Below are 56,614 nucleotides of genomic sequence, written 5' to 3' on the forward strand. Positions count from 1 at the left end.
GCGGATCGCCTGGATGCCCAGGTAGATCACGTAGCCGGCGCCCACCAGCTTGAGCACCGTGTAGGCCGCGGCGGACGCCTCGACCAGCGCCCCCAGCCCGACCGCGACGAATGCCACCTGGACCAGCAGGCCCAGCGCGTTGCCGGTCACCGACAGGAGCGCGTCCCGGCGGCCGACCGTCAGGGCACGGCCGATCGCGAAGAGGACGCTGGGTCCCGGCAGCGCGATGAAGACTACGGACGCCGCGAGGAAGGCGAGCAACTGGGCGGTGGTCGGCATGGCGTCAGCGTAGCGACGAGATCATCGGCGGTCGCCGGATTTGTCGGCCGAACCCGCGGCGATGACCTCGCGCGCGAACATCCACGAGTCGGCCTCCAGCCGGGAGTCCTGATGCGGCAGGGAGGCGCACACGGTGCGTGCGTCGAGCGGCCTCGTCGCAGCCTCGGCGATGACCGCGGCGAGCAGATCGCCCACCGATTCGGCAGGGATGACGCCGTGCCCGTGGTGCCGCAGCCAGTCCGCTATGCCGGTCTCGTCGGTGGTCACCACGGTGCAGCCGTGCGCGAGCCCCTCGACGACGGGCAGGCCCACCTGTTCGCGCCATGCGACCTGGCGGCGGGACGGCAGCACCACCACAGAGGCCCTGCGCAGCTCCGCGTGCACGACGTCGCGCGGCGGGTCGGCGATGACGCGGACCCGGCTGTCCGCCCGCGCTGCCGCGTAGGCGTCGTCGAGCAGCGCGCCGCGCCCCACCACGGTGAGGACGGCGTCGGGCACGCGGTGACGCACCGTGGTCCAGGCGGCCAGCACCGAGTCGAACCCCTTGCGGGGCGAGAGGTCGCCCAGGAACAGCACGCGGCCGGGCGTCTTGTCGCCGTCGAGCAGGCAGTCGCACACGGCGGGCAGCGCCTCGATGGTGGTCCAGCGGAGGCTGTGGCGGCCCGCGATGCCGAAGACGCTGCCGTAGAGCTGGCGTGCGGTCTCCGTGCCGAACACGACCCGGTCGAGCCGGAGCCAGATCCAGCGCGCGAGGATCAGGTCCAGGCGCCTGCCCAGGCGCGGCCACCAGGCGGTCGGCCTCGGGAGCGCGCGCGGGTCGATGTTGCCTATCGCGTAGGCGACGATCCGGGTGCGGCGGCGTCGGACGAGGTCGCTCAGGAGCAGCGCGGCGAGGACGGCGGCTGACCTGCGCACGCTGTCGATGGCCGCCGGCTCGTTGATCTCGACGATCTCGTACCCGTTCCGCGCCACGAGCCATGCGCAGCGGAGGTCGCCGGCCTGCTGCGGGCGGACCTCCGCCACCAGCTCCTCGTCGAAGTCGTACCGGCTCTCCTGGTACAGGATGTCCGCCGGGGTCAGCGCGAGGGCCCGTTCGAGGTGGGCCGTGCGGAGTGTCTTGTAGACGCGCACGTCGCGCGTCCTGCCGTCACCCGGCTCGTTCATCGGCCGTCCCGAGATCGGCGACGACAGGGGGTATGGGCCGCGGCGAGGGACCAGGGGTCAGCCGTGCGCCCGGGCCGGGGATGCCGCCCGGCCCGTGAATGGTGTCCGCTCCAGGGACGCCCTCGGGAGCAGGGGTGACGCTCGCACGCGGAACGCTGCTCGGGCCCGGAACGCTGCTCGGGCCCGGGGCGATGCCCGGACCGGGGATGCCGCTCGGCAGCTTGCCGGCTCCGGGCACCGCGCTGATCGTGCCGGTGATCGGCGGCAGGTCGAGCGTCTCGTGGTGACTCCGTCCCGGCAGGAACCGCAGCTTCCGGCGCCGGTTGGTGCGGTAGCCGTAGTAGGAGCCGCCAGGGCCCGACCGGGGTGCGAACGCCAGGATGAAGCCGATCACCCGTGCCTCGACCCCGGCGAGCGCACGCAACGACTGGGTGAGCTGCTGGCGGCGCACGCGCCGGGCTCCGACCACCACGACCACGCCGTCGGCCATCGTGGACAGGACCGCGGCGTCCGAGACGGGGAGCAGCGGCGGCGCGTCGATGATGACGACGTCGTAGGCCGAGCGGGCCGCGGCGATCAGGTCCCGTGTGGCGTCCGATGCGACGAGCTGGTGCGGGTTCGGCGGGATGGGCCCGAGGGGCAGGACGTCGAGCGGGCCGGGGCCGTACCGCTGGACCAGATCGGTCATGGCGGACCGTCCGACCAGGGCGGTGGTGAGCCCCGCTGCGTCCTCCAGGCCGAGCACGGTGGCGATGGACGGGCGCCGCATGTCGCTGTCGATCAGCAGCACGCGGCTGCCGCTCTCCGCGAAGGTCGAGGCGAGGTTGATCGCCGTCGTGGACTTTCCCTCGCCAGGCACGCTCGAGGTCACCACGAGGACCCGGGCGGGCGTGGTCGCGTCCACGAACGACAGGTTCGTCTGAACGCGGCGGTAGGCCTCTGCCCGGGTGCTCAGCGGCTCATGGGTGGCCGGTACCCGGGCATCCTTGCGCTTGACCACGGGGATCGAGCCGAGCAGCGCCGTACCCTCCGACACCGTCTCCAGCTCCTGTGCCGACCGGATCCGCGTGTCCAGGACCGCCCAGAGCAGGACCAGCGCGACGCTGATCGCGAGGCCCCCCGCGCCGCCGGCTGCGGTCAGGAGGTTGGTCCGGGGTGCCGACGGGAACAGCGGAACCTCCGCCGACGAGACCATGGTCACCGCGATGGCCTGCTCGCCCGTCGGGGTAGCCGGCGACAGGTCGACGACCGTTGTCGAGAGCTGCTGCGCGACCGCGTTGGCGATCACCGCGGCGCGCCCGGGGTCGCCGTCGTCGACGTTGATCTCGATGATCGAGGTGTTCAGCGGCGAGTCGGCGGAGACAGCGGCGGCGAGGTCTCGGCCCGTGATGCCCGGACCGAGGTCTGCCGCGACGGGGTCGAGCACCACGGGCATGTCGGTCAGCGCGGCGTACGACTCGATCAGGTTCTTCACGTAGGTGGAGCCCTGCAGCAGGTCGCTGGTCGACTCACCGGTGTTCAGCGACACGTAGACCTTGGCTGTCGCGGTGTAGGACGGCGGCGTCGACCATGCCCAGCCGAACGCGGCGAGAGCCCCGACGAGCGCCGTGCAGACGATCACCGCCCAGCGTCGCCGCAGCACGTTCGCGTATTCGGCGAGTTCCACGTCCTGCCCCCTGTCTGTGTCTAATGGTCTGTCGTCAGATACTGGTACGGCCTGCAGTCCTCGCCCGGTTGTCCTGCGGCTGGTCGTCAGCTCGGCCACAGCCGGCTGAGGTGTGACGAGTGCCGCGGCTGGGCGAGCGGCTGCGCGCCGGAGCGCGGCTCAGGGGTGCTCAGGAGCCAGGGCTGCCGCCCGGTGCCGAGCACACCGCACACCGTGTTCGTCGCTGACCAGATCCGTTCGAACACGCGGCGAAAGGCCTTGTCGCCGCGTCCGTAGGGGTCCTCGATGTCGAGCGTGCGGTTCCACGCCGAGTGGTTCAGGCGCTCCAGGCTCACGAGCTCGGGTACCCGCGCCCACCGGGTCGCGTCGTCGGTCGCGGAGCGCGGGCCCGGCGACGTGCTGAGCACGTGCGCCAGCTCCAGCAGGGTGAACGTCCGCCGGACGGCCTCAGGGACGGCCCGCACCACCGCGGAGCGCTGGGCGCGCGTCATCGTGATGATGACGGTTGCGCCGCGGATCATCTCCGGAGTGAGCTGGCGCGCGATGAACTGGCCGCTGTCCAGCCCGCGCGACTGCAACAGGCTCGCCATGTGGGACTCGATGGGTTCGTCGGCGCGCGCCCGTATGCCCGCGCTGCTGACCTGGACGGTGCCGTCGGTGCGGGCTGTGAGCAGGCGCGCCAGGACCGGGGAACGGCAGATGTTCCCCGTGCACACCGTAAGGATTGTCGTAGCCATGTAGTGCCCAGCATGCCGTGGGCCTTTGTCCGGTAGTAGCCGAACGGCGTACTTTCACCCGAACGTCACCCATCCACCGTTCGATCAGGGGTTGTCAGTAGGCACCGCGGCCCGAGCTCACCGCGCGGACCGTCCGGGCGAGGATCAGCAGGTCGAGGAACGGGGTCCAGTTCTCCGCGTAGTAGACGTCGAGCCGCACCGCCTCGTCCCAGGGCAGGTCGGACCGGCCGGACACCTGCCACATCCCCGTCATGCCGGGCTTGACCAGGAGCCTGCGCCGCACGTGCTCCTCGTAGGTGGCTACCTCGCGCGGCAGAGCCGGTCGCGGCCCCACGAGACTCATGTGGCCGCACAGCACGTTGAAGAGCTGTGGCAGCTCGTCGAGCGAGTATCGGCGCAGGATCCCACCCACCCGGGTGATGCGCGGATCGGTGCGCAGCTTGAACAGCGGGCCCGCGGCGTCGTTCCCCTCGGCCAGCGCGGGCACCTCGCGGTCCGCGCCGACGCGCATCGTGCGGAACTTGACCATGCGGAAGGTCCTGCCGTCGCGCCCCACGCGCTCCGACAGGTAGAACAGCCCGCCCTTGCTGGTCAGCGATACCGCCAGCCCCACACCGACGAGCACCGGTAGGACGAGCAGCGTCAACAGGGCGGCGAGCACCCAGTCGGTGACCCGTTTCACGCGAAACCTGTGTCCGTCGAACTGGGGCGGCGCCACGTGCAGCAGCGACGTCCCGGGCGCTGGGGCGACCGTGACGCGGGCGGCTTCGACGTCGGCGAGCTCGGACGTGAGCATGAGGTCGACCCCCACCCGTTCGAGCTGCCAGCCGAGCCGTCGTACCACCTCGGTGGTGATCCGACCGGACGTGCTCACCGCCACGGCGCTCGCACGAACGAGAGCCGCGGCCTCCCCCACCCGGGACAGGTCGCCGAGGACCGGGACGCCACCCACCTCGTCCCCGGGAACGGTGTCACGGGTCCGCGTCCCGTCGGGTCGCATGCCGTCGTCGGACGTCTCGTCGGCAGCCAGGCAGGCGCCGACGACCACGAGTCCCTGCTCGGGCGAGTCGTTGAGCAGGCGGATCACCCGCTCGGCTTGCTCGCGATGCCCGACCACGAGGACGGAGGTCATGTAGCCGGCGCCGCGGCGCCGATTGCGCAGCACCCACTCCCGCCAGGCGTATCGGGACGCGATCAGCCCGGCGAGTCCCAGCGGGAACGCGACGGCGTGCACGAGAACGTCCCGCGCCTCGGCGAAGGCGGTGAGCCAGGCTACGAGGACGACCAGGCTCGCCGACGTCCAGGTCGCGCCGAGGACCCGTCGGTACTCGGTGAGGTCGCGGCCGATGATCCGCCGGTCGTACGAACCTTCCACGTCCAGTGCCGCGATCCAGATCGCGGCCACCAGGGCGGGAACGGCGGCCGCGCCGACCAGGCCCGGGTGGCCGGGGGAGCTGGTAGGCAGGGCGGCATCGAGTGCGAACGCGGCGATCGCCGCAGCGACCACGACCACCGCGTCCGTGATCCGGAGCCGTGTGCGGTAACGGGTCTGCCACAGAGGTGTCGCGAGCGACGAGCGAATGTCGTGAAACCCACGGGTCGTGTGGTTCCTGATCCGGAGATCGGCCACTGCCGGATGGATCTCGAATCCGCTGCCCAACGTTTGGCTTGCCACGCCGAATCCCCTCTTCCCTCGGCGGGAACCGCGCGTTGCAGAGCGCGTTTCCTGAGCACAATGTTAAGAGGGTAGAGGGGCGCTGACTTGCTTTTCTGACACGTTCACCCGAGGCTTCACCCGGCGCCCTGTTCGGGATGAGGAATGGGCGAAAAAATGAATCGTGGAAGGTGCTGGATGTTTTTCATCCACGACATTAACGCGGCATGAAAAGAATGTGTGACTCGGGTGTCACCCGCGAGGAGTGCCCGGCGACGCCTCGCTCAGCACGCCGTCCGCCTCGGTGAACTCGTCGCCGGTCGTGGGGCAGCGCCACCGGTCCGGACCGGTGCGTTCCAGGGGTACGCCGGCGCGCCCTACCCAGCGGATACGCCGGGCGGGTACCCCGGCCACGAGCGCGAAGTCCGGCACGTCGGAGGTCACCACGGCACCCGCGGCGACGGTCGCCCACCGGCCGACCGTCACCGGCGCCACGCACACCGCCCGGGCGCCGATGGCGGCACCCGTCCTGATCGTGACGCCTACCGCCTGCCAGTCGTCGCCGGTCTTGACCGCGCCGTCCGGGGTGACCGCCCGTGGGTACAGGTCGTTGGTCAGCACGGCCGCCGGGCCGATGAAGACGCCGTCCTCCAGCACCGCCGGCTCGTAGACGAGGGCGTAGTTCTGCAGCTTGCAGCCGTCGCCCATCCGCACGCCCGGGCCGACGTAGGCGCCACGCCCCACCGTGCAGCCGGCGCCGACGACGGCCTCCTCCCGGACCTGGGCGAGATGCCAGATGGTGGTGCCGGCGCCGATCGTCGCGCGCTCGTCGACGTCCGCGGACCTGTCCACCCGCACGGAGTCCCCGTAGCCGGTCATGGCCGACCCGCGGCTCATCGGGCCCGGTCGCGGACGAACGCGTGCAGGCTACCGGCGGTCTCCAGCAGCCCTCCCGTCAGCTCGTCGTCGTCGACGGTGATGCCGAACCGGTCCTCGAGCGCGGTCACGAGCTCGAGGACGGCCAGCGAGTCCAGCTCCGGCAGGGTGCCGAAGAGCGGCGTGCCGGCATCGAAGGAGCCGACCCGGTCCTCGATCCCGAGGGTGGTGCCGACCACGTCCAGCACGTCCACGAGGGATACCTCGTCGCCGGCCACGGTGCCGTCCGGGCTCTGTCGGGTGTCGCTGCTCATCGTTCTCTCCTGTCGGGGCGGTCAGATGTCGGGGCGGTCAGACCAGCACTTCGGCGGGTGCCGGGTGGCTGAGGAAGGCTGTAGGGCTCGCGGTGAGGCCGTAGGCGCCCGCCTGGAGCACCACGACCAGGTCGCCAGGCTCGGCGGGGGGCAGCGGGACGTCGTCCGCCAGGAGGTCGAGAGGCGTGCACAGGCAGCCGACGACGGTGGCCTGCTCCCGGTCCGTGGTGGCCATGCGGTTGCCGACGAGCACCGGGTAGTTGCGCCGGATCACCTGCCCGAGGTTGCCGGACGCGGCGAGCTGGTGATGCATCCCGCCGTCGACCACCAGGTAGGTCCGGCCCCGTGAGATCTTGCGGTCGACCACGCGGGTCACGTAGGAGCCCGCCTCGCCGACGAGATAACGGCCCAGCTCGATGTGGACGTCCGCCTGGGGGAGCGCCGGGGCGATCAGCTCGGCGACCACTGTCGCGAGGTTCTCGCCCACCCGGCCGAGGTCGACCGGGCGGTCCTTCGGGAAGTAGGGGATACCCAGCCCGCCACCCAGGTTCACGTAACGCACCGGGCCGGGCAGGTGGTCGGCGAGTGCGACGACGAGCTCGGCAGTGGCGCGCTGGGCATGGGCGATGAGCTCCGCGTCCAGGTTCTGCGACCCCGCGAAGATGTGGAACCCGGTCACGTCCACCCCGGTGGGCGTCAGGTAGCGGAGCAGGTGCGGAACCTGCTCGGCATCGACCCCGAACTGCTGCGGGCCACCGGACATGCGCATGCCCGAGCCCCGCACCGCGAAGTCCGGGTTGACCCGGACCGCGACCCGCGGGACGACGCCGAGCTCGTCACCCGCCGCGACGACGCGGCGCGCCTCGGTCTCCGACTCGAGCTCGATGAGCACGCCCGCGGCCACCGCGGACCGGATCTCCGCCGGCGTCTTGCCGGGGCCGGCGAAGCTGACGTGCCGCGGGTCCTTGCCGGTGTCCAGCGCGGTGTGCATCTCCCGGGTCGAGGCGACGTCGAGCGCGTCGACGAGCCCCGAGAGGTGCTGGACGACGGCGGGCATGGGGTTGGCCTTCACGGCGTACCCGAGGCGCACCACGCCGCCGAGCGCCGCCCGGATCTCGCTGACCCGTTCGGTGATGCGCTGCCGGTCGTAGGCGAAGAACGGTGTGGATCCGACACGCTCGGCCAGCAGGCTCAGCGGCACGCCGCCGACCGTGACCTCGTCACCCGATACCGGCACTGCCGCGACCGCCGGGTGCGGGGCGGCGACGGGCTCGTCGAGCGCGGTCATGCGGACGCCTCCGCCGTGACCTGGGCGCGGATCCCGGAGCGGTCCAGCTTGCCGTTGGGGTTCCGGGGCAGCGAGTCCGCCGGGCGGACCTCCGCGGGCAGCATGAACGTCGGGAGCGACTGCCGCATCTCCTTGAGCAGCCGGTCCGTGTCGACGGTCTCGGGGGCCGCCACGACGAGCACGATGCGCTGGCCCAGGCGGTCGTCGGGCATCCCGAGGGCCACGGCCTCACGCACCAGGCCGGTGCCGAGGGCGGCGTCCTCCACCTCGGTGGGGCTGACGCGGTACCCGGAGGTCTTGATCATCTCGTCGGCGCGGCCGACGAAGTAGAGGTACCCCTCGGCGTCCCGCACGACGGTGTCGCCGGACCACACCGCTGCTTCCGGGGCCGCGCGCCAGGGCTCGTCGTACCCGGGCACGGGGCGGAAACGGGCCGCCGTGCGCTCCGGGTCGTTCCAGTAGCCGAGAGCGACCAGGCTGCCTCGGTGCACCAGCTCGCCCGGCTCGTCGGCCGCGCACGGGGTGCCGTCCGGGCGCAGCACCAGGATCTCGGCATTGGGGATGGCCCGCCCGATCGAGTCGGGGCGCAGATCGACCTGCTCGGGGTCCAGGTACGTGGACCGGAACGCCTCGGTCAGCCCGTACATCAGGTACGGCGCGGCAGCGGGGAACAGGTCACGCAGCTCGCGCAGGAGCGTGGCCGGCATGTGCCCGCCCGTGTTGGCGAAGTACCGGAGCGTCCGCAGCGCGCGCGGCGGCCAGTCGACGGTCGCGAGCTGTGTCCACAGGGGCGGCACGCCGGTGATGCCGGTGACGCCGTGGCGCTCGCACGCGACGGCCACCCCGCGGGGCCGCAGGTAGTCGAGCAGGACCACGTGGGCGCCGACCGCGAACGCGGTGGTGAGCTGGCTGAGGCCCGCGTCGAAGCTCAGGGGCAGCACCGCGAGGAGCACGTCGTCGGCGGTGTTGTGCAGGTAGCCGGAGACGCTGGTCGCACCCACGAGCAGGTTGCGGTGCGACAGGACGACGCCCTTGGGCGCACCGGTGCTGCCGGACGTGTACAGGATCGCCGCGATGTCGGCGTCCGTCCCGGGCCGCGGTGCCTGCGGGAGCGTTGCGACGTCGGCGAGGTGGTCCTCGGTGCCCGGCGCCCAGCGGTGCACGGCGACCCCCGGCAGGCCCTCGGGGGTGGTACCGCCGTCGGGCTGGTCCACCAGCAGCACTGCCGTCAGACCGGTGCCGTCGAGCTGGTCACGTACGGCGGCGAGCCTGCCGGGCGAGGTGACCAGGATCCGGGCGCCCGAGTCGCGTACGACATGGGCCACCTGCTTGCCCTTGAGCAGCGGGTTGACCGGGACGAACACACCGCCAGCCACCGAGGTGCCCCAGAGCGCCGCCACCGTCTCGAATCGCTTCTCCAGGTAGACCGCGACGCGGTCGTGCCGTTCCACGCCGAGCCCGGCGAGCTGCGCGCCGGCCTGTCGCACGGCACGCCACAGCTGCTCGTACGTCAGGGTCGTGTCGGAGGAGGTGAGTGCGGCGGCCTCTGGCCGAATTCTTGCCTGTTGCTCCACGTGGTGGTGTAAGGCGGTAATCACAAAGATCACGGTACGGCGCTGGAAGTCCATTACGGATGGCGCGCAAGGGTGAATAGGTCCGTGAGCGGGGTGAAGAGGTCACCACGGAACCTGGGTCAGCTCGCTGTACAGGTACGTGACCGGCTCCGACGGCTCCCCGGCCCGGCTCAGGTACATCATCGGTCGCTGTGCGGACAGCCGTACGGAGTGCCACGGGCGAGTGCCGCACACCCGGGTCTGGACCAGGGTGAACGGCAGCCTGTGCGCGAGCAGGATGTGCCGGTACACCGCCGGCGCGACCGCGCGGAACACGTCACGGTCGCTCACGTGGAGGACCGAGGCGAACAGGCCGAGCCGCTTGCGCCGCACCCTGCGGAACACCACCCAGCACGGTCGCCCGTCGGCGACGGCCACGACATGCCGTGCCGCGGCGGAGTCCGCGTGGTCACGGTAGGCGGCCAGGTCGCCGCCCGTGAGGACGGCCTCGATGTCTGCCCGCTCGCTGAGCAGGCGAACACCGGGCCGTGTGGGCAGGGCGAGGTTGACGACCAGCGCGCCCGAGGTGTCCAGGCGGCGGAAACCGAGGCGCTCGTTCAGGGGTACCACGGTCCCGCTCGGGGAGAGGTCGGTGAGCTCGCGGTCACGCTGGGCGAGCATCGCGCGCACCAGCCGCAGCGAGTGCTGGCGAAACTCTTCCAGGACGCACCACGCGGCGAGGTTGCACACCGCCCGCCGCCGGTCGGGGTCTCCCGTCTCCGAGTAGATCCCCGCGTACACGCCGACGACCTGGCCGTCGGACTCGAGCAGGAACCCGTGGTCGGGGTGGCTCGTGGTCCACGTGGGGCGCAGCGACCGGGCCCATCGGTCGGGCGTCAGGGTGCTGTCCAGGTGCGCGCTGAGAAACTCGCCCACGCGAGGAAGATCATCCGGTGTGATCGGGACGAGCCCGACCTTGTTCGAATGTGTCACGCTCGCAGTATGGCCCCGGGAAATCGCGGTGACAGGCCGCGTGCGGGTGAAGTCACCGGGGCGGCCGGATTTCATCCAGAAGTTGCCCGCGACGTGCTGGCCGGTGCTTTTGTCACCCCTGTGTTCACCCGTCCGAGGGGTGCCTTTGTCGTGCGCCAGCCCTCACTATCGGGTGGTGGTCGTCAACGAACCGGCACATTCCTCCCGTGTGGCTCACGTGCTGCTGATCGCTCCGGCGTGCGACGGCGCGGACGTCGGCGAGTCGTGGCTCGCCCACCAGTGGGCACACCTGCTGTCGCAGCGGTTTCAGGTGACGCTCCTGTCGACGTACAAGAAGGGCCATGTGCCGCCGTCGCGGCAGCTCCCGGCGGTCCGGGTCGTGGAGTGGGCAGAGCCTCCGCTGGTGCACCGTGCGGAGCGGCTGAACAGCCTCCTCCAGCCTGCGTACGTGCCGTTCTACGCGCGAGCCCGGCGCTACGTCAGGGGACGGCTCGCGGCGGGAGACCGGTTCGACGTGGCGCACCAGGTCACGCCCGTGGCGATGCGCTACCCGTCACCCGTCGCCGGCCTGGGTATCCCTCTGGTCGTGGGGCCGGTCGGAGGCAGCCTCGAGTCTCCGCCTGCCTTCGCGCACGAGGAGGGCGCGACGCCCTGGTACCAGCGGCTCCGACGGCTGGACCGGCTCCGGCTCAGGCGGGATCCGCTCCTCCGCGCCACCTACGAGGACGCCGACTGCGTGGTGGGTATCGCCCCCTACGTGCGCGAGCTCCTGGGCGACCTGCGGCTTCGTCGGTTCGAGGAGCTCAGCGACGTGGCCGTCCACACCGTCCCGCCCCCGGAGGACCGGTCGGGTCGCTCCGGTCCGGTCCGGCTGCTGCACGTCGGGCGGATGGTGCGCACCAAGGGGGCCCGGGACGTGATCCGTGCCATGGCGCTGCTGCGCGACCTCCCGGTGGTGCTCGACGTGGTGGGGGACGGGGCCGACCGCGCCGCGTGTGCCGACCTGGTGCGTGACCTCGGGCTTGGGGACCGTGTGCTGATCCATGGCGGTCCGGGGGCGAACGTGTCCGACGCGTGCGCCGTCCGGGTGCCGGCCGAGTCACCGGAACAGCTCGCACGGGACGTGGCCACCGCGGTCCGCCGCCTGGTCGCGGAGCCGGACCTGCGGCTACGGATGGGCGCGGCGGCCCGCGAGCACGTGGTGGCGAACCACCTGTGGGACCGCAGGATCGAGCGTATGACGGACCTCTACGAGCAGATCGCCGTCCCGCGCACGACGGGCGCCGGCCAGGTTCCCGGATGAGCGAACAGGGCCGGCATGCCAGGATGGATCGCATGGGCACCCCGTCCTTGCTGTTGGCGCTCCGGTGGGTCGTCGGTGCGCTGGCCGCCGTCGTGCTCACGACGCTCGGTCCGGCACCTCTGCGGCCGCCGCCCGAGGTCTCCACCGCGCCCGTGACGCCGTCCGAGGCATCCGGCCCGTCCGCGACGCCACCTGAGGACCCGACCCCGTCCGCGATGCCGCCCGAGGACCCGTCCCCGTCCGCGACGCCGCCCGAGGCGGCAGGGCCCACGGCAGCCCCGACCCCCTCCCCGTCCGTCGGGGCGGCAGCGCCGGCCACGTTCCCGACGGCCGAGACCGCTGGGTTGCCCGCCGGGTGGTCGCCGCGGCGCACCCACACCGGGGACCTCTGGATCCGCAAGGCGGGGACGGTGGTCCAGGACCTGCGGATCACGGACGGGGTCATCTATGTCGCGGCGAAGGACGTCACGCTGCGCCGGGTGGACGCGGTCGGGGCCAAGGTCGTGAACGACGCCGGCGGCACCTGCGGGTCCGGCCTGGTGATCGAGGCGTCCCGGTTCGTCGCGGGGTCCGCGCCGACGAGCGACACCGACCTGCCGGTCATCGGGAACGGTGGGTTCACCGTGCGGGACGTGGTGATCGACGGTGTCCCGGAGGGGATCAGGGTCGGTGCCGAGCAGTGCGGCGACGTCGTCATCGAGCGCACGTTCGTCCGGATCACGCCGCCCGACGCCTGTCCGGACTGGCACGGCGACGGTATCCAGGGGTACGGCGGCGGCAGCGTGACCGTCCGGCAGACGCGGATCATCATGCACGAGCGGGAGGACTGCTACGGCACCGCGCCGTTCTTCTACCCGAGCGGCCAGGGCAACACGTCGCTGACCGTCGACGGGCTGCTCGTCGAGGGCGGTGGCTACCCGTTCCGCGCGGGCGCGCCCGGAACCGTGCGCGACCTGCAGGTGGTGCGGGACAGCTGGGGCCACGGACCGGTCGACGTCCTCTGCTCGGCCCTCACCACGTGGCAGGCGCACGTCGTGACGGTCAGCAAGGACGGGCGGACGGCTCGGGGTCCCGCTATCGAGTGCGGCGGCAGCGGGAGCTGAGCGCGCTGTCCGTCGCTCTCATCGAGCTCGGTCCGTCGCCCCTGCCCGAGAGCTCGCGTCCCGCTCCCAGGTGGTGAAGTCGCCTGCGCGGACAGCAGCACGGGCGCGGGCGCGTCCGGCGAGCACGACGCCGAGGAACACGGGGACCCGCGGCGCCAGGCCCGGCCGCTCCCGCACGAGCTGCCAGAGGTCGCCGAGCGTCGTGCGTGCCTCGGCCCCACGCAGGCCGGCGCGGTCCGCCTGGACGTTGCCGGTCGTCACCCGTGCACGACGGCGGACGAGGTCCCGCAGGGTGCGCGCCGGGTGCACCACGACGGCGACGTCCTGCACGACGACGCGCTCGGCCGGCGCGAACGCCTCGGAGAGCACCAGGTCGTCGGCCATCATCTCGGGCAGTGCCTCGACCCGGCGTGCACCGTTCTGGGACACGGCCAGGGCCCCGCGCCCGAACAGACCCGAACGCACGGTGGGCAGCGCTTCCCAGACGTCGTAGTACCACCGGGTGAGCACGGAGACCCCTGCCCGGGGCATGACCCGCCGTGGTGCCGCGACCGCCGCACGTCCGGGGCCCACCGCGGCCACGAGCCGGGCCAGGCCGTCCGCGGTGATCTCGACGTCGGCGTCGAGGTACACCCGCGGGAACGTGCGGGCCACCTGGTCGGCGGCGCGCAGCGCACGCGCCTTGGAGGGCTCCGGCAGGTCGAGCACGGTCACCGGGTACCGTGCGGCGACCTGCGCCGTCCCGTCGGTGCACCCGTTGCACGCGACCACCGTCTCGAACCGGCCGGGTTCTGCGCACAACGCGTCCAGGAGGCGGCCGATCGTGCGTTCCTCGTCATGGGCGGGAACGATGACGGACGCGACTGGTGACCCGGGCGCCCTCGCCTCCTCCGGAGCGCTCATCGGGGCAGCACCGCGTCACTCGCTCCGAGCACGGCCGGCCGCAGGGCCGGGCGCACGAGCGCCCGCAGCGTCGGCCAGGACGCGCGGTGGCCCAGGAGGCCGCGGCGGAGCTCCACGAGCAGGGTCAGCGCGTAGTACAGCCAGGCGGCTCTCGTGCCGCGGCGGCGCCGGATCAGGCGCACCCGGTTCAGCATCTGCATGGTGTGGGTCTCGTGGCTCGTGCCGGACCCGCCACCGATGTGCATGCCGCCCGCCGTCGGTGTGTAGACCGTGGCCCAGCCACGGTCCCGGGCCCGGAGCGCGAAGTCCGTCTCCTCTGAGTACAGGAAGTACGACTCGTCGAATCCGCCCATCGCGTCGAAGCACTCCCGGTCCACCAGCCAGATCGCACCGACCGCCCAGTCCACCGTGCGCTCGGTGGTGTAGGCCCGCGGGTCGTCGATCCGCTCCGCGAGCAGCGGCAGGCGGGTGAAGCTCAGCCCTCCGGCGCGTGCCACGGTCGGCGTACGCCGCAGCGTGGGAGACAGGCGCCCGTCGACCTCGCGCGTGCGGGGAGCCACGATGCCGACCCCCGGTCGGCGCAGCACGCTCAGCATCCGCGGCACCGCGTCGGCGTCGAGCTCCACGTCCGGGTTGAGCACCAGGATCGCCGCTGTCTCCGGCGCATGGCGCACCGCGCGGTTCATGCCTGCCCCGTAGCCGTCGTTCACGCTCTCGACGACCGTGCAGTCGCCCCGGCGTCGCAGCAGCGCCTGTGTCCCGTCGGTGGACCCGTTGTCGACGACCACCGTGGTGTACGGGACGTCGCCGAAGGCGTCGGGCAGGCCGTCCAGGAGAGCATCGACGTGCTCGGCGCTGTTGTAGGTCACGATGACCGCGGCGACCTCCGCCCCCATCAGCGCAGCCCCTTGACGAAGGTGCGTGCCGAGTCGGCGAACCGCGTGGTGCGTCGGTCGCCGTGCCGGAGCCAGCCGGCGACGTCGTCGGCCGTGTCGTGGGCGCGGAGGCTGAACCGGGCCTGTCGCCAGGTACCGGCCCGGGCCAGTGCCCGGTCGCTGGTGTAGACGTGGGTGTACTGCAGCCGCCGCAGCGCGGCCAGGGTCGTGCGGTCGTACCGGCCGAGCGGGCACGCCGCCGTGTCCACCGGCTCGTCCAGGATCTCCTCGAGTCGCCGGCGGGCGACCACGAGCTCCTCGTGCTGCTCCGCGCGACCCAGCCTGCGCCACACGCGGTGGTGCATGCCGTGCGACCCGACACCCATCCCGGCGAGGCGCAGCCGGCGCACGTCGTCGGCCGACAGGGAGCCCGAGTCCTCGAGCCGCCCCGCGATGACGAAGAACTCGGCGGCCAGCCCGCGCTCCTGCAGGTCCGGCAGCGCGACGGTGACGTCGGAGGAGTTGCCGTCGTCGAAGCTGATCCGCACGTCCGGACGATCGGCGACCAGGTCGAGGACCCGGCGGAACGTGCCGACGCCGATCCAGTAGGAGGCCTCCTCGGCCGGGACACCGGCTGGGGGCGTCCCGATACCGTGAAAGCAGAGATTGATCATTTGGTAATCGTGAACGAAGAAGTGCCGGCGCGAAACACGGATGGGGGTGAATGTCCGGGTGAATGGCGGACCGGCCGGCGTGACTATGTCTGGTCGTGCAGCGATCCGGTGAGACCGATCAGGAGAAAGAGAGCGCCCATCGTCATCGGAAACGCGAACGTGTCGAAGAAGAACAGGCTGACGAACCCGACGACGACCGACGCGATGAGGGCCAGCGCGAGGTCGTGGGACCTGGCGTCGGTGTCCACGCTGCGGGCGCGCGCCCGCACGAGTGCCCGGACCGCCGCCGCGCCGAGGCCGCAGAACAGAGCAGTGCCCACCACGCCGACGGTCACCAGGAGCAGCAGGTACTGGTTGTCGAAGATCCGGTAGGTGGGCAGGAAGGTGCCCAGCCCTCGCCCGAACAGGGGGTCTCGTGCGATGAAGTCGCCGGCCAGCGCGAACGATCCGGTCCGGGAGGCGACACTCGGGTCATCGGCGGCGCCGGTGAACAGGCCGAGGATCGACGCCAGCATCGCCGGTGCGACCACCAGTCCTACGGCTGTGCCCGCCGCGGTGACGCCGAGCATCACGCGGCGCCGCGATCCTCGCCAGCCGATGAGCAGGATCACGAGGCCGACGGCGGCGCCCACATAGGCGGACCGAGAACCCGATGCGGGCACCAGCGCGAGCGCTGCCGCAGCAGGGGCCCACCGCACCAGGGCCCGGCGCTCGGTGTGCTGGAAACCGACGTGCAGCGCCAGCGGCAACAGCATGGTGACCAGCACGCCGTACTCGATCGGGTGGGTCGCCGTGCCCTGCGGGCGGACGCGTCCGTTGCGTTCCCCGAGCTCGTACGGCGAGGTGAGGGTCAGCCCGGGCAGGGAGATCCGGTCCACGAACAGCTCACCGACGGCGAACTGGGCGAGCCCCAGCACGGCCAGGGCGCCGCCTGCGAGAGCCAGCCGCCACACCAGCACGTCGCGTCGGGCGGGGGATCCGATCCCGTCGTGCGCGAGGAGGAGCATGCCCGACCAGGCGAGCAGCGACAGGAGCCCGACGTCGGCGGGGCTGACCTCACCCGAGACGACGGGCCGCGACATGGCGATGACGTACGACACCCCGACGCCGAAGAGGAACAGGCCGAGCGCCACCCGGACCTGCCGGGGGCGGCTCAGCGACGGCCCGATCGCGCCGACACCGATGAGCACCCATAGCAGCAGGCTCACGAGGCCGAGCACCATCGACGGTGCACCCGCGCTGCCGAGCGGCCCGATGACCAGCTTCGACGGCACGGCGAACAGCAGGACGAGGTAGATCGAGAGCCAGGTGACGACGTCGAACGGCACGGCCCGCCCGAACGCGGACCGTGCCGGTGCGGCATGCCGGTGGGTCGCGGCGGGCCGGGCCCGCGTCACCAGGGCTCCGCGGTGGCCGCCCGGGCGGGTGTGTCGTCCCTCCGGCGGTCGCGGGAGTCGGGGGCGGGGTTGTTCCAGGGCGGGCCGCTGTCCGGTGTCTTGCTCGCCGGAGGTGTGAGGACGGGCGGCCCGGTGACCGGCCTCCGGCGCCGCAACCGGCTGCGCCGCATCCCGTCGGTCGCCACGGCGCCGACGATCGTCCCCACCAGCCCGACACCGGCGGCGGCGATGAGCATCCGCACCGTGCCGCTGGTGTCGGCCTCCGCCTGCTCGTCCTTGGCAAGGACGAGCGTCGACACGATGGCGTTCTCGGGCGCGTCGACCTCCTCCTGGAGCCGCCGCAGCTCGACGGGGATCGACGAGGTGAGCTGATCAAGGGTCTCGAGGGCGCGCTGCGGGGTCTCGTCCGTCACGTCGACGGCGATCACCGGCCCGCGCGTCGACTCCTCGATGGCCACGACGTACTCGGCGTCGGGGGATCCGGAGGTGAACTGGGCCTTGGCGCTGTCGCTCTCGTAGTAGGCGACCACCACGCGCGCCGGGAGGTCGAGACCACCGAGCGCCAGGAACGGGTTGCCGCCCTTACCGACGACCTGTTCGGAGGGCACCAGTAGGACCAGGGCGCGCGCGGTGTAGACGGGCGGCTCCGCGGCGGCGGCCCCCCAGACGAGAGCGGCGGTCGCCAGGAGCCCTGCGATCGACACCATCCACTGGCGACCCAAGGCTGCGATCAGGTCGAGGAATGACATTTGTTCACCCTTTCCGGGCGTATCACGCCACGCTCGACAAAGGTATCGTGCGAGAGCGAGCAAAGGAACGAGTGGCGGCATTCTGACCCGAATTTCACCCACTCCGGGAAATGGCGGAGAGAGAAATAGCGGAGATTCGATGAAGTTTTGGGATTTGGTACGTGCGGCGCTGCGGCGCTGGATCGTCCTGGTGGCGGGTGCGGTGACGACGCTCGGACTCATGTACTCCACGACGCTGGACGACGGCGTCTTCTGGAGCCGCACGCAGGTCGTGTTCCTCGCGCCGGTGAGCGCCGCGTACCCGAACTCTCTGCGTACCACCTCCGAGGACCTGATCATCACGGCGGGGGTGGTCGGCAAGACGGTCTCGGGACCGGACGCGGTCACGAAGTACGCCTCCCCGGACGCGACGCTCGTCGGTGAAGGGGTACGTGACGGCTGGTCGGTCCGCCTGCCCGACACGGGTGGCCAGTGGGCCCCCCACTTCGCCGAGCAGGTCCTGTACGTCGAGGTCGTCGCGCCCACCGCCGACCAGGTCACAGCGCGGCAGGGCGAGATCATCGCGCAGATCACCGAGGAGCTGGACCGCCTGCAGCGTGACGCCGGGGTGGCGCCCGTCAACGACATCACCGTGACGGTCGCCCCCGAGTCGACTGCGGTCCATCAGGTGAAGGGGTCGCGCGGCCGGAGCGTCGGGATGGCCGGCGTGCTCGGCGTCGCCGCCACGTTCACCGTCATAGCGATGCTCGAGAGTCGCGGGCGCCGACACGTCAGGCACGGTCACCGCGCCGCACCTCGTCCTCCACGATCTGCGCCACCAGTTCTTGCGTCAGATCCCAGGACCGGCCCATGACGCTCTCGGCGACCTGCGCCGCGTAGGTATCGGCGTCCGGCCGGTCGACGGCCGCCGCGAGCTCCACGGCGATGCCCTCCGCCGTCGGCTCCGCCCACCCGACGTGCGGGTTGGGCAGGTCCGCTCGGGACAGCGGGGAGTCGTTGACGACCGGCACGACGCCGGCGGCGAGCATCTCCTCGGCCACGAGCGAGATGTTGGTGAAGGACATCGCCAGCCCGGCCACGACGCGCCCGTACAGCTCGTTCAGCGCCGCCGGCGAGACGCTCCCGTGGTACGACACCGGGAACGGCAGTCCTGTCGGCCGTGACCCGTAGACGTGGATCTCCTGCTCCGGGTGCGTACGGTGAAAGCGCTCGAGCGCCAGGCGGGCCAGGAGATAACCGCGGCGGCCGACGTCCGGCTTGGCGTAGAGCACCACCCCGGACCGAGGAACCTTGACCTTCGGCGGGTGGTAGACGCGAGTGTCGCACCCGAACGGGACGACGTCGCTGTCCTGGCCCAGCTCGGACCGGAGGCAGCCGGCGACCATCTCGCCGAGCGCGATGCGGCGGAACGGGAACCGGTAGGTCATGGCAGCGAGTTCGTACTCCGAGCCGCGCGGGTAGAAGTACGGCTCGTAGTCCTGGATGAAGTACAGCCGGTGCACGGGCTCCGCCCCGTAGGAGAGCACGACGTGGGCCGACTCCCACGAGGACGCCACGACCGCGTCCACGCCGCTGATGCCGGCGCGTGCGTCCCGGACCTCTGCCCGCACCCCGGGCCAGCCGCGCCGCAGTTCCGCGGCGCGCTGGGTGATGTCGAGCCCGTGCCGGTCGTAGAGGTACACGACGCACCGGTGCCCGCGGGCCTCCAGCCCTTCGACCATCCGGAACAGCGTCGTGTGGCCGCCGGACCCGGCGGCCGGCGGGCTGGTCACCCAGCCGACCGTGAGCCCCGGGGAGCCCGGGCCCGCACCGCCCGCCGGGCGGGGCGCGGGCACCGGCAGCGAGGCAGGGACGTCGCCGACGACGTCGGCAGGGTCGAGGTGCAGGTCGAGCGCCCGGGCGCCTGTTGCGCGATAGACCCGCGCGGCCAGCCGCTGTGCCACCCCGCGCGGCCCGACGTCGCGGGCGCGGCGCAGCGTGGCAGTGGTCTGGGCGAAGCCGGATCCGGCCATGGGGTGCTCCTTCTCTCGGGTGGGACCTCGGGTGGCTTTCGGCGGGTCAGAGGACGTTCAGCAGTGCCTCGGCGACCCGCTCCTGCTGCGCGGTGGTGATCCCGGGGAACATCGGCAGGGAGAGGATCCGGGGCGCCTGCCGTTCGGCGACCGGATGGTCACCGGCCCGTCCGCCCAGGTAGGAGAAGGCAGGAAGGAGATGGATCGGAGCCGGGTAGTGGATCCCGGTCCCGATCCCCGCCTCGTCCAGGGCCGCCTGGGCCTTGGACCGCTCCTCGACCTGGACCACGTACAGGTGCCACACGTGCTCGTTGCCGGGCACCGTGCGCGGCAGGGTAAGGCCGGGAGCGCCCTCCAGCAGGGCGGCGTACCGGTCGGCCGCGTCCCGGCGCAGGCCGTTCCAGAGGTCGAGCCGGGCCAGCTTGAGCGACAGGACCACCGCCTGCACGGTGTCCAGCCGGGAGTTCGTCCCGATCACCTCGTGCTCGTAGCGGCGGACGCCGCCGTGGTTGCGCAGCTTCGCCAGGTGCTCGGCCACCTCCGCGCTGCCGGTCGTCACGGCGCCCGCGTCCCCGTACGCGCCGAGGTTCTTGCCGGGGTAGAAGCTCGTGCCTGCAGCGGTCCCGAGGGAGCCGGACCGGCGGCCGTGGCGCCGGGCGCCCTGGGACTGCGCGGCGTCCTCGACGACGGCGACCCCCGGACCGACCGCTTCCGCGATGAGCTCGACCTGGGCCATCTGGCCGTACAGGTGCACCGGCACCACCGCCGTCGTCCGCTCCGTCAGGTGTTCGCGGACGGAGGCAGGGTCGAGCAGGAAGTCGTCGTCCACGTCCGCGAGCACCACCTTGGCCCCGGCCCGCAGGACGGCTTCGGCAGTGGCGACGAACGTGTTGGCAGGGATGATCACCTCGTCGCCGGGCCGCACGCCGGAGGCACGCAGGGCGAGCTCGAGCGCGTCGGTGCCGTTGCCCACGCCCAGGCAGTGCTGGACGCCGCAGTACGCCGCGTAGGCCTGTTCGAAGGCGGCGACCTGCGGTCCGAGGACGAAAGCCTTGGACCGGAGCACCTCGCTCAGGCCGGCGTCCACCCCCTCGGCTATCTCGTCGTGCATGTGGTCGAGGCTGACGAACGGTACGGTCTCGGAGGTCATGGGACCACGTCCTTGCTGGGTTCGGGTTCGGGCCGGTCGGCACGACGGGGCCGGCGGGTGAGCCGGGAGAGCAGGGCCTGCCCGGGCAGGACCCCGGCAGGGAGGAGCCGTGCCAGCCACGGCCAGACGAGGGCGGCATAGGCTGCGAACCCGGCGACGCCGCCCACGGTGAGCTGGACCCACGCGTCGGGGGCGACGTGTCGGACCAGCAGGACGACGGCGGCGGCCGGGACCACCGCGGCGACGGGCACCAACAGCGGGACGACGAGCCTGCGCAGCCGGACCCCGGTGCCGTGCAGCGCGTGCAGGAACGCGGGGAGCACGATCACCGTCACCACGACCAGGTGCGCCGCCCCTGCGCCAACCAGCCCGAGAGACCCGACGCCCCACCACATCACCGGTGCCAGGGCGACCAGCCACAACCCCTGCCGGCGCAACAGCTTCCCGGACCAACCGCCCGCCGTGAGGTAAGCGACCCAGACGTCGAACAGGATGCGGAACGCGCCGACCGCGGCGAGCCAGGCCAGGACCCCGGCTGCTGCGGCCCACGCGTGCCCGTACAAGATCTCGATCACGGGACCCGCCAGGGTGCCGAGCAGCATCGATACGGGGACCGCCAGCGCCCAGGTCAGCGACGACGCGGTGACCAGCCCGTCGCGGTCCGCCGTTCCGGTGTCGTCGCTGCGCCGCGCGAACGCAGGCATCGCGACCGCCCGGACGGCGGTGCCGATCACCGAGCTGGGCCAGGACGAGACGTTGAAGGCGAGCGAGTAGAGCCCCAGGAGCACGGGCCCACCCAGGCGTCCGACCAGGACGTTGTCGATGTTGAGCAGGACGAGCGACAGCAGCCCGGCGCACGCGAGTGGGAACCCGAACCGGAAGCCGGACGACGCGACGTCGGACCGCCACCCGAACCGGGGGAGCGTGCGGGTCGTGGCGAACTCGAGCACGACGACGGCGATCATCGAGCACAACCTGCCGACGGCGATCGCCATGGCGCCCCAGCCGGCCAGCGCGAGCCCGACCGCCAGCGTGGTCGAGACGACGAACGCGACCAGCTCGATGAGGAAGAGCTCCCGCTGGCGCAGGTCGCGCTGCAGCCGGGCGAACGGGACGACGCCGATCCCGGCGAGCAGGAGGGTCAGCGACATGGCCCGCACGGCGGGCGCCGCCTCGACGGCGCCCATGAACTCCGCGATGGCCGGTGCGCCGAACCACATGGCGGCCGTGAGCAGCCCCGAGGAGACGAGGGAGAGCGTCGCGATGGTGGGGCCGCGTTCGTCGAACCTGCCGCGGCGGACCAGATCGGCGGCGAGCCCGAGCTCGCTGACGGTCATCAGGATGCCCTGCACGGTCGCGGCGACGGCGAACACGCCGAACGTCTCGGGGTCGAGGATGCGGGCCAGAAAGATGCCCGTGATCAGGGTGCCGAGCCGCAGGGTGGCGTTGTTCAGCGCGCTCCACAGCAGCCCGGACCTGACCTGCGTCCCGAGCGGGGCCGTGGTCATACGCCGTACCTGCGCCACAGCTGCCACCACACGTGCCGGACGGCGCGGCGCGCCAGCCCGCCCCACCGGCTCTCGAGCCAGGCGTCCCAGGCGACCAGCGCCGGGTTAACGCCGCGTCCGTCGAGGAGGGTGGTGGTCTCGGCGGAGAACCGCCGGAACGCCTCGGCGGAGCCGTCGCCCGATGGGTCGCGCGACTCGGCGATCGCGAGCCGGTTCGCGCGGCGGACGATGGACCGCAGCGCCGACTCGCGGACGCGCGCCGGAGGCAGGTGTGCGGGCGGCGTCTCCTCGAACAGGATCCCCAAGAGCGTGCGCTGCTCCTGCATGTCGCGGAGCATCCCGGCGTACTGGGTCAGGTGCATGTTGGTGCCGTGCACCCGGTAGAGCGCCTGGGCCTCGTTGTTCACGCGTCCGACGTCCCAGCGTGCCGCGGTCTGGTACCAGAGGAGCATGTCGCCGGCGTGGGGCACCCGCGCGTCGTACCGGCCGACGTCGTCCCAGGCCGTGCGGCGCATCACCACCCCGGGGGTGTACACCGGGTTGGTGGAGCGGGAGCACATCCAGGTCAGCCACTGACGCCCCGGCCAGGTGGTCCAGCTCCGGGCCGCGCGGTCGGCGCGGGGAGGCTCGTCGGTGAAGTAGGCGCAGTGCCCGTAGACCAGGCCGACCCTTGGGTGACGCTGCATGAGGGCGACGGCGCGGGCGAGCGAGCCGGGCACGAGCGCGTCGTCGGCGGAGAGCAGCACGACGTAGTCGCCCTTGACCTGGTTCAGGCCCTCGTTGTACGTGGCGATGTGCCCCGCGTTGGCGGTGTGCACCACCACGCGGACCCGCACGTCCTGGGCGGCCAGGTCGCGGGCGACCTGCGCGCTGTCGTCATCCGAGGCGTCGTCGATCACCAGGACGTCGACGTCCACGTCCGCCTGCTCCAGCACCGAGGCGACGGCGGTGGGCAGGTAGTTGCCGTACCGGTAGCAGGGGATCACGACCGAGACCGTGGCGCGTTCGGCCGGGGCGGCGGGGCGGTGGAACCTCATCGCGCCTCCTGGGGGGTTCGGAACGGCTGGGTGGCGGTGGTGCGGCGGGGGTCGGCGACGCGCGCGGGGTGTGGCACCAGCCGGCGGGCGGGGACGCCCGCCCAGGTCTCGCCGTCGGGCACGTCGTGCAGGACGACCGCGCCCATGCCGACCGTCGCGCCCGCACCGACGCGGACGCCGGGGTGGACCGAGGCGTTCATCCCGAGGTAGGTCCCCGGTCCAACGACCACGCCGCCGCCGAGGGCGACGCCCGCGGCGAGCGTGGTGACGTCCCCGACCACGCAGTCGTGCGTGACCGTGACGCCGGGCATGGCGATCACGTGCTTGCCGAGCACTGCGTCCGCGGTGATCGTCACGTGTGCCATCAAGATCGAGCCGGCGCCGATTTTGCAGGCAGCAGGGTTGCGGACCGACCGGTCGACGACGGTGGCGAACCCCGCGCTCGGCCCGAGCCGGTCCCGCAGCGCGGCGCGCACCGGGCTCGGGCCCACGCACAGCAGGAGAGCGGCGTCGGGGTGGTCGGGTGCGGACGACACAGGGCCGAGGACCGGCACGTGGTCGTACGGCGGCGGGAGGACCGGCGGCAGCTCGGCGCACCGGTCGTCGAGCACGCCCAGCACCGTGCGGCCCTCCTCCGCCAGCAGGGGCAGCACCTCGCGGGCGAGGCCGCTCGCCCCCACCAGCAGGACCGGCCGGCCGTCGGTCGTCATCGCGCGATCACCCGGCCCGGCGCACGACGTCGACCACGCGGTCCAGGTCGGAGTCCGTCATCTGGTGGAACAGGGGCAGGATCAGGGTGTCGGCCGTGAGCCGCTCGGTCACCGGCAACGGAGCGTGCTCCCGCCCCGCGTGCGCGGGCTGCAGATGGGCGGCCATGATGCCGCGCCGCGCGGAGACGCCCGCCGAGGCGAGCGACAGGAGCAGACCCTCGCGGTCCGTCCCGTACGCGGGCAGCACCTCCAGCCAGAACGACTGCACGTTGCTGGTGCCCCAGGAGGGGTCCTCGACGAGCCGCAGGCCGGGCACACCGGACAGCTCGTCGCGGTAGTGATCGGCGACCTGCCGCCGTCGGGCCACGATCTCGGGGAGGCGGCCGAGCTGCACCAGGCCTACGGCGGCCTGCAGGTCAGTCATGCGGAAGTTGAAGCCGACCTCTCCGTACTCCTCCGGCGGTGACACGAGGGAGCCGTGCCGGTCGGCGGCCGACACGCTCATCGCGTGCTCCCGCAGGCGGCGTGCGCGGGCGGCCCATTCAGGGCGGCTGGTGGTGAGCATCCCGCCCTCGCCGGTGGTGAGGAGCTTGCGGGGATGGAAGGACCAGGCGGCGATCTCGGCGCCCGCCCCGACCGGACGGTCGAGGTAGGTCGAACCCGCTCCGCACGCAGCGTCCTCGATCACCACGATGCCGAGCGGGTCGCACAGCTGCCGGATCGGTGCGAGGTCTACCGGCACGCCGCCCTGGTCCACCACGATCACGGCGCGGGTGGCGGGTGTGAGCGCCGCGGCGACCGTCTCGGCGGTGACGTTGCCGGTGACGGCGTCAACGTCCGCGAACACCGGCCGTGCGCCCACGTACGTGGGCGCGTTGGCCGTGGCGACGAACGAGAAGGACGGCACGACGATGTCGTCTCCCGGGCGGATGCCCGCGACGAGCAGGGCGAGGTGCAGTGCGGTCGTGCAGCTCGACGTCGCGACCGCGGCACGGGCCTGCATCGCGCTCGCGAACGCGGCCTCGAACGCGGCGACGCGCGGCCCCTGTGCCACCCAGCCCGACTCGATCACCTCGGTGACCGCCGCTACCTCCTCGGCCCCGAGCCATGGCTGCATGACGTTGATGCGCGACGGCGTGACGGCGGTCATGACGCGCCCCCGACCACGGCGGCGGCCAGGGCCGGCGCTTCGGGCAGGGACCGTCCAGCGGCGATCTCCTCGCGCAGCGGACGCCACCAGTCGACGAGCAGCCGCAGGCCCTCTTCCAGCCCGATCGTCGCCTCGAAGCCCAGGTCGTCGCGTGCCGCCGTCGTGTCCGCCAGGCGTCGTACCACGCCGTTGACGGCTCGCTCCGGGCCGTGCTCCACGGGTAGGTCGGACCCCATGACCCGCAGCAGGGCCTGGGCCAGCTCCAGCAGGCTCGTCTCCGTGCCGCTGGCGACGTTGTACACGCCCTCGGCGACGTCGCTGGCCGCGGCGAGCACATTCGCCCGGGCGATGTCCGGTGTGCAGACGAAGTCCATGGTCTGCAGGCCGTCCCCGAAGATCAGGGGCGGGCGCCCGTCGGCTATCCGCTCCATCCAGCGCACCAGCACCTCTGTGTACAGGCCGTGCACGTCCATGCGTGGGCCGTACACGTTGAAGTAGCGCAGCGTCACGTAGTCGAGACCGCTCATCGCACGGAACGACCTGGCCAGGCCCTCGTTGAACGTCTTGGCAGCGCCGTAGATCGTGTCGTTGTCGTGATGGTGGTGCCGTTCGGTGGTGGGGAACTCCTCGGCGAGGCCGTACACCGACGCGCTCGACGCCACGACGAGCTTGCTCACGTGATGCTCTGCCGCGGCCTCGACCACGTTGAACGTGCCGTCGACGAGCACCTCGAGGGCCAGGCGGGGCTCCTCAGCGCATTGGGTGATGCGGATCGCGGCCTGGTGGAACACCAGCTCCTTGCCGCGGGTGATGTCGTGCACCAGGTCCCGGTCGCGGATGTCGCCCTCGACGAGGGTGACCCGCCCGTCGGCGAGCGCGTCGTCGAGGTTGGCGCGCCGGCCGCGAACCAGGTTGTCCAGCACGTCGACGTGAGCGGCGCCCGCGTCGAGGAGCTGGTCGACGAGCGTCGACCCGATGGTCCCGGCGCCGCCCGTGACGAGGATATTGGCGCCCTGCAGTGTGCTCATGCGGAAAGTTCCAGTTCTCGGTTGGGATCGGGGGTGATGGCGGTGCCGCCCGCGGCGAGGCTCGCCGACGCCGCCTCGAGGACGCCGAGGACCCGGCGGCCGGCGCGGCCGTCGGTGAGCGGCGCCCGCGCCTGCGTGATCGCGTCGGCCAGCTCGGCGACCATCAGGCCGAGCGCCTCCTGCTCGGGCAGCGCAGGTGACCAGGTGTCGCCCAGGCGGTACGAGACAGTGGCCGCCCGGCGCTCCTCGCCGTCGGCGGCGATCTGTTCGTAGTTGACGCCCCGGTCGTAGACGCTGAGCCGCTGCTGCGGGTTGAGGTCGTCCCAGACGAGGGTCCGCCTGGACCCGCCGATCGTGATCCGCCGGATTTTGGTGGGGCTGAGCCAGTTGACGTGCACGTTGACCACGGCGCCGCTGGCCAGCGGCAGGAAGAGATATCCCACGCAGGCCTTGCCGGTGCCGAGCGGGTCTCCGCCGTGTGCGGCCACCGACACGGGACGCAGCCCGCCGGGCAGCACGAAGTCGACGATTGACAGGTCGTGCGGGGCCAGGTCCCAGAACACGTCGACGTCGGGCTGGACCAGGCCCAGGTTGATCCGCACCGAGTCGATGTACAGGATGTCGCCCAGCTCTCCGACCGCGATGAGATCACGGATCTTGCGCACCGCCGGCGTGTAGCAGAACGTGTGGTCCGTCATGAGGACCAGCCCCCGTGCGTGGGCTTCAGCGACCATCTCGTCCGCTGCGGAGGCGCTGTCGGCGAGCGGCTTCTCGACGACCACGTGCTTGCCCGCACGCAGCGCGGCCATGGCTATCGCGTGATGCGTTCCGGCAGGGGTGGCGATGGCCACCGCGTCGATGTCGTCCCGCGCGAGCAGCGCTGTGAGCGACGTCTCGACGTCGGCCCCGCCGTGCGCGCTCGCGACGCGACCGGCACGGTCGGCGTCGAGGTCGCACACCGCGGCGAGCTCCCAGCGGTCCGACGCCGCGAAGTTGCGTGCCAGGTTGGGGCCCCAGTAGCCGGCGCCCACGACGGCCGCCCGCAAGGTCTTTTGGTCCATGCTGCCTTCTTCCGGTTTCAGCTCGGATCGGCCCGGACAGTCAAGTTCCTGGCTCCGATCAATGTACGTCCCGGTCCTGTGCCGTACCGGCCGGTGTGATTCGAAATCACCCTGCGGACGCGCGTTGTTCACCCGCGCCCGTCTTTCACCCGGGGTGAAAGACAAATGCAGGATGAAATGCGGCCGTCGGGTTTTTACACGTGTGCCTCGGCGGGCGTTCCGGCGCGCCCGGTCAGGCCGTCGAACACCCCCACGTAGGTGGCGGCCTGTCGGCGCCAGGACAGCTCGCCCTCGATCCGCGCGCGGCCGACCGCACCCATGGCACGGGCACGCTCCGGGTCGTCGAGGATCTCGAGGATCGTGTCGCCGAGGGCCGCCGGGTCGGTGCCGCCGACGTATGCCGCGGCCTCGCCCGCGCTGTTGCGGGTCTCGGTCAGGTCCGACGCGACGACCGGCAGGCCGTGCGCCATGTACTCGAGGGTCTTGTTCATGGTGGAGCGCTCGTTGAACTCGCTGGGCGGGTCCGGCGTGACCCCCAGGTCCGCGCTCGACAGCCAGCGGCCGATCGCCACGTGGTCGACCCGTCCGGTGAAGTGCACCCAGGGGTCCAGGCCGCGGCGCGTGCAGTCGGTGCGCAGGTCGGCCAGGGCGTCCCCGAACCCGAGGAGCGCGAACCGCACGTCGGTTCGCCCGCGCTGGTGCACGACGTGGTCGACGGCGGCCAGCAGCCGGTCGACGCCGTCCTGCGAACCCATGATGCCGACGTAGGCCACGAGGTGCTTCGCCTGGCCGCGTGCTCCCGGCTCCGGCTCGCCACGCCGCATCAGGTCGGCGTCGGGGGTGCTCATCACGACGGAGCTGCGCACCGGGTCGACCCGGCCACGACCCAGCGCGATCGCCTGGTAGGAGCCGTTGGTCGAGATGACATGGTCCGCGCTGCGATACGTGGCGCGCTCCAGCAGCAGCAGGGCGCGGTACAACAGGCCCTGGCGGCCGAACTTCGCGACGTACACCTCCGGGCACAGGTCGTGCTGGTCGTAGACGAACCGCACCCCGCGCCGCAGGCGCCAGAGCAGCGCGAGCAGCCAGTAGGTGTCCGGCGGGTTGCACGCCTGGATGACCTGGAACGGCGCGTCCCTGTGCACACGTACCGACGCACGCGCGGTGCGCCACCAGCAGACGACGAACTCGCGCACGTAGCCGGCGAGCCCGTGCGAGTCCGGCGGGGGCGCATAGGGGTGGACGGTGGTCTCGTCGATCTGGAACCGGGCGGGTTCGCCCGGGTTCTCCTGCGGGCAGATGACGCTCACCCGGTAGCCGGCGTCCGTCAGGGCGCGGCACTCGGACCGCACTCTGCGATCGAGCCGGAACGGCAGGTTCTGGATGATCACCAGAACGTGTGGAGCGGCGGAATGCATGAGGGAAGTCTTACGTCCCCGACACATTCCAGAAACCCGTGGAGGGGGTGAACAGGGGTATTCACCCGTGAGTCGTCGGCGGGTTTTTGAGAAAAGATCACCCGAAATCTCATCCGCTGCCGGGATTGCATTTTCTTCCGCCGTGCCCGTGCCGGTCGAAAAGGCGTCCTCGATATTTCATCCGCCCTTGACCTCGTTCAGCGTGGGCGACCACCGCAGCCATTTCGTGCCGTAGTCCCGAGAGCTGCTCAGGCAGCGCTCGCGAACTTGTCAGCGATGAGACCGGCGATGGGGATCGCAGACGTGGCGGCAGGCGACGGCGCGTTGCACACGTGCAGCTGACGCTCCGTCGAACGGAGCAAGAAATCCTCGACCGAGGTGCCGTCCCGCATGATGGCCTGCGCCCGGATACCGGCGGGGTAAGGGCGCAGGTCCTCGAGGCGGAGTCCAGGGCAGTACTTGCGGACGAGCTCGAGGTAGCCCTGCGGGAAGAGCGAGTTGCGCATCTCGTCCACCCCGGTCCGGATGTTCGACTTCGCGAACCGCCACATGCCCGGGAACGTCAGGTACTCCGCCACGTCGCGGGCCGTGACAGAACCGCGGGGATGACGCTCGCGTGAGAAGCCCAGCACGGCGTTGGGGCCGACGGTGATCCTGCCGTCGATCGTCGGGCTCAGGTGGACGCCGAGGAAGGGCAGGCCGGGGTCAGGGACCGGGTAGATGAGCCGTTGCACGACGTCGGAACGGTCGTGCGGTAGCTGGTAGTACTCCCCACGGAACGGGACGACCTGGAAGTCCACAGCGAGCCCGCCCATGGCTGCGATCCTGTCGGCCTGAAGGCCAGCGCACACGACGAGCTTCCGTGTGCGGTACTCGCCTGTGTCGGAGCCGACGACCACCTCCCCCGAGGGGCCCGCGAGCTCACGGATCGAGCGGACCTGCGACCGGGTGATCACCCGTCCGCCCAGCTCGTCGATGTCCCGGGCCATCGCCCGGGCGACCTCGCGGAAGTCGACGACACCGGTGGCTGGGGACAGCAGTGCAGCCAGCCCGCGGACGTTGGGTTCCATCTCCGCGAGCCTGTCGCCGTCGATGCGCTCGAGCTCGATCCCGTTCTCCGCACCACGCACGGCCAGCCGCTCCATCCGGTCGACCTCAACCGCGTCGGTCGCCACGACGAGCTTGCCGATGGTCTTGTACGGAATGGCGTGCTCGTCGCAGAACTCCTTGGTGGCCCGCTGCCCGGCCCGACACAGCCTGGCCTTGAGCGAGCCGGGCGCGTAGTAGAGCCCGGCATGGATGACGCCGGAATTGTGGCCGGTCTGCGCGCTCGCGATGTCGTCGGCCTTCTCCAGGACGAGGACGGCTGCTCCCGGACGGCGCCGGAGCACTTCGCGCGCCGTGGCGAGGCCGACGATGCCGGCACCGATGACGACCAGGTCTTCCATGACTACCTCCGTGTCGGTGGGAGCATCCTGGCAGAGAGCCAGCACGCTTCGTGCCAACGGGTGAACCGGGGGTGAGGTAACCTTCCTCGCTCTGCTTGACTGCTGTTGGCGCTCTTACAGTGGCGAACATGGGCTACTCCCTGGCACGTCCAGCATCTCGGTCCCGCCGCGTACTCCGTGTTCCGGCGGTGTTCGCCGTCGCAGTGCTCGCTCTGTCCTCGAGCCTGCTCGCCGTGGTCCCTGCGACCACTGCCGAGGCTGCCCCGTGCGATCCCGGTGGCAATCCGGTCGTGTGCGAGAACTCGAAGCCGGGCACGTCCCCGCAGGTCTGGGACATCGAGGGTGCGGGCGACTCCAGCATCCAGGGCTTCGCCACCGAGATGAGCGTCGACACGGGCAGCCGGGTCTCGTTCAAGATCGACACGGACGCGCAGGCCTACACGATCGATATCTACCGCACCGGCTGGTACCAGGGGCTGGGGGCGCGCAAGATCGCGGAGGTCACGCCGAGCGCGACGCTGCCGCAGACGCAGCCCGAGTGTGCGTGGTCCGAGCCCGTCGAGCTGGTCGACTGCGGGAGCTGGGCGGTGTCGGCGGGGTGGGACGTCCCGGCCACCGCCGTGTCCGGCGTCTACGTGGCGCACCTGACCCGGCAGGACACGGGCGGTCAGAGCCACATCACGTTCGTCGTGCGCGACGACGGCTCCACCTCTGACTTCGTCTTCCAGACGGCGGACACGACCTGGCAGGCCTACAACACCTACGGCGGCTCCAGCTTCTACCAGGGCGGCGCCAACGGGCGGGCCTACAAGCTGAGCTACAACCGTCCGTTCAACACCCGCGGGCTGGCGCAGGGCCGCGACTTCTACTTCAGTGCCGAGTACGCGATGGTCCGGTTCCTGGAGCAGAACGGCTACGACGTCACCTACATCGCGGGGGCAGACACCGACCGCGACGGTTCTCGGCTGCTGAACCACGACGCGTTCCTGTCTGTTGGGCACGACGAGTACTGGTCGGGCCCGCAGCGGGCCGCCGTCGAGCAGGCTCGCGACGCCGGGGTGCACCTCGCCTTCTTCGCCGGCAACGAGGTCTACTGGCGCACGCGCTGGGAACCGTCCGTGGCGGGCCCGGCGGCCGACCGTCGCACCCTCGTGTCGTACAAGGAGACCTGGGGCCACGCCAAGATCGACCCCTCCACCGAGTGGACCGGGACGTGGCGCGACCCCCGGTACGCGAGCACGGCCGCCGGGGCCGGCCGCCCCGAGAACGAGCTCATCGGCACCCAGTACATGGTCAACTACTCGGACCTGCCGATCACGGTCTCGGCCGAGGAAGGCAAGCTGCGGATCTGGCGGGGCACGACGCTGACCAGTCTTCCCTCCGGGACCTCCCAGGCGCTCGCGCAGCACACGGTCGGGTACGAGTCGAACGAGGACCTCGACAACGGCTTCCGCCCCGAGGGCCTGATCCGTATGTCGACGACCGTCGGCGACGTGCCCGAGTACCTGCAGGACTTCGGCAACTCCGTGGCGCCCGGCGTCACCAGGCACAACATCACGATGTACAAGGCTGCGAGCGGCGCGCTGGTGTTCTCGGCGGGCACGGTGCAGTGGTCCTGGGGCCTGGACCAGCAGCACGACGGGGACGGCGCCCCCGCGGACTCCCGGATGCGCCAGGCGACGGTCAACCTGTTCGCGGACATGGGCATCCAGCCGGACACCCTCGCATCCGGCATCAACCCGGTGACGCAGACGACGGACGTCACCGGGCCGACCACCCAGATCCAGGGCCCGGCCGCGCAGCAGTCGTTCGCCGGCGGGTCGAGCGTCACCGTCACCGGTACGGCCTCGGACGCCGCGGGCCGGGTGGCCGGAGTGGAGGTCTCGCTCGACGCAGGGCAGACCTGGCACCCCGCCGAGGGCCGTGCGAGCTGGACGTACACCGGACAGATCTTCGGCTCGGGAGCGGCCGAGATCCGCGCCCGTGCGGTCGACGACTCCGCGAACATCGGGGCCGCGGCGGCCGTGGGCGTCCAGGTGGCCTGCCCGTGCACGGTGTTCGGTGATACGCCCCCGACGAACGCGCCGGCCGACGACTCGTCCCCGGTCGAGCTGGGCATGCGGTTCGTGGCGGCGGCCGACGGCTACATCAGAGGCGTCCGGTTCCACAAGACCGCGGCGAACACGGGCGTGCATCGCGGCACGCTGTGGAGCGCGGCCGGCGAGCCGCTGGCCAGCGTGGAGTTCACGGGCGAGTCGGCGACCGGGTGGCAGGAGGCGTCGTTCGTCCGCCCGGTCCCCGTCGTCGCGGGGGAGGCCTACGTGGTGTCCTACACCGCGCCGTCCGGCGGTTACACCGCTACCCCCTGGGCATTCCAGGCCCAGGGGGTCGCCGCCGGGCCGCTTACCGTCGAAGGCGGGTTCGGCGCTGCGCCGGCCGGCCTGTATGGCGCCGCCGGCACGGTCCCGACCCAGTCCTGGCAGAACACCGCCTACTACGTGGACCCCGTGTTCATGTACATCGACGACTCCCCGCTGGTCGCCACCGGGCACGCGCCGGTCGCCGGTGAGGTCAGCGTGTCCCTGGACGGCCCGGTGAGCATCACGTTCTCCAAGAACGCCGTCGCGTCGACCATCGGCTTCACCGTGACCGACGAGGCGGACAACCCCGTGGCGGGCAGCGTCTCCTACGACGCCCCCACGCGGACGGCCACCTTCACGCCGTCCGCGCCGCTGGCCGGGTTCGCCGAGCACACCGCGGTGGTCACCGCGCAGTCCGCCGATGGAGCACAGTTGTCCGAAGGTGGGACCTGGAGCTTCCGGACCGTCCGCCCGCCGTCCGCGACGTGCCCGTGCGGTGTGTTCGACGAGACGACGGTGCCGGACATTGAGGCCGCAGCCGACCCGAACGCCGTAGTGCTCGGCATGCGCTTCTCGCCGGGTGTCGCCGGCCAGGTCACCGGGATGCAGTTCTGGAAGTCGGCCGAGATAGAGGAGCCGTTCGTGGCCTCCCTGTGGGCGGAGAACGGGCAGCTCGTCGCCCAGGCGACCATCACGCACCCCGTCGTGCGCGGCTGGCAAGACGTCGAGTTCGACGCCCCCGTAGCGGTGTCCGCCGGGCAGGAGTACACGGTGGGTTACCGCGCGCCGACCGGCCTCTACCCGGCGACTCTCGGTGCGCTCGGGGACCCCCGGACGGTCGGGGACCTGAGCACGCCGCAGAACGCCGGGGTGTACCTCTACGGCTCGGGCCGCCCGACGACCGCGACCTCCTCGAGCTACCTCGTGGACGTGGCGTTCACGCCGGACCCCGTAGCCCCCACCATCGTCTCGCGGACGCCGTCTGCCGGGGCCTTCGACGTGCAGGCGAACACCTCCGTCTCGGCCACGGCGTCCCAGCCGCTCGCGGCGGGCGCGACGCTGACGCTGACCGGACCTGGCGGCCAGGCCGTACCGGGCAGCCTCACCGTCGACGGCGCGACGGCGACCCTGGACCCCACGGCAGACCTTCTGGTCGGCACCACGTACACGGCCCGGTTCGAGGGGACCGCCACCGACGGCGGCACGATCGCGCCCACCACATGGTCGTTCACCACGCAGGCTGCGGCCGGCGAGTGCCCGTGCCGGATCTTCGGCGGTGACGTGCCGCCGGTGGCGTCGGCGGACGACGGCGCGGCCGTCGAGCTCGGCACCCGGTTCTCCGCGGACCGCGACGGCGTCGTCGGGGCGGTCCGCTTCTACCGGGGACCGAACAACCCCGGGCCGCACACGGTGAGCGTGTGGTCCGACGGCGGTACGCGGCTGGTGACGGCCGAGGCGCCCTCGGGTGGGGGCGAGGGCTGGCAGACGGTTCCGCTCCCCGATCCGGTGGCCGTCACGGCCGGCACCAGCTACGTCGTGTCGTATCTCGCGCCGCAGGGCGGCTATGCGGCCGGTGCGGGGTACTTCGCGCAGCAGCGCGTCATCGGTCCGCTGACCACGCCGGTGGACGCCGGCCGCTTCATCTACGGCGGCGGTTTCCCGCAGTACTCGTGGCAGGGCACCGGGTACTGGGTCGAGCCGGTGTTCACGGACCAGTGACCGGGACATATGACATGAGCCGCACGCGAACGCTCGCCGCGACCAGCAGGGGTCGCCTCGCCGCACCCCTGCTGGCCGCACCCCTGCTGGTCGCCGCCCTGGTGCTGTCCTCGTCCACCGCTCAGGATCCGGGACCGGACGCCGGACCCGCCTCGGCGTCGGGCAGCGGCACCGTCACCCCCACCGGGGACGCCACGCCGGGCCCCACGCCTGACGGTGCGGACGGCGCCACCGCCGGCACGGAGGGGAAGCCGAAGGCCTCCGGCACGGACAGGGAGTCGAGGGCCGACGGCGAGGACAAGACGCCGGACGGCCGCAGCGGCGGGCAGAGCGGAGCCGAGGGCAGCGAGATCGCCCCGCCTGCGCCCGGCCGGTCGAGCGGCGACGACCTGGGTGACTCGGTGGCCCCCGCGGCAGGCCGGCTGACCCGCGACCAGCGGACCGGTACAGCGGAGGGACTCGTGGCAGGCTTCCCCGACGACGTCGTCCTGGTACCCACGGGCACTGCTGTGGCGTCCAGCTCCGTGACCGGGACGGACGGCCGCTACCAGGTGACGCTCGACGCGAAGGTGAAGGGCGCCTGCGACGCCGTCGTGCTCGACTACCGCAGCTGGTTCACGTCCGGCGGCTTCACCGAGACGGACGCGACCGCGAGCCCCGGCCGCACCACGGTCGATCTCGCCCGCGCCGACGGAACGGTCCAGCTGGGCACCTCGGGTACCCGCTCCGGGTGCGACGTCACGGTCTTCGCGGCTCTGTCCGCCAAGTAGGCCCGGCGCGCCAAGCAAGGCAGATGCGTCCGGCCCGCCAGCCATCGACTGTGCAGGCGGAGGGACCGTCCGCCTCACCTCCCTAACTCCTGCCCACGTGCGGAAGATCATGAACACGACGGCGAGCCTCAACCGGAAGCGACGGGACGGGCCGGTCGAACCGCTGTCTGCCCGGACTGGTCAGCTCACGCGCGCTGTTCTCCGTGCCATGCTGGCGGAGGCTCAACGAGACGAGCTGGTCCACCGCAACGTGGCCGCTCTGGTCAAGGGCCGACGGTCACCCGCGCCGAGGTCGAGCCTTGGACCTCGCAGGAGGTGGACGCGTTTCTCAAGGTCGAGGCCGGCCACCGGCTGGGTGCGCTGTTCTCGGTCGGTGTCGCGCTCGGCATGCGCAAGGGCGAACTGCTCGCCCTGCACTGGAACGGCGTCGACATGGAAAGCCGGACGCTCCGCGTGAGCAGGACGCGGAACGCGAGACGGCAGGCAGCGCCTGGCAGGACAACGGACTGGTGTTCGCGTCCAAGTCCGGGAGCCTCCTCGACCCGAAGCACGTGAACCGCATCCTCGATTCGCTGGCCGAGATGGCTGGCGCGCGCAGGATCAGGTTTCACGACCTGCGGCACACCTGTGCGCCGCTGCTGCTCGGTCAAGGGGTCGCACCTCGAACCGTGATGGAGGTGCTCGGCCACAGCCAGATGAGCATCACGACGGACCTATATGGGCACGTCATGCTCACGACGCTCCGTGACGCCGCTGACGCCATGGACGCCGCGCTCAGCGCCCCAGCCTCCGGCAACGAGGCCACCCGGTAAAGAGGTCGTCAGGGCGATGCAAATCAGTTTCTTGTAGATTATTTTCACGCCAGCCATAGAGGAGGAAAATAAAATACTTGGAGGCTGGTGGAATGTGCGGCCTAGCGGCCTCTCGGCCCCGCTCGTGGAAGTTTTCTCCAAGGCCCTCATCTGCGAAGACCCGGCCGGAACAGCGCCGTCCTGGCGAGCTTCTGCTCGACTTGCTGCACCTTAACAGGGTCGCCACTGGGAAACAGACTTTCACCGGCTAGGTCCCGAGAGGAGTGCCGTCGCGCCTCCACGAACAGGCGAAGGGTATGTGCGAGATCGCCTGGTCGCTACGTGTGGTGCCATAGATACACCCAGCACGAAAGTGCCCGCCGCCTGCGGCAACAGGCGGCGGGCTTCGCCCTTCACCGGCTGGGCAACCTGCAGGGTCTACCAGAAGGAAGGAGGGCAGATTTGAGTCTAGATCGTGGAAGGTGGCTCGTCATAGCGGGCCCTACCGCCGCGTTCGCAGTGGTTTGGTGGCTCGACACCCCGACCACCGCTGTAGCTGCGGCACTCGCGGCCGTCGCGGTCATCCGCGAAGCTCAGAGGCCGAGGAACCCACCGCCTCCCCAGTAGGCGGACCAGGGTCGTGGCGATCCGGTTGGGCCAGAGCGTTGGGCCAGCCCCAGCGATCACGCGCAATCAGGTGACAACGAACTAGGGCGTGACCAGCGTTTTCGCTGGTCACGCCCTAGTTTTTGTCAAGTGGTTGATGATCGTGGTCGCGCATGCCGAGCCGCACGAAGCACGTCGCTCAGGGTCCGGATCGATGCGTGCCCTGCGGCTCGGCCCAGGCGTAGACCACGATCTTGCGATTCGACGCCGAGCCCCATCGGCCGCTCGAGAGCTGGAACGGACCGGCCGCTTGCCGGCCCTCGAAACGAACGTCCCAGATATAAACGATGACCGAGACATCTATCAACGATGTCCCGCGTCATCACAACGTGGCTGGTGAGGGATTCGAACCCTCGAAGGCTGAGCCGTCTGATCTACAGTCAAGCGGGCCGGGCCAAGTGGCCCGGCCCGCTTCGTCACCCCACGACGCTCGGGGACCAGGCCTGCGGGATCGCCACGGCGGGCTTGCCCGTGCCGTCGGCGGCCAGGGACCAGACGTCGGTGGTCCCCGGCTCTTCGGTACGGGGCAGCCCGTAGAGAAGCGTCGTGTCGTCGAGCCAGGTCATCTGGTCGTCCACGGTGCGCTGCTCGGCGTCGAGCACGGTGACCTCGAGGGTGGCCAGGTCGAGCACGGCGGGCGTCCAGTGCTGGGTCGCCGCGCCGTCCGCCGCGACGTCGTGCTTGAAGGCGAGCCGGGTCCCGTCCGGGGACAGCGAGGGGCACTCGACGCCGTCGAGCACGGTGACGAGGGTGCGCTCGGTGAGGTCGCCGCGCACGAGCCAGGTGTGGCCGAGGGACTGCGACCGGACCGTGGCGTAGAAGGAGTGGTCGTCCACGAAGGTCACGCCCCACACGTTCCGGTCGACCGGGGCCACGCGCTCGCTGTCGACCAGCAGCGTGAAGTCCTCGAGGTTGCCCGAGACCTTCGCGCCGTCGACGTCGCGCACCATGGTCTCCGTGGAGAAGCCCGCCTGGGAGTAGGAGTGGCCGGTCACGAACGCGGTGGTGGCCACGAGCCCGTCCGGTGAGAGCTGGGTCCTGCTGGGGATGCCGGGCAGGGACCAGGTGGCCGTCGTGCGCCACGCGGCGTCGAGCACCTCGGCCTCGTAGGTGGTCACGACGCCGCGGCGGGTGCGCAGGCAGACCGTCGTCGCGCCCTGGGACGACACCCGGTCGCACACGACGGGCGTGACCTCGCGCGGGCCGGACAGATCGTCCAGGGCGACGGCGGCCACCCTGCCGTAGAGGTCGCCGGGGGCCGTGCCGCGGAACAGGACGTGGGGACCGTCCAGCACGTCCTCGGTCACCTCGACCCGGGTCGGCGCGTTCTGCTCCGCCCGCGCGCGCTGGAGCTCCGCGACGGCGTACCAGGTGGTGCCGGTCAGCACCACGACGGCAAGCACGGCGAACGCGGCCCGACGACGGAGGACGGGGCTGCCGGTCATGCCGGGATCTCCTCGACCGGGTCGGGGTCCCGCTCCAGCAGGCCGCCCCTGACCAGGTATGCGCACACCGGGACCGCGACGACCAGCGCGGTGGCCACGATCCACAGCGCCTCGACGCTGCCGAACGCGTACCAGAGCACGCCGAACCCGGCGGACGCGACCATGCGCACGACGGCGGTGACGGTCTGCGCGGTGCCGATCGCGGTGGCCCGGACGGCGGTGGGCACGAGCGCGCTGGTGAGCGCGGCCAGCACGCCGTCGGTCATGGCGTAGAAGGTGCCGAGCAGCACCAGGGCCGCGATGGTGGTGGCCGCCCCCGGGAACGGGACGGCCGCGCAGACGTAGGCGCCGGCCAGGAGGGCGTGCCCCCAGACCAGGACCTGGGCCCTGCCGACGCGGTCGGCGAGGCGGCCGATCGGGGCGGCGAGCAGCATGTACGTGGCGTTCGTCCCGACGTAGAGCAGCGGGAACCAGTGCGTGGCGAACCCGTCGCGGTCCTGCAGCGCGAGATAGATGAACCCGTCGCCGACGGTGAGCAGCCCGAGGATCCCGGCGACGACCAGCAGCCGTACCGTCGCACCGCTGCGCAGGAAGCTCCAGGAGAAGGGCCGCTTGGTGAGCTCGAGGCCACCTGCCGCGTCGCACGTGCACCCCTTGCACTTGGGCAGCCCGCGGTCCTGGCGTGTGCGGTGGGTCCTGAGCCATGCCGCCTGGCGCGGCCGGAGGTCCGGGACGAGCAGGACGAGGGCACCGACGCCGAGCACCGCCGCGCCGAGCGAGACGACGAAGATCGTCGTCCAGCCGTCCGGGATCGCCCAGAGGATCGCGAACGCGAGCAACGGTCCCAGCGTGGCACCCGCGGTGTCGAGCGCCCGGTGCACGCCGAACGACCGCCCGAGGTTGCGCGGGTTCGCCGCGGCGGCGATCAGGGCGTCCCGCGGGGCGGTGCGGATGCCCTTGCCGATGCGGTCCGTCACGACGAGGCTCGCGATGGCGGGCAGGCCGGCAGCGAACAACAGCCCTACCCGGGTCAGCGCCGAGAGGCCGTAGCCCACCGCGGCCACCCACTTGGGGCGGTCGGTGCGGTCGGCGGCCCAGCCACCGGCCACCCGGACGAGCGCACCGGCGCCCTGGACGAGCCCGTCGACCACGCCGTACGCGATCACGGACATGCCGAGGGTCGCGGTGACGTACAGCGGCAGGACTGCCATGACGGCCTCGGAGGAGACGTCCGTCAGGAAGCTCACCACGCCCAGCGTGACCACCGTGGACGGGACCCGGCCGGCGCGTCGGCGTGCGTCTCTCGACCGCTTGCTCGGTCGGCCGTGGGAGGTGCCGGTCGGGGAGCCAGCCTCCGCCGGCGCGGCACTGACGAGACCAGACATGGGGCTCCAGCGATCGTGTTGCGGCTGAGTGGGGCGGGCCTGTTCAGGTTACGACCGGCGTGTCCTGCCCTGGCGGGTCGAGGAGGGGTGAACTGCTTTTCTCACCCCGTGGCCGCCCAGGGCCCGAGCCGGAAATAAGCGTGTGCGGGCGCCGTCGTCGGGCATAGCGTCGATGCCGTGAGCGAGACGGCGCGCGACGACACGACCATCGACGACCCGAGCGACGGCTGGTTCCCCGAGAGCGTGGCTGCCGGGTACGACGACCCGGAGGACGCGAACACGCCCGAGGCGATAGTCCCGGTGGTCGACGTGCTGGCAGACCTGGCTGATGGCGGCCCGGTGCTGGAGCTCGCGATCGGGACCGGCCGGATCGCCGTGCCGCTGGCCGCGCGCGGCGTCCCGGTGAGCGGCATCGAGCTGAGCAGGGCGATGGCCGCCCGCATCGGCGGCAAGCCGGGCGGCGGGAGCATCCACGTCACGATCGGTGACATGACCTCGACCCTGTTCGACGGCGCCGTGGCGCCCGGCGAGTTCTCCCTGGTCTATCTGGTCTTCAACACGATCGACAACGTCACGACCCAGGACGGGCAGGTGGACGTCTTCCGCAACGCCGCCGCGCACCTGCGGCCCGGCGGCCTGTTCCTCGTCGAGGTGGGCATCCCGGACCTACGGCGGATGCCGCCCGGCCAGGACACCGTGCCGTTCACGGTCGCGCCCGACGACGGGGGTGGCTACGTCGGCTTCGACCGGTACGACGTCGCGACGCAGCGCTACACGTCGAACCACGTGACGGTGACCCCGGACGGCGGCCGGTTCCACGTGGTCCCCTTCCGGTACGCGTGGCCCGCCGAGATGGATCTCATGGCCCGCATCGCGGGCATGCGGCTCAAGCACCGGTGGGCGGACTGGGACCTGGCCCCGTTCGAGCACGAGAGCACCAAGCAGGTCTCGGTCTGGGAGAAGGTCTGACCGCGCGGCCCGTCGGCAGTGTCGGTGAGCCCGCCTACGCTTAGGGACGATGACTTCCCTCTTCGACAGCCTCTCCCTGCCCGGCCTCGACCCCGCGTCGCCCGGCACCATGTCGCGCCTGCCGAGCACGGCGCCGCAGTGGGACGACGACGGTGCGGGCGCCGGCGACCCGGGCGAGGCCGCGCTCCCCAGCGAGCCGGACTGGCTGGCGGGCCTGCCGCACGAGTCCGAGGCGCCGCGCGCCGGGGGCGCATACTCCCACCTCGACCCGGAGGCGCTGCTCGACGGCCTCAACCCGCAGCAGCGGGCCGCCGTCGTGCACGAGGGCGGGCAGCTCCTCATCGTCGCGGGCGCGGGCTCGGGCAAGACGCGCGTGCTGACGCACCGCATCGCCTACCTGCTGGCCACCGGCAGGGCGCGGGCGGGGGAGGTCCTCGCGATCACGTTCACCAACAAGGCGGCGGCCGAGATGCGGGAGCGCGTCGCAGGCCTGGTCGGCCCGGCAGCGGGCCGTATGTGGGTCTCGACGTTCCACTCGGCCTGCGTGCGGATCCTGCGCCGCGAGGCGACGACGCTGGGCCTGCGGTCGAGCTTCAGCATCTACGACGCCGCCGACAGCCAGCGCCTCATCACGCTGGTGACACGCGAGCTCAACCTCGACGCCAAGAAATATCCGGCGCGCGGGCTGTCGAACAAGATCAGCGACCTGAAGAACGAGCTGATCGACCCGGAGACCTACGCGCGGCAGACCGGGGCGAACGCCACCGAGGAGGCGCTCGCTGCCGCGGCGGCAGCGGAGGTGGGCGCCATCCGCCGGCCGTGGGGCGGCCAGTCGGCGGAGGAGCGCAACACGACGGCGCCCAAGTTCGACCAGGTGCTGGCCGACGTCTACACGCGCTACCAGGCGCGCCTCACGCAGGCGAACGCGCTGGACTTCGACGACATCATCATGACCACGGTGAACCTGCTCCAGGCGTTCCCGAACGTCGCGGAGCACTACCGCCGCCGGTTCCGGCACGTCATGGTCGACGAGTACCAGGACACGAACCACGCGCAGTACACGCTGGTCCGCGAGCTCGCGGGGGTCGGCACCGAGGGGTCCGCCGACTCGGCCGACGGAGGGCTGGACCCGGCCGAGCTGACCGTCGTGGGCGACTCGGACCAGTCCATCTACGCCTTCCGCGGCGCCACGATCCGCAACATCCTGGAGTTCGAGAAGGACTACCCCGACGCGACCACGATCCTGCTGGAGCAGAACTACCGCTCCACGCAGAACATCCTGACCGCGGCCAACGCGGTGATCTCCCGCAATGCCGGCCGCACGCCCAAGCGACTGTGGACCGACTCGGGCGCCGGGGCCAAGATCGTGGGCTACGTGGCCGACGACGAGCACCAGGAAGCACGGTTCGTCGCCGACGAGATCGACAAGCTCGGCGACTCCGACGGCGTGCGGCCGGGCGACGTCGCGATCTTCTACCGCACCAACGCGCAGTCGCGCGCGCTCGAGGAGGTGCTGGTCCGCGTCGGCCTGCCGTACAAGGTGGTCGGCGGCACACGGTTCTACGAGCGCCGTGAGGTGAAGGACGCGGTCGCCTACCTGCGCGCACTGGCCAACGAGGACGACGACGTGAACCTGCGCCGCATCCTCAACGTGCCCAAGCGCGGGCTCGGCGACCGCGCGGAGTCGTTGGTCGCGTCGTTCGCCGACCGGGAGCGCATCTCGTTCGGCGCCGCACTGGAGCGCGCCGACGAGATCCCCGGCATGACCAACCGGTCCCTCAATCCGCTGCTCGTCTTCCGCGACATGATGCGGGAGCTGCGCGCCCTGGTCGACCAGGGCGCCCCGCCGGCGGAGGTCCTGGGCGCGGTGCTCGACCGCACCGGCTACCTCGCGGAGCTGCGCGCGAGCGAGGACCCGCAGGACGAGGGTCGCGTGGAGAACCTGGCCGAGCTGCACGCCGTGGCCGTCGACTTCGGGGAGACCGATCCCGAGGGCTCGCTCGCCGACTTCCTGGAGCGGGTCTCGCTGGTCGCCGACAGCGACCAGATCCCCGACGAGGACGTGGCGGACGGCGCGGCGGAGGAGGCACCCAAGAAGGACCAGGGCGTCATCACCCTCATGACCCTGCACACGGCCAAGGGCCTGGAGTTCCCCGTCGTGTTCCTCACGGGCATGGAGGACGGCACCTTCCCGCACATGCGCTCGCTGCACGACGACTCGGAGCTCGCGGAGGAACGCCGGCTCGCCTACGTGGGCATCACCCGGGCGCGCGAGCGCCTCTACATCACGCGGTCCTCGGTGCGGGCGGCGTTCGGCATGGCCAACGAGTTCCCGGAGAGCCGGTTCCTGCAGGAGATCCCCGAGGAGCTGTGGGACTGGCGGCGCCGGGAGTCGTCCACCGCTGCGATCCGCAACGGGCGAGGCGGCTGGAGCGGCGGGTACGGCTCGGGTGGCTACGGCTCGGGCGGGCGCGGTGCGGGTACGGGCTCCACGTGGTCCGCAGGCCGGTCCGGCGCCCCGCGCACCGGTGCGGCAGCGGCGTCGGGCAGCGGGCAGAGCAAGCCGTTCGCCCCGGAGAAGAAGGCGGGCGCGAAGGGCGGGTTCGGCGGGATCAACGTCCAGAAGGACATCCCGAGCCTGGAGATCGGAGACCGCGTCACGCACGACTCGTACGGGCTCGGCACGGTGGTCGACGTCGAGGCGAACGCAGTGGTCAAGATCGACTTCGGCAGCAACGGGACCAAGCGCATCGCGCTGAAGTACACGGCGGTCACCAAGCTCTGACGGTGCGCGCCCCCGGCGGTCGGCCGGAGGCGCGCGGACGGTCAGGCGAGCGCCCGGCGCGCCCAGGTTCGGAAGTCCGTGGTGGGCAGGCCGAGGGCCCGGGTGGTCTCGGGGCGAGCGGGTGCGCCGTTCTCGTTGATCTGCTCGACGGCGTTCACCATGGCGGGCAGCAGGCCTCGCTCGACCGCCTGCTGCGGCGTCAGCACGGGTGCGGAGATGGTCCGGCCGGTGACCTCGGTGAGGATCTCGGCGGTCTGGGTCATCGTCAGCATCTCGCTGGCCAGCTCCACGTCCATGCCGTCCAGGCGGCCGGGTTCCGTGAGCGCTGTCGCCGCGGCCTCACCGATGTCGTCGACGGCGGTCCACGGGATCAGCGTGTCGGCGGCGAAGCCGGTGATGATCGTGCCGGTGGACCAGTCGCCGAAGAGGTAGGACCAGCCGAGCAGGTTCTCCATGAAGGTTGCTGGCTTGAGCACCGTCCAGTGCTCGAAGCCGCCGGTCCGCACGGCCTCGTCGACGGTGGCCTTGCTCTCCCAGTAGTGCCGGTCCCAGCGGCCCTCGGCCCAGCCGGGCTGGGTGCGGTGGAACTCGCCTGCGCCGGAGACGCTGCTGTGCACGATCTGCGCGACCCCCGCCTTGCGGGCAGCCTCGACGACGTTGCGGCCCCGGACCACCTCTGCATCGCCCACGAGGTCGGTGACGTCGGGGTACGGGATCGAGAACACGCCGTCCGCTCCTTCGGCCGCAGCGAACAGCGACGCGGCGTCGTCCAGGTCGCCGATCACCAGCTCTGCTCCCCGTTCCTTCAGGGCCTGTGCCTTGTCGGAGAGCCTGTCGCGGACCAGGGCGCGGACGGCGACCCCGCGGTCGAGCAGGGCCCGGGCGGTGGCCCCGCCCTGGTTGCCTGTCGCTCCGATGACCAGAACCGTCATGCTGCCTCCTGAGTTAAGTGGGGTGCCACCCCGTTTGCTGGTTCGGCTAACATATGGGGGACCACCCCACTTTGGCAACGGCGGATCATGAGAGCTGACGCACAACGCAACTACTCCCGGATCGTGAGCGCGGCCTCCGCGGCGATCGCGCGCGACGGCGCCGACGCGTCGCTCGAGGCGATCGCGCGCGCGGCGGGTGTCGGCTCGGCCACGCTGCACCGGCACTTCCCGTCGCGCTGGTCGCTGCTGGAGGCGGTCTTCCGGGACCGCATCGAGGGCCTGTGCGCCCGCGCCGAGGGGCTGCGGACCGCGCCGGACGCCCTCGAGGCGCTGAGCACCTGGCTCTGCGAGGTAGCCGTCTACTCGACGACGACCCGCGGCCTCGCGGCGTCGATCCTCAACGCGCCGGCGGAGGAGAGCGACTCCTGCGGCACGACGCTGATCGCCGCGGGAGACCCGCTGCGCCGCCGGGCGGTCGACGAGGGATCCGTGCGCCCGGACGTCGCGATGGCCGACCTGATGACCCTCGTCAACGCGATCTCGCTCGCCGCGCAGGAGGCCGGCGCGGCTGAGGCGGAACGGCTGGTCACCCTGGCCCTGGAGGGAGTCCGGCCGCGAGGCGGGTGACGCCCCGGCGCGGCCGTCGGGCTCCGCGCCCGTGCGACGATCGTTGGCCGCTTGGCGCACACGTCCTGCTTTAGGACACTATGTGTCGCCATGAGGATCTTGGTCACCGCCGGCCGACTGTTCGTCGGGCACTGGCCCGCGCTGCTGACGCTCGGCCTGCTCGGCGTCGCCGTGCGGAACGGTGCCATGTGGGGTGCCGTCGAGCTGAGCCAGTGGAACTCGTTCGTGGCGCAGCTGCTGCTGATCGTGAGCCCGCTCGGCTACCTCATGCCGGTCATCGGGATGCTGTGGGTGTGCCGGCAGTCCCTGCCGCACCTGAGCCCGCGGCCCGTCCCGGCACGCGGTCGTGCGGGCCAGGTCCCCGGGATGCTCCCGACGCACAGCGCCCCGATCATGCCGTCGGAGAAGCGCGAGCGGCGCCTCATCGACATCGCCCTCTCGGTGCTCGTGCCGTTCCTGGTGGTCTACGAGGTAGAGGGCCTGATGGAGGCCGACCGGGACCGGTTCATCAACGAGGCGGCTGCCGACGAGCTGTTCAACGACCTGTTCAGTGCGCAGGGCATCGACTTCATCTCCAGGCTCGGCGTCTGGTCGGGCTGGACGCTCATCCTGATCGTGGCGTGCGCGTTCGTGCTGCGCTGGCTGCTCGGCCGGCTGGAGGGCAAGCTCCAGTTCCTCGGCATCGCCGTGCTCGGCGGATGCCTCGAGATCTACTGGACGAGCCAGATCGCCGGCCAGATCGAGACCATCGAGCTGGGCCTCTGGCACGAGGCGACCGAACGGCAGCTCGTGGCGGCCGCAGTCGGCACCGTCGGCGCCGCGCAGGAGACGGTGGGGGAGGCGGGCAACGAGGCCGCGGCGTTCGTCGTCGACGGGATCGCGACGGTCCTCGGGTCGCTCGACGTCGTCCTCGTCGCGCCTGTGGCGTGGCTCGCGATAGGTGCCGTCGTGCTCGGGCACAAGCTGATGGAACCGCCGTCCACCGAGCACCTCTGGCTCGACCGGATGACGTGGCTCCCGGGCGGCCTGCGCTCCGTGCTGGAGTCGCTCACCGAGGACCTGCGCGCGCGGTTCTCCGCCCTGGGGAACGGTCTGAAGATGATCGTGCAGGGCGGGCTCGGCCCGATGCTCGTGTTCTGCCTGGGCTACCTCGTGATCATGCGGGTGCCGTACGGCCTCGGCTGGCTCGTGCGCGCGGTGACCGGCCCCGTCGACACGAAGACGTGGATCGCCTTCAGCCCCCTGGAAGCCGGGGCCGGACTGGCGCTCTCGCTGGCGCTGGCGGCGGCACTGATCGCCGCCACCGTCGAGGCACTGGTCGAGCGCGGCCTGGTGATCCGCGAGGAGGACGCGGCTACGACAGGTCGATCGTCACGTACTCAGGCCCCCCGAAGGCCAGCCGTACCTGCGTGATCTCCGCATCGGGGTCGACGAGCACGTACGACTCGACGTCCCACTCGGGCTGGTCGCTGATATTGCTCTCGGCGCCGGGCGCCGCGCAAGGGTAGAAGTTGCCGAGCAGGTTCGTGGTCGACTCCCCGTACCGCGTGCCGTCCTCGGCGACGAGGATGATCTGGCACCCGGAGACATCGGTCTGCAGCTCGGCGGCGAAGTGCGTCCGCACCTCGTACGCGACGGACCCGTCGGGGATCGGGACGGGGTCGCCGTAGACGGGCGGGGGTAGCTGGTCCACCTGCTCGACACCCGTAAGGGTCACCGCGATCTCGCGCTGCACCGTGGTGTTCGCCCGTTCCGGGACGTCGAACCCCATGTCCAGGTACTCGTCCGCCAGGTGCGCCGGCTCGCCCGTCGCCACCCGGTCCACCTCGAGGTGCAGGCCGACGGGCCACCAGAACGCCCACACCCGGAACGACGACGCCCCCGCTGCCGTCACGATCGCCAACGGCAGCAGCACCAGCCAGACGGCGTTGCGCCGCCACCAGCCCTTACGGCGCGCGGGCACCGGGACGTCGGGCGGGATCATCCCGGGCAGTATGCCCGGACGCAGGCTCGGCGCCGTGGTCTGCGGCATGCCCCGGCCCGGGTCGCCCGCCGCCGGGGTCACCAGAGTCGTCATCCCTCAGTACCTCCTGTGGTCGCCGCGGGGTACCCCGGCGCCTCGGTCGTCACGGTCTCGGTCGCCTCCCACAGCGTGTCCGCCTCCTCGCGAGAGATACCCAGGTCGATGACGGCGACGGCGTCGCGCCGCTGACCAGCGTGCTCCTCCTTCTGGTCGCCGCGCGCGAGCCGCAAGGTCGCCCCGGCCAGGGCGGCTTTCGGGACGTCGAAGCAGTAGGTCACGCGCCACGAGTAGCCCGGCTGGGCGTTGACGACGCTCTCGCAGTCGGCCTGGTTGGTGGGCCAGAACCGGCGGCCCTCCGCGTCGGTGATCTCGGCGCCGCTGAAGATCGTCGCGCCCTGCGTCGCCCGCCAGGTCGCGTCCACCACCACGAACGTGCCGCCCGCGACAGCCGCCTCGGAGAAGCTGGTCACCGTGTCGGCGATCCGGACCTCGGTCACCGTGAGCTCCGCGTACGTGAGGTCGAGCGTCTCGCCCACCGCCCCCTCGACGACGAACGGCGTCTCCACCACGAGCATGTCCTGCGGCACGTACGTCACCAGCGTGCAGGCCGCCGCGACCGCGCCGACGACGAGCACCGTGCCCTTCCACGTGATCCGCCGCCGCCCGTGCCTCACTGCTGCGCCGCCTCGGCGTCGCCCGCTGGCTTGGCGGCGGTGAGCGGGATCTGCCCCTGGAAGATGACCTCGTTCGGGAACCAGTGCCCGTCGTCAAGGCCCTGCGGGTCGTCCTCCACCCACTCCAGCTCCACCATCTCGAGCGGCACCGTCTCCTCCGAGTACTCGCCGCTCTGCTCCCAGACCAGCGCCACCCGGTAGGCGACGTCAGGGTTGAGGAAGGTGAACTCTGTCCCGTCCTCGACGTTGAACACCTTTGCGAGGGGGAGCTTGGGTTCTTCGGGTTCTCCAGGCTTCTCGGGTTCTTCGGGAGCGGCGCTCGCGGACGGGGCGGGCGACGGTTCGGCACCCAGATCCTCGATCGGCACCTGAGGGATGATCCCCGCGTCCAGGGGAGCCGGAATCGCCTGGGCGAACGTGCTGGTGTACTCCGGCACCTCACCGGTGTTGGTGACGTCCGCGACGACCGCGAGCAGGTGGTTGCCCGGCGCCGGCACGAGATGAGCGAGCTCGTCAGCGGTGGCGGCCTTGACGATGGTCACGTCGAACGGGCCCACCTCGACCTGGGTCCCGGCCACGATCGGGTCGGCCTGCGCCTCCACCTCGTTCCACGCCCCGAACGGGGAGATGCCGACGAGCGCGGCGACCGCACCGGCCACGACGCGCTGCGTCGTCGACATGTCGTCGGCGACGGCGGTGACCAGGCGTCGGCCGATCCGGAACGCCACATCGGGACCGCCGTTACGAGCATGCTTCATGGCGCACGATCGTAGCGGCGCGTCAGGGACCATCTGGGTGAAAGTCCATCGCTGCGGCGGGCGTCCTCAACCGGCGACTGCTGTCGCCGTTCATGGAGGCGACAAGATCTCATTCGGCGGAGGGCCGAGGCGTTCGTGGATGTTTCGGTTACGAGCCGGTCGCACTGATCGCGACGACCGCCGTCTTCTCGCCGCTGACTGTGCACTCTTCCGGGAGGTGGGGATAGTTCTCGGCGGGCATCAGAGCCACTGTGCCGGCGCCGCTCCACGTTCCACCCGGCTCGACGGTCGTGTTGTCGGGGAACGTCAGTCCCTCCTCGGACACGGACGTGCCCTCGGGCCAGAGGACGGGATAGAACGTGCCGTCCATCGAGATGCCCGCACAGCCGGCGTCGTTCGTGACGAGCTCACCACCACCGACATCAGTCGCCATGTCCTCGTCGGTGGGCGTCGTCGCGATCATCGCGATGAATCCGTCGGCACGCTGTACCTCGGGATGTTGCCAGGCAGTGCACGCTGCCAGGAGAGCGACGAGCGCGATGGCGGCAAGTGAGGCGTGCTTCCGTGCTCGTGGCATGGGAGTCCCCAGTGGGTTCTGCCGCGGGGTGTCCCGGACACAACCCGAATGTAGCGCCGACGACCCGCGCCTCACGAGGATGAACTCGCTGCAGATGAGATCGGTCCATCGAAGGACCGATCTCAGGGCAACCGACCGAAGTCGACGAGTTCGGTCGGTTGCACGGCGGTCACGCCGCTTCGCTACTGCCCTCCGCGAGGTCGGTCGCTTGCATCGCGGAGCCTGACATTCGTGTACATGCCCAATTCCGATAGGTAGGCTCCAGCGGCAGCGAACGGCGTGGACATGGGGGTGTCGGGTGGCGGCGGGCGTCGTGCTGGTGACTGATGCGAGTGGGTTGATCGACCCGTCGCTGTTCCCGAAGCAGTCCAACGCCTTGGGCCTCGAGTGGGCCGAGGAGCAGGCCCGGTTCTCGCGGTCGACGGGGCAGCGGGTCGCGGAGAGCGTCCAGGGCGTCCACTCGGCATGGTCCCGGTTGCCCGAGGACTACCGGGCCCCTGAGGCCGGTGATCTGTATCGGGTGATGGACCCCGAGCTCGGTGCGGCGCTGCGGGAGCAGGAGCGCTTCTTGGACGCGGCCCGGTATCTGGACGACTACGTCGACGAGATCGGTGCGGTCAAGCAACGCCTGGCCAACCTCGAGGTGGAAGCGGCGACGTTCCGGGCACGGGTGCGGGCCGCGAACCCGGGCGGGGTGACCACCATGCAGCTGCAGGAGCTGGTGACGGTCGGCCAGAACCAGGATCTGATCACTCGGGCCCGGCAGGTGTTCGCGGTGATCGATGAAGCCGAGCAACGGTGTGCGCGGCGGATCAAGGCGCTGGACGAGCAGGTCGCGCCGGTGCCGTGGGGTCTGGGTCCGGCCCTGACGGGGCGCACAGGTCTGTTCTCCTCGACCGGTGCGTTGTCGCATATGGGTTCGTCGAGCGTGGCGCAGTTCGCGCCGACGCGGGCGATCCTGGACGGGTCGGCGTCGGAGGTGCGGGAGTGGTGGGACACCCTGACCCCTGAGCAGCGCGCGGCGTTGGTGGCGGCTATGCCGATGATGATCGGGAACCTGAACGGGGTGCCGGTCAAGTTCCGTGCCGATGCGAATCGGATCAACCTCGCGACGGAGATCAACCGGCTGGAAGCGGAGAAGGCGCGGATCGAGACCGAGCTGCGGATCGCGGCGATGGCGAGCCGGTTCAGCAGCGCGCGTGGGCAGTACGTGCCGGACCTGAGACTGGCGATGGAGGTTGACCGGCTGCAGGCCGCGATCGACTCGTACGAGCAGTACCGGGGTCTGGACACGGCACAGGAGCAGTACGACAGGAATGGGCTGCCAGTCGATCCCTCGCGCACGACCGTGGAGCTCGTGGCGTTCGACCCGACCAGCTCAAGCATCGCGACCTATCACGGCCCGTACGACGAGAACGGCGATGTACCCGACTGGGTGGACAACGTCGCCGTCCATGTCCCGGGTACTACGACCCGGATGGACGACTTCAACGAGATCGACGCCGACGTATATAACCTGTATGACGCGGCGAACCGCATCAAGAGCGCCGGATCGACGGCGGTTTTCGCGTGGGCCGGCGGCGAGTTCCCCCAGAACATCCCGGAGGCGGCGAGCGCGAGCTACTCGCGTGACCTGGGGCCCAAGCTGCGCGACTTCGTCCACGCGATCGATGTGCACCCGGACTCGACGCTGACGGCGGAGGCGCACTCCTACGGGAGCGCCGTGCTCGGCATCGCCGAGAGCGAGGGGCTGAGGGTGGACCGTGTCATGTACGTCGCTGGTGCGGGGCTGGGTAACGACAACACCTCGGTGCAGGACTTCCCGTACACCAAGGACGTTCCGCACTACACACAGATGGCCCGACGTGACGGTGTCGTCGGCCTGATCCAGGGTGCGGACGCGGGCGAGCTCGGCCACGGCGCCTCCGCGTTGCGCGATCCTGAGGTGACGCGGCTGGAGACCGGGTACCTCAACGCCGCGAACCCGAGCGAGGGCGACATCGAGTCCACCGGTGTCTTCGAGAGTCACTCGAGCGTCTATACCAAGGGGTCGACCGCGTTCAACAACATCGTCGGTGTCATCACCGGCACACGCGTCGAGCTGTACGCAAAGGACGAGGTCCTCGTGGCAGGCGGAAAGTTGTACAACATCGACGGTATCGACGCCGAGGGTTATGAGGCGAGGTATCTCGATGTCGAGTGATCACACAGGGAAACGGAGCCGGCCGATGTCATCGCCCACAGAAACTTCGGACGTGTACGGGACACGCGCGAGCAGGAGACGGTCGCGCATCGTCCTGGCGGGTTTGATCGCGCTGACCATGACCCTGACCACGGCATGCACCTCAAGGAGCGACGTGACAGTTGCACAACTGCAAGAGCGCTCCGAACAGATCGGGCAGTCGCTGACCGCGACGATCGACGGCGTCGACCGCTACCAGGACGACCACGCTGGTGGCGGACTGCGCTGGGAGAACGCCGAGGTCAACGACGAGGACCCGAACGGCAGGCGGTACTGGCAGTGGGACGCCACGATCGTCTTCGCGGCCGATGCGCAGCTGACTCCGGAACAGGCCGCGGATCGCATGATCAAGGTCCTGGAAGCGGACGGGTGGACCGCTGGTGAGCCGGCGCTAGATACCGGTAGTGACCGCCTCGGGTTTCACAAGTCTGACGACCTGGGTGAGGGCTGGTCCGTCGAGATCACGTACTGGAAGGACCCGCCGCCGGATCCTCAGAATCTCTTCGTGACGGTCGTCAGTCCCTCCACCAACCGCCCGTAGCGACGAACTCGCTGCAGATGAGATCGGTTGCACGGCGGTCACGCCGCCTCGCTCTTGCCCTCGGCGAGGTGGCGGACCCGCTCGACGTCCGCGCCGACGTCGGACAGGATGCTCCGGGCCGGGGACTCCGCACGTGTCAGACCGAGCAGGAGGTGCCCGCCGTGGATCTCCTTGGAGCCCAGGCGGACCGCCTCGCGGAGCGCGAGCTCCAGCGACTTCTTCGCGTCCGCGGTGAATGGGATGTGCTTGCGGCGCCCGCGCAGGATGCGGCCGGCGCGGGTCAGTGCGCCCTCGCCGAAGGTCTCCTCGGTGCGCCGCGTGACCTCGTCGAGGTCGATGCCGACGGCGGCCAGCGCGGCCGGGTCGAGCGCGTCGCCCGCCTCGATGTTCGTGCGCGCGCGTGCGACCAGCTCTGTCATGTCGATACGGCCGCCGGTCAGAGCGGTGCGGGCGGGTCCGTCGCACTCGGCGAGGGCGACGAGCAGGTGTCGGCTGTCGATCTGGTCGCTGTGCGCGGCACGGGCGACCAGCTGGGCGTCGACGACGGCGGAGCGGGCGTCCTTCGTGAACCTCTCGAACATCAGATCCTCCTGTTGTGCTTCTTGTGGACTGCCTGGCGGGAGACGCCGAGCGCGCCGGCGATGTCCTGCCACGACCAGCCGAGCCGCCGCGCGCGCTCCACCTGGAGCGCCTCGAGGCGGTCGGCCAGCTCGCGCAGGGCCCGGACGGCGCGCAGTCCGTCGGCGGGGTCGTCCCCGGCGGCGGACGCGACAAGTGCTTGCTGGCTCATGTGTCAACTATGGTTGACAGGCTTTCGAGTGTCAACCCAGGTTGACGATTCGCCGGGTAGCCTCGACGCGCCGATGCCAGGGGGTGTCGGGCGCCCGCCCGCCGGGCGCGCCACGACAAGGGAGTCGTCATGCACAGCACTCGCATCCTGGGCCGCGGGATCGCCGCGCTCACCGCGCTCGGCGCGATCGTGGCCGGTCCGCCTACGCGGCGATGACCAGCGGCACCGACCAGGTCGGAGGCTCCGAGATCACCAGCACGTCCACGTCCGACGGTGCCACGACCGGGCGACCCGCCAGGGCCTGCGCGGTGCCCGTGGGTACGAGCCAGGTCGACGTCGAGCTGGACGGCGTCGCCCATCCCGTCCGGGTGCACGTGCCCGAGAGTGCCGGCGCGGCGGGCGGCCGGGCCGGCGCGCCGCCGATGGTGCTCAACCTGCACCCCAGCAACGGCAACGCGGAGTCGATCTCCGCGTACAACGACCTCGACCTGACCGCCGACGCGGAAGGGTTCGTCACGGTGGCCCCCAACGGTGCCATCCCGGTCGCCGACCCGAACCCGGACGAGGTCTGGTTCTGGAACGTGCCGGGCGTGCCGACGACGGCCGGGGCCTACCCGCCGCCGGGCACGCGCGACGACGTCGAGTTCCTCACCGCCGTGATCGACGAGCTCGTGGGACTCGGCTGTGCCGACCCGCGCCGGGTCTACGCGACCGGACACTCCGGCGGCGCCCGGATGGCGTCGGCGTACGCGTGCGCCCGCCCGGACAGGGTCGCGGCCATCGCGCCGGTCGCCGGGCTGCGCGCGGGCCGGCCCTCGCCCGACGACCCGGCCGCCGTCGAGCTCCAGTCGTGCGCCCCCGCGCGCAGCGTGCCGGTCATCACCTTCCACGGCGACGCGGACACCGTGAACCCCTACCAGGGCAACAGCGACAAGCGCTGGGGATACACGACCCAGCTCGCCGTGCAGTCGTGGGCGCGGATGAACGGTTGCACGACCGGACCGAGGGTCGAAGCGGTCACGGAGCACGTCACCAGGGAGACGTACACCACATGCCGCGGGCGGGCCGATGTCGTGTTCTACAAGGTCGCCGGCGGCACGCACAGCTGGCCCGGGGGCAACGACAGCAGCGCCACACAGGAAGTGTCTGCAACCGAGCTCATCTGGGAGTTCTTCACCCACTACCGCAGGTAGCCGGACCGCGCTCGTCGCGCGTGCTGCCGAGCCGCGGATCCACCTCCTGCCGGCCCCGGAATAACGCCGCTTCGTTCGGAAGCACGGGCGATCCAGGGCTACGCTGTACCGGGATGTCTTGACGTCGAGACATCGCTTCAGCCGGGCTCCGGGCGACAACGACGTCCGAGGGCCGCATCCCGATGGAAGGACGCAGCAGGGTGGACCTGTTCGAATACCAGGCGCGCGACATCTTCGAGAAGCACGGCGTGCCCGTGCTTGGTGGGGTTGTCGCGACGACCCCCGAAGAGGCTCGCGAAGGCGCCGAGAAGCTGGGCGGCGGAACTGTCGTCGTGAAGGCCCAGGTCAAGACCGGTGGTCGTGGCAAGGCGGGCGGCGTCAAGCTGGCCCACTCGCCCGAGGAGACCGCCGAGAAGGCCGCCGAGATCCTCGGCATGGACATCAAGGGTCACACCGTGCACCGCGTGATGGTGGCGCAGGGCGCCAAGATCGCCGAGGAGTTCTACTTCTCCGTGCTCCTGGACCGGTCGAACCGCAACTACCTCGCCATGTGCTCCGTCGAGGGCGGTATGGAGATCGAGCAGCTGGCTGCCGAGCGCCCCGAGGCGCTGGCCCGCATCGCCGTCGACCCGGCCGTCGGCATCGACGAGGCCAAGGCCGCGGAGATCGTGGACGCCGCCGGCTTCGCCGACGACATCAAGGGCAAGGTCGCCGAGGTCATCCGCGGCCTCTGGACCGTGTTCAAGGCCGAGGACGCCACGCTGGTCGAGGTGAACCCCCTGGTCAAGACCGAGGACGGCGAGATCGTCGCCCTCGACGGCAAGGTGACGCTCGACGAGAACGCCGGCTTCCGCCACGCGGACCACGCGGCGCTCGAGGACTCGGCTGCCGCCGACCCCCTCGAGGCGAAGGCCAAGGAGAACGACCTCAACTACGTCAAGCTCGACGGCGAGGTCGGCATCATCGGCAACGGCGCCGGCCTGGTCATGTCGACGCTCGACGTGGTCGCGTACGCCGGTGAGAAGCACGGCGGCGTGAAGCCCGCCAACTTCCTCGACATCGGCGGCGGCGCGAACGCCCAGGTCATGGCGAACGGTCTCGACGTCATCCTCGGGGACTCGCAGGTCAAGGCGGTGTTCGTGAACGTCTTCGGCGGCATCACCGCCTGTGACGAGGTGGCGAACGGCATCGTCGGCGCGCTCGACCTGCTGGGCGACGCCGCGACCAAGCCGCTGGTCGTCCGCCTCGACGGCAACAACGTCGAGCTGGGCCGCCAGATCCTCGCCGAGCGCAACCACCCGCTCGTGACCCTTGCCGACACCATGGACGGCGGCGCCGACCTCGCCGCAGCCAAGGCCGCGGCCGCCGCCTGATCGCCCGCTGAAGACTTCGAAAGCAGAGATTAGAAGACAATGTCGATCTACCTGAACAAGGACTCGAAGATCATCGTCCAGGGCATCACGGGCGGCATGGGTGCCAAGCACACCGCCCTCATGCTCGACTCCGGCGCGACGATCGTCGGCGGCGTGAACGCTCGCAAGGCCGGCACGACGGTGCAGCACAAGGACCACGACGGCAACGACGTCACGCTGCCCGTCTTCGGCACCGTCAAGGAGGCCATGGCCGAGACCGGCGCGGACGTCTCCGTCGTCTTCGTGCCGCCGGCCTTCACCAAGGACGCGGCCATCGAGGCCATCGACGCGGGCATCGGCCTGCTCGTGGTCATCACCGAGGGCGTGCCCGTGCAGGACACCGCCGAGGTGTGGGCCTACCTTCAGGGCAAGGAGACCCGGATGATCGGGCCGAACTGCCCCGGCATCATCACCCCTGGCGAGTCGCTGGCCGGCATCACGCCGCACACCATCACGGGCAAGGGCCCGATCGGTCTCGTGTCGAAGTCGGGCACGCTGACCTACCAGATGATGTACGAGCTGAAGGACCTCGGCTTCTCGACCGCCATCGGTATCGGCGGCGACCCGATCGTCGGCACCACGCACATCGACGCGCTCGAGGCCTTCGAGAACGACCCGGAGACCAAGGCGATCGTGATGATCGGCGAGATCGGCGGCGACGCCGAGGAGCGGGCCGCCGAGTACATCAAGGCGCACGTCACCAAGCCGGTCGTCGGCTACGTCGCGGGCTTCACCGCCCCCGAGGGCAAGACGATGGGCCACGCCGGCGCGATCGTGTCCGGCTCGGCCGGGACCGCCGCGGCGAAGAAGGAGGCCCTCGAGGCCGTCGGCGTCAAGGTCGGCAAGACGCCTACCGAGACCGCTGACCTCATGCGCGAGGTCCTGCAGTCCCTCTGACCCTTCGGGCCCCTCGGTGGTCGAGCGACGAAGTACCGCTCGACCACCGAGGGGCCCGATCGGTTTACGGGCAAAGCGGGCGTTCTTACACCATAACCCCTTGTAAACTCCATGCATTGCAGTGATTTTCCCCGAAGTTCACCCGGGCCACGCCGGGCCGCGTCCGCCGTGTGACGGCCCCACCCGGGTGAAGATTGGGTGGTGAGCGCACCACCCCGCCCCGGCTCGGCCACCCGCACCCCCGGTGCCCGGACGAGCCGACCGGCCAGCAGGCCGACCGCCCGGCGCAGCCGGCTGGTCGAGGAGCCGACCCCGGCCGAACACGAACCGCCGACGGTCTCCCACATCGTCGCCGGTGTCCTCGCGGCCGGTCAGGCGCTCGTGCTGTCGCTCGCCGTGGTGGTCCTCCCGGCGGTCGTCGCCTACCTCGTCGGCACCGCCGCGATGTCCACGGCCGCCGGCACCCCCGGGGACGGTGCGGAGGTGCGCTCGGCCGTCGACGTCGCGATGGGCATCTGGCTGCTGGGCCACGGCGTCCCGCTCACTGCCGACACCGTCACCGTCTCCCTCGCCCCGCTCGGCGTCGCGTGCCTTGCCCTGTTCGTCACCTACGTCTCGGCCAAGCGCTTCGCCACCACCTCGGTGCCCGCGTGGGCCGCCGGTACCGTCACCTACGCCCTGTGCACGACGGCGGTGGCCGCCATCGCAGGGAGCGCCCCCGGCTGGACGCTCGCGACGGCGCCCCTGGCCGGCCTGTTCATGGGCGGGCTCGGCATGGCGCTCGGCATCCTGGCGCGCCCGGACGCTCCGGCAGCCACCGAGCTCGGTGAGCGAGCGGAGGTGCTGGCCCGCCGGGCCACCGGTGTCGACCTGGTGCCCGCGACGCTGCGCCTCGGCCTGCGGGGCGGAACGTTGGCCGTCGCGCTGCTCCTCGGTGGCGGGGCGCTCCTGGTGGCGGCGTGGGCTCTGGCCGGGCGCGCCACGTCGTCGGACATCATCACCGCCCTC

At 71.3% G+C, this 56,614-nt stretch carries 50 protein-coding genes and 1 tRNA gene (2 of these 51 running past the window's edge); 16 read left to right on the forward strand and 35 right to left on the reverse strand.

Annotated elements, in window-relative coordinates:
• The 10 genes from ACQEVI_RS15940 to ACQEVI_RS15985 all read right to left on the reverse strand — a co-directional run.
• Positions 1-279, reverse strand: partial view of a LysE family translocator gene (locus ACQEVI_RS15940; RefSeq protein ID WP_432900513.1) — the start only. 369 nt of this gene lie to the left of the window's left edge; only the first 279 of its 648 coding nucleotides appear in the window; its start codon is at positions 277-279; the stop codon falls past the left edge of the window.
• Between the two features lie 21 nt (positions 280-300).
• Positions 301-1,443 (reverse strand): glycosyltransferase family 4 protein, encoded by a 1,143-nt coding sequence (locus ACQEVI_RS15945; protein ID WP_432900515.1) that lies wholly within the window; start codon positions 1,441-1,443, stop codon positions 301-303.
• On the reverse strand, positions 1,427-3,109 hold the full coding sequence (locus tag ACQEVI_RS15950; protein WP_432900517.1) for a polysaccharide biosynthesis tyrosine autokinase: 1,683 nt from the start codon (positions 3,107-3,109) through the stop codon (positions 1,427-1,429). The genes ACQEVI_RS15945 and ACQEVI_RS15950 overlap by 17 nt, the downstream gene beginning before the upstream one ends.
• A gap of 86 nt (positions 3,110-3,195) precedes the next feature.
• Positions 3,196-3,846 (reverse strand): low molecular weight phosphatase family protein, encoded by a 651-nt coding sequence (locus ACQEVI_RS15955; protein WP_432900519.1) that lies wholly within the window; start codon positions 3,844-3,846, stop codon positions 3,196-3,198.
• A 94-nt stretch (positions 3,847-3,940) separates the two neighbouring features.
• The gene (locus tag ACQEVI_RS15960; RefSeq protein WP_432900520.1) at positions 3,941-5,521 is read right to left on the reverse strand and encodes a sugar transferase; all 1,581 of its coding nucleotides are present in this window, start codon (positions 5,519-5,521) and stop codon (positions 3,941-3,943) included.
• A gap of 231 nt (positions 5,522-5,752) precedes the next feature.
• On the reverse strand, positions 5,753-6,379 hold the full coding sequence (locus tag ACQEVI_RS15965; protein ID WP_432900522.1) for an acyltransferase: 627 nt from the start codon (positions 6,377-6,379) through the stop codon (positions 5,753-5,755).
• A 14-nt stretch (positions 6,380-6,393) separates the two neighbouring features.
• Complete coding sequence (locus ACQEVI_RS15970; RefSeq protein WP_432900524.1) at positions 6,394-6,690, reverse strand: acyl carrier protein; 297 nt, start codon at positions 6,688-6,690, stop codon at positions 6,394-6,396.
• A 37-nt stretch (positions 6,691-6,727) separates the two neighbouring features.
• Positions 6,728-7,978, reverse strand: coding sequence for a pyridoxal-dependent decarboxylase, exosortase A system-associated (locus ACQEVI_RS15975; RefSeq protein ID WP_432900526.1), 1,251 nt, complete (start codon positions 7,976-7,978; stop codon positions 6,728-6,730).
• A complete protein-coding gene (locus ACQEVI_RS15980; RefSeq protein WP_432900528.1) occupies positions 7,975-9,576 on the reverse strand; it encodes an acyl-CoA ligase (AMP-forming), exosortase A system-associated in 1,602 nt (533 codons plus the stop codon). The genes ACQEVI_RS15975 and ACQEVI_RS15980 overlap by 4 nt, the downstream gene beginning before the upstream one ends.
• Positions 9,577-9,654: 78 nt before the next feature.
• Positions 9,655-10,524 carry an N-acetyltransferase family protein gene (locus tag ACQEVI_RS15985; protein WP_432900529.1) on the reverse strand — a complete coding sequence of 290 codons (870 nt, stop codon included), beginning with the start codon at positions 10,522-10,524 and terminating at the stop codon, positions 9,655-9,657.
• A 208-nt stretch (positions 10,525-10,732) separates the two neighbouring features.
• On the opposite strand from ACQEVI_RS15985, the gene ACQEVI_RS15990 reads away from it, so the two are divergent.
• Positions 10,733-11,827 (forward strand): glycosyltransferase, encoded by a 1,095-nt coding sequence (locus ACQEVI_RS15990; RefSeq protein WP_432900531.1) that lies wholly within the window; start codon positions 10,733-10,735, stop codon positions 11,825-11,827.
• A gap of 32 nt (positions 11,828-11,859) precedes the next feature.
• Positions 11,860-12,930 carry a hypothetical protein gene (locus ACQEVI_RS15995; protein WP_432900532.1) on the forward strand — a complete coding sequence of 357 codons (1,071 nt, stop codon included), beginning with the start codon at positions 11,860-11,862 and terminating at the stop codon, positions 12,928-12,930.
• Positions 12,931-12,948: 18 nt separating this feature from the next.
• On the opposite strand, the gene ACQEVI_RS16000 is transcribed toward ACQEVI_RS15995, so the two are convergent.
• The 5 genes from ACQEVI_RS16000 to ACQEVI_RS16020 all read right to left on the reverse strand — a co-directional run bounded on the left by ACQEVI_RS16000 (position 12,949) and on the right by ACQEVI_RS16020 (position 17,528).
• Positions 12,949-13,833, reverse strand: coding sequence for a glycosyltransferase (locus ACQEVI_RS16000; protein ID WP_432900534.1), 885 nt, complete (start codon positions 13,831-13,833; stop codon positions 12,949-12,951).
• Positions 13,830-14,729: a glycosyltransferase family 2 protein gene (locus tag ACQEVI_RS16005; protein ID WP_432900536.1), complete on the reverse strand. Its 900-nt coding sequence runs from the start codon at positions 14,727-14,729 to the stop codon at positions 13,830-13,832. The genes ACQEVI_RS16000 and ACQEVI_RS16005 overlap by 4 nt, the downstream gene beginning before the upstream one ends.
• Positions 14,729-15,382: a polysaccharide deacetylase family protein gene (locus ACQEVI_RS16010; protein ID WP_432900537.1), complete on the reverse strand. Its 654-nt coding sequence runs from the start codon at positions 15,380-15,382 to the stop codon at positions 14,729-14,731. Before ACQEVI_RS16010 ends, ACQEVI_RS16005 begins: the two co-directional genes overlap by 1 nt.
• 83 nt (positions 15,383-15,465) lie before the next feature.
• Positions 15,466-16,779 carry an O-antigen ligase family protein gene (locus ACQEVI_RS16015; RefSeq protein ID WP_432900539.1) on the reverse strand — a complete coding sequence of 438 codons (1,314 nt, stop codon included), beginning with the start codon at positions 16,777-16,779 and terminating at the stop codon, positions 15,466-15,468.
• Positions 16,776-17,528 (reverse strand): hypothetical protein, encoded by a 753-nt coding sequence (locus ACQEVI_RS16020; protein ID WP_432900541.1) that lies wholly within the window; start codon positions 17,526-17,528, stop codon positions 16,776-16,778. The genes ACQEVI_RS16015 and ACQEVI_RS16020 overlap by 4 nt, the downstream gene beginning before the upstream one ends.
• Positions 17,529-17,667: 139 nt before the next feature.
• Between ACQEVI_RS16020 and ACQEVI_RS16025 the strand changes: the two genes are divergently transcribed.
• Positions 17,668-18,381 (forward strand): hypothetical protein, encoded by a 714-nt coding sequence (locus tag ACQEVI_RS16025; RefSeq protein WP_432900542.1) that lies wholly within the window; start codon positions 17,668-17,670, stop codon positions 18,379-18,381.
• Here ACQEVI_RS16025 and ACQEVI_RS16030 read toward each other — a convergent pair.
• From ACQEVI_RS16030 to lhgO, 10 genes are all read right to left on the reverse strand, one after another.
• Positions 18,299-19,540 carry a rhamnosyltransferase WsaF family glycosyltransferase gene (locus ACQEVI_RS16030; protein ID WP_432900544.1) on the reverse strand — a complete coding sequence of 414 codons (1,242 nt, stop codon included), beginning with the start codon at positions 19,538-19,540 and terminating at the stop codon, positions 18,299-18,301. The genes ACQEVI_RS16025 and ACQEVI_RS16030 overlap by 83 nt on opposite strands.
• A gap of 46 nt (positions 19,541-19,586) precedes the next feature.
• Complete coding sequence (locus tag ACQEVI_RS16035; RefSeq protein ID WP_432900546.1) at positions 19,587-20,690, reverse strand: DegT/DnrJ/EryC1/StrS family aminotransferase; 1,104 nt, start codon at positions 20,688-20,690, stop codon at positions 19,587-19,589.
• Entirely contained in the window at positions 20,687-22,198 is a 1,512-nt protein-coding gene (locus ACQEVI_RS16040; protein WP_432900548.1) for an oligosaccharide flippase family protein, read from the reverse strand. The genes ACQEVI_RS16035 and ACQEVI_RS16040 overlap by 4 nt, the downstream gene beginning before the upstream one ends.
• Positions 22,195-23,235, reverse strand: coding sequence for a glycosyltransferase family 2 protein (locus ACQEVI_RS16045; protein WP_432900550.1), 1,041 nt, complete (start codon positions 23,233-23,235; stop codon positions 22,195-22,197). The genes ACQEVI_RS16040 and ACQEVI_RS16045 overlap by 4 nt, the downstream gene beginning before the upstream one ends.
• Positions 23,232-23,945: a NeuD/PglB/VioB family sugar acetyltransferase gene (locus tag ACQEVI_RS16050; protein ID WP_432900552.1), complete on the reverse strand. Its 714-nt coding sequence runs from the start codon at positions 23,943-23,945 to the stop codon at positions 23,232-23,234. Before ACQEVI_RS16050 ends, ACQEVI_RS16045 begins: the two co-directional genes overlap by 4 nt.
• Positions 23,946-23,952: 7 nt before the next feature.
• Entirely contained in the window at positions 23,953-25,095 is a 1,143-nt protein-coding gene (locus tag ACQEVI_RS16055) for a DegT/DnrJ/EryC1/StrS family aminotransferase (RefSeq protein ID WP_432900554.1), read from the reverse strand.
• Complete coding sequence (locus ACQEVI_RS16060; RefSeq protein ID WP_432900556.1) at positions 25,092-26,123, reverse strand: NAD-dependent epimerase/dehydratase family protein; 1,032 nt, start codon at positions 26,121-26,123, stop codon at positions 25,092-25,094. The genes ACQEVI_RS16055 and ACQEVI_RS16060 overlap by 4 nt, the downstream gene beginning before the upstream one ends.
• Positions 26,120-27,184, reverse strand: a complete 1,065-nt coding sequence (locus ACQEVI_RS16065) for a Gfo/Idh/MocA family protein (protein ID WP_432900557.1) — start codon at positions 27,182-27,184, stop codon at positions 26,120-26,122. Before ACQEVI_RS16065 ends, ACQEVI_RS16060 begins: the two co-directional genes overlap by 4 nt.
• Positions 27,185-27,378: 194 nt before the next feature.
• Entirely contained in the window at positions 27,379-28,602 is a 1,224-nt protein-coding gene (locus tag ACQEVI_RS16070; RefSeq protein WP_432900559.1) for a glycosyltransferase family 4 protein, read from the reverse strand.
• Positions 28,603-28,850: 248 nt separating this feature from the next.
• Positions 28,851-30,050: an L-2-hydroxyglutarate oxidase gene (gene lhgO, locus ACQEVI_RS16075; protein WP_432900561.1), complete on the reverse strand. Its 1,200-nt coding sequence runs from the start codon at positions 30,048-30,050 to the stop codon at positions 28,851-28,853.
• A gap of 128 nt (positions 30,051-30,178) precedes the next feature.
• Between lhgO and ACQEVI_RS16080 the strand changes: the two genes are divergently transcribed.
• The 3 genes from ACQEVI_RS16080 to ACQEVI_RS16090 all read left to right on the forward strand — a co-directional run bounded on the left by ACQEVI_RS16080 (position 30,179) and on the right by ACQEVI_RS16090 (position 35,711).
• Positions 30,179-34,129, forward strand: coding sequence for a DUF4082 domain-containing protein (locus tag ACQEVI_RS16080; RefSeq protein ID WP_432900563.1), 3,951 nt, complete (start codon positions 30,179-30,181; stop codon positions 34,127-34,129).
• 14 nt (positions 34,130-34,143) lie between these two features.
• Positions 34,144-34,899 (forward strand): hypothetical protein, encoded by a 756-nt coding sequence (locus tag ACQEVI_RS16085; RefSeq protein ID WP_432900565.1) that lies wholly within the window; start codon positions 34,144-34,146, stop codon positions 34,897-34,899.
• 203 nt (positions 34,900-35,102) lie between these two features.
• Entirely contained in the window at positions 35,103-35,711 is a 609-nt protein-coding gene (locus ACQEVI_RS16090) for a tyrosine-type recombinase/integrase (RefSeq protein WP_432900567.1), read from the forward strand.
• Positions 35,712-36,686: 975 nt separating this feature from the next.
• Here ACQEVI_RS16090 and ACQEVI_RS16095 read toward each other — a convergent pair.
• From ACQEVI_RS16095 to ACQEVI_RS16105, 3 genes are all read right to left on the reverse strand, one after another.
• Positions 36,687-36,765 (reverse strand) — tRNA-Tyr (locus ACQEVI_RS16095).
• 7 nt (positions 36,766-36,772) lie between these two features.
• On the reverse strand, positions 36,773-37,801 hold the full coding sequence (locus ACQEVI_RS16100) for a hypothetical protein (protein ID WP_432900569.1): 1,029 nt from the start codon (positions 37,799-37,801) through the stop codon (positions 36,773-36,775).
• On the reverse strand, positions 37,798-39,048 hold the full coding sequence (locus tag ACQEVI_RS16105) for an MFS transporter (protein ID WP_432900571.1): 1,251 nt from the start codon (positions 39,046-39,048) through the stop codon (positions 37,798-37,800). Before ACQEVI_RS16105 ends, ACQEVI_RS16100 begins: the two co-directional genes overlap by 4 nt.
• Before the next feature lie 315 nt (positions 39,049-39,363).
• Here ACQEVI_RS16105 and ACQEVI_RS16110 point away from each other — a divergent pair, with 315 nt between their 5' ends.
• Together ACQEVI_RS16110 and ACQEVI_RS16115 are read left to right on the forward strand one after the other, a co-directional pair.
• Positions 39,364-40,155, forward strand: a complete 792-nt coding sequence (locus ACQEVI_RS16110) for a class I SAM-dependent DNA methyltransferase (RefSeq protein WP_432900573.1) — start codon at positions 39,364-39,366, stop codon at positions 40,153-40,155.
• A gap of 49 nt (positions 40,156-40,204) precedes the next feature.
• A complete protein-coding gene (locus tag ACQEVI_RS16115; protein WP_432900575.1) occupies positions 40,205-42,940 on the forward strand; it encodes a UvrD-helicase domain-containing protein in 2,736 nt (911 codons plus the stop codon).
• Between the two features lie 41 nt (positions 42,941-42,981).
• Here ACQEVI_RS16115 and ACQEVI_RS16120 read toward each other — a convergent pair whose 3' ends face one another.
• Complete coding sequence (locus tag ACQEVI_RS16120) at positions 42,982-43,872, reverse strand: NmrA/HSCARG family protein (protein WP_432900577.1); 891 nt, start codon at positions 43,870-43,872, stop codon at positions 42,982-42,984.
• Positions 43,873-43,959: 87 nt separating this feature from the next.
• Here ACQEVI_RS16120 and ACQEVI_RS16125 point away from each other — a divergent pair, with 87 nt between their 5' ends.
• Both ACQEVI_RS16125 and ACQEVI_RS16130 read left to right on the forward strand, forming a co-directional pair.
• Positions 43,960-44,499: a TetR/AcrR family transcriptional regulator gene (locus ACQEVI_RS16125; protein WP_432900579.1), complete on the forward strand. Its 540-nt coding sequence runs from the start codon at positions 43,960-43,962 to the stop codon at positions 44,497-44,499.
• Between the two features lie 90 nt (positions 44,500-44,589).
• Positions 44,590-45,912, forward strand: a complete 1,323-nt coding sequence (locus tag ACQEVI_RS16130; RefSeq protein ID WP_432900580.1) for a hypothetical protein — start codon at positions 44,590-44,592, stop codon at positions 45,910-45,912.
• On the opposite strand, the gene ACQEVI_RS16135 is transcribed toward ACQEVI_RS16130, so the two are convergent.
• The 4 genes from ACQEVI_RS16135 to ACQEVI_RS16150 form a co-directional block, all read right to left on the reverse strand.
• Positions 45,854-46,576, reverse strand: a complete 723-nt coding sequence (locus ACQEVI_RS16135) for a hypothetical protein (RefSeq protein ID WP_432900582.1) — start codon at positions 46,574-46,576, stop codon at positions 45,854-45,856. The two genes, ACQEVI_RS16130 and ACQEVI_RS16135, sit on opposite strands and share 59 nt — an antisense overlap.
• A complete protein-coding gene (locus ACQEVI_RS16140; RefSeq protein ID WP_432900584.1) occupies positions 46,573-47,196 on the reverse strand; it encodes a hypothetical protein in 624 nt (207 codons plus the stop codon). Before ACQEVI_RS16140 ends, ACQEVI_RS16135 begins: the two co-directional genes overlap by 4 nt.
• On the reverse strand, positions 47,193-47,954 hold the full coding sequence (locus tag ACQEVI_RS16145) for a hypothetical protein (protein ID WP_432900586.1): 762 nt from the start codon (positions 47,952-47,954) through the stop codon (positions 47,193-47,195). Before ACQEVI_RS16145 ends, ACQEVI_RS16140 begins: the two co-directional genes overlap by 4 nt.
• Before the next feature lie 148 nt (positions 47,955-48,102).
• Positions 48,103-48,531: a hypothetical protein gene (locus tag ACQEVI_RS16150; protein ID WP_432900588.1), complete on the reverse strand. Its 429-nt coding sequence runs from the start codon at positions 48,529-48,531 to the stop codon at positions 48,103-48,105.
• Between the two features lie 319 nt (positions 48,532-48,850).
• Between ACQEVI_RS16150 and ACQEVI_RS16155 the strand changes: the two genes are divergently transcribed.
• Entirely contained in the window at positions 48,851-50,734 is a 1,884-nt protein-coding gene (locus ACQEVI_RS16155) for an alpha/beta hydrolase (RefSeq protein WP_432900589.1), read from the forward strand.
• 25 nt (positions 50,735-50,759) lie between these two features.
• Positions 50,760-51,314: a hypothetical protein gene (locus ACQEVI_RS16160; protein WP_432900591.1), complete on the forward strand. Its 555-nt coding sequence runs from the start codon at positions 50,760-50,762 to the stop codon at positions 51,312-51,314.
• A 38-nt stretch (positions 51,315-51,352) separates the two neighbouring features.
• Here ACQEVI_RS16160 and ACQEVI_RS16165 read toward each other — a convergent pair whose 3' ends face one another.
• Together ACQEVI_RS16165 and ACQEVI_RS16170 are read right to left on the reverse strand one after the other, a co-directional pair.
• Positions 51,353-51,895: a Clp protease N-terminal domain-containing protein gene (locus ACQEVI_RS16165; RefSeq protein WP_432900593.1), complete on the reverse strand. Its 543-nt coding sequence runs from the start codon at positions 51,893-51,895 to the stop codon at positions 51,353-51,355.
• Positions 51,895-52,104, reverse strand: coding sequence for a helix-turn-helix domain-containing protein (locus ACQEVI_RS16170; RefSeq protein WP_116673717.1), 210 nt, complete (start codon positions 52,102-52,104; stop codon positions 51,895-51,897). The genes ACQEVI_RS16165 and ACQEVI_RS16170 overlap by 1 nt, the downstream gene beginning before the upstream one ends.
• Before the next feature lie 212 nt (positions 52,105-52,316).
• On the opposite strand from ACQEVI_RS16170, the gene ACQEVI_RS16175 reads away from it, so the two are divergent.
• From ACQEVI_RS16175 to ACQEVI_RS16190, 4 genes are all read left to right on the forward strand, one after another.
• Positions 52,317-53,297, forward strand: a complete 981-nt coding sequence (locus ACQEVI_RS16175; RefSeq protein ID WP_432900595.1) for an extracellular catalytic domain type 1 short-chain-length polyhydroxyalkanoate depolymerase — start codon at positions 52,317-52,319, stop codon at positions 53,295-53,297.
• Between the two features lie 200 nt (positions 53,298-53,497).
• Positions 53,498-54,670, forward strand: coding sequence for an ADP-forming succinate--CoA ligase subunit beta (gene sucC / locus ACQEVI_RS16180; protein WP_432900596.1), 1,173 nt, complete (start codon positions 53,498-53,500; stop codon positions 54,668-54,670).
• Between the two features lie 39 nt (positions 54,671-54,709).
• Positions 54,710-55,606 carry a succinate--CoA ligase subunit alpha gene (gene sucD, locus ACQEVI_RS16185; protein WP_377135255.1) on the forward strand — a complete coding sequence of 299 codons (897 nt, stop codon included), beginning with the start codon at positions 54,710-54,712 and terminating at the stop codon, positions 55,604-55,606.
• Between the two features lie 201 nt (positions 55,607-55,807).
• On the forward strand, positions 55,808-56,614 hold the 5' portion of the coding sequence (locus tag ACQEVI_RS16190; RefSeq protein ID WP_432900598.1) for a cell division protein PerM. Its footprint extends 777 nt past the window's final position; only the first 807 of its 1,584 coding nucleotides appear in the window; its start codon is at positions 55,808-55,810; its stop codon lies beyond the right edge, outside the window.

Origin of the sequence: Promicromonospora sp. CA-289599 (assembly GCF_050936155.1) — a bacterium.
In the GTDB taxonomy this organism is placed as follows: domain Bacteria; phylum Actinomycetota; class Actinomycetes; order Actinomycetales; family Cellulomonadaceae; genus Promicromonospora.

Coding starts and splice junctions, on each gene's coding strand:
- ACQEVI_RS15945 (WP_432900515.1), bottom strand. CDS start 1,443: ATGAACGAGCCGGGTGACGGCAGGACGCGCGACGTGCGCGTCTACAAG.
- ACQEVI_RS15955 (WP_432900519.1), bottom strand. CDS start 3,846: ATGGCTACGACAATCCTTACGGTGTGCACGGGGAACATCTGCCGTTCC.
- ACQEVI_RS15965 (WP_432900522.1), bottom strand. CDS start 6,379: ATGACCGGCTACGGGGACTCCGTGCGGGTGGACAGGTCCGCGGACGTC.
- ACQEVI_RS15970 (WP_432900524.1), bottom strand. CDS start 6,690: ATGAGCAGCGACACCCGACAGAGCCCGGACGGCACCGTGGCCGGCGAC.
- ACQEVI_RS15975 (WP_432900526.1), bottom strand. CDS start 7,978: ATGACCGCGCTCGACGAGCCCGTCGCCGCCCCGCACCCGGCGGTCGCG.
- ACQEVI_RS15995 (WP_432900532.1), top strand. CDS start 11,860: ATGGGCACCCCGTCCTTGCTGTTGGCGCTCCGGTGGGTCGTCGGTGCG.
- ACQEVI_RS16000 (WP_432900534.1), bottom strand. CDS start 13,833: ATGAGCGCTCCGGAGGAGGCGAGGGCGCCCGGGTCACCAGTCGCGTCC.
- ACQEVI_RS16005 (WP_432900536.1), bottom strand. CDS start 14,729: ATGGGGGCGGAGGTCGCCGCGGTCATCGTGACCTACAACAGCGCCGAG.
- ACQEVI_RS16010 (WP_432900537.1), bottom strand. CDS start 15,382: ATGATCAATCTCTGCTTTCACGGTATCGGGACGCCCCCAGCCGGTGTC.
- ACQEVI_RS16020 (WP_432900541.1), bottom strand. CDS start 17,528: ATGTCATTCCTCGACCTGATCGCAGCCTTGGGTCGCCAGTGGATGGTG.
- ACQEVI_RS16025 (WP_432900542.1), top strand. CDS start 17,668: ATGAAGTTTTGGGATTTGGTACGTGCGGCGCTGCGGCGCTGGATCGTC.
- ACQEVI_RS16030 (WP_432900544.1), bottom strand. CDS start 19,540: ATGGCCGGATCCGGCTTCGCCCAGACCACTGCCACGCTGCGCCGCGCC.
- ACQEVI_RS16035 (WP_432900546.1), bottom strand. CDS start 20,690: ATGACCTCCGAGACCGTACCGTTCGTCAGCCTCGACCACATGCACGAC.
- ACQEVI_RS16040 (WP_432900548.1), bottom strand. CDS start 22,198: ATGACCACGGCCCCGCTCGGGACGCAGGTCAGGTCCGGGCTGCTGTGG.
- ACQEVI_RS16045 (WP_432900550.1), bottom strand. CDS start 23,235: ATGAGGTTCCACCGCCCCGCCGCCCCGGCCGAACGCGCCACGGTCTCG.
- ACQEVI_RS16050 (WP_432900552.1), bottom strand. CDS start 23,945: ATGACGACCGACGGCCGGCCGGTCCTGCTGGTGGGGGCGAGCGGCCTC.
- ACQEVI_RS16055 (WP_432900554.1), bottom strand. CDS start 25,095: ATGACCGCCGTCACGCCGTCGCGCATCAACGTCATGCAGCCATGGCTC.
- ACQEVI_RS16060 (WP_432900556.1), bottom strand. CDS start 26,123: ATGAGCACACTGCAGGGCGCCAATATCCTCGTCACGGGCGGCGCCGGG.
- ACQEVI_RS16065 (WP_432900557.1), bottom strand. CDS start 27,184: ATGGACCAAAAGACCTTGCGGGCGGCCGTCGTGGGCGCCGGCTACTGG.
- ACQEVI_RS16070 (WP_432900559.1), bottom strand. CDS start 28,602: ATGCATTCCGCCGCTCCACACGTTCTGGTGATCATCCAGAACCTGCCG.
- lhgO (WP_432900561.1), bottom strand. CDS start 30,050: ATGGAAGACCTGGTCGTCATCGGTGCCGGCATCGTCGGCCTCGCCACG.
- ACQEVI_RS16080 (WP_432900563.1), top strand. CDS start 30,179: ATGGGCTACTCCCTGGCACGTCCAGCATCTCGGTCCCGCCGCGTACTC.
- ACQEVI_RS16085 (WP_432900565.1), top strand. CDS start 34,144: ATGAGCCGCACGCGAACGCTCGCCGCGACCAGCAGGGGTCGCCTCGCC.
- ACQEVI_RS16100 (WP_432900569.1), bottom strand. CDS start 37,801: ATGACCGGCAGCCCCGTCCTCCGTCGTCGGGCCGCGTTCGCCGTGCTT.
- ACQEVI_RS16115 (WP_432900575.1), top strand. CDS start 40,205: ATGACTTCCCTCTTCGACAGCCTCTCCCTGCCCGGCCTCGACCCCGCG.
- ACQEVI_RS16120 (WP_432900577.1), bottom strand. CDS start 43,872: ATGACGGTTCTGGTCATCGGAGCGACAGGCAACCAGGGCGGGGCCACC.
- ACQEVI_RS16125 (WP_432900579.1), top strand. CDS start 43,960: ATGAGAGCTGACGCACAACGCAACTACTCCCGGATCGTGAGCGCGGCC.
- ACQEVI_RS16130 (WP_432900580.1), top strand. CDS start 44,590: ATGAGGATCTTGGTCACCGCCGGCCGACTGTTCGTCGGGCACTGGCCC.
- ACQEVI_RS16135 (WP_432900582.1), bottom strand. CDS start 46,576: ATGACGACTCTGGTGACCCCGGCGGCGGGCGACCCGGGCCGGGGCATG.
- ACQEVI_RS16145 (WP_432900586.1), bottom strand. CDS start 47,954: ATGAAGCATGCTCGTAACGGCGGTCCCGATGTGGCGTTCCGGATCGGC.
- ACQEVI_RS16150 (WP_432900588.1), bottom strand. CDS start 48,531: ATGCCACGAGCACGGAAGCACGCCTCACTTGCCGCCATCGCGCTCGTC.
- ACQEVI_RS16160 (WP_432900591.1), top strand. CDS start 50,760: ATGTCATCGCCCACAGAAACTTCGGACGTGTACGGGACACGCGCGAGC.
- ACQEVI_RS16165 (WP_432900593.1), bottom strand. CDS start 51,895: ATGTTCGAGAGGTTCACGAAGGACGCCCGCTCCGCCGTCGTCGACGCC.
- ACQEVI_RS16170 (WP_116673717.1), bottom strand. CDS start 52,104: ATGAGCCAGCAAGCACTTGTCGCGTCCGCCGCCGGGGACGACCCCGCC.
- ACQEVI_RS16175 (WP_432900595.1), top strand. CDS start 52,317: ATGACCAGCGGCACCGACCAGGTCGGAGGCTCCGAGATCACCAGCACG.
- sucD (WP_377135255.1), top strand. CDS start 54,710: ATGTCGATCTACCTGAACAAGGACTCGAAGATCATCGTCCAGGGCATC.